This is a genomic window from Enterococcus songbeiensis (assembly GCF_005405265.1).
Lineage (GTDB): Bacteria > Bacillota > Bacilli > Lactobacillales > Enterococcaceae > Enterococcus_C > Enterococcus_C songbeiensis.
Map to the genome: position 1 here is coordinate 1 of NZ_BJDS01000001.1, position 56,208 is coordinate 56,208.

General features: G+C 41.0%; 63 protein-coding genes and 1 other RNA gene (1 of these 64 only partly in view). 16 read left to right on the forward strand and 48 right to left on the reverse strand.

Features of this window, described 5'->3' with window-relative positions; translation table 11 throughout:
* Positions 1-586: 586 nt before the first annotated feature.
* Positions 587-949 (reverse strand): hypothetical protein, encoded by a 363-nt coding sequence (locus tag FFM66_RS00005; RefSeq protein ID WP_048604193.1) that lies wholly within the window; start codon positions 947-949, stop codon positions 587-589.
* Positions 950-1,019: 70 nt separating this feature from the next.
* A complete protein-coding gene (locus FFM66_RS00010) occupies positions 1,020-1,400 on the reverse strand; it encodes a CvfD/Ygs/GSP13 family RNA-binding post-transcriptional regulator (RefSeq protein WP_048604194.1) in 381 nt (126 codons plus the stop codon).
* A gap of 88 nt (positions 1,401-1,488) precedes the next feature.
* Between FFM66_RS00010 and FFM66_RS00015 the strand changes: the two genes are divergently transcribed.
* A complete protein-coding gene (locus tag FFM66_RS00015; RefSeq protein WP_137604637.1) occupies positions 1,489-2,658 on the forward strand; it encodes a MalY/PatB family protein in 1,170 nt (389 codons plus the stop codon).
* Between the two features lie 53 nt (positions 2,659-2,711).
* On the opposite strand, the gene FFM66_RS00020 is transcribed toward FFM66_RS00015, so the two are convergent.
* Positions 2,712-3,299 (reverse strand): peptidylprolyl isomerase, encoded by a 588-nt coding sequence (locus tag FFM66_RS00020; protein ID WP_048604196.1) that lies wholly within the window; start codon positions 3,297-3,299, stop codon positions 2,712-2,714.
* 175 nt (positions 3,300-3,474) lie between these two features.
* Between FFM66_RS00020 and FFM66_RS00025 the strand changes: the two genes are divergently transcribed.
* The 3 genes from FFM66_RS00025 to FFM66_RS00035 all read left to right on the forward strand — a co-directional run bounded on the left by FFM66_RS00025 (position 3,475) and on the right by FFM66_RS00035 (position 5,717).
* Complete coding sequence (locus FFM66_RS00025; RefSeq protein WP_137604638.1) at positions 3,475-4,455, forward strand: NAD(P)/FAD-dependent oxidoreductase; 981 nt, start codon at positions 3,475-3,477, stop codon at positions 4,453-4,455.
* A gap of 2 nt (positions 4,456-4,457) precedes the next feature.
* On the forward strand, positions 4,458-5,069 hold the full coding sequence (yqeK, locus tag FFM66_RS00030; protein ID WP_137604639.1) for a bis(5'-nucleosyl)-tetraphosphatase (symmetrical) YqeK: 612 nt from the start codon (positions 4,458-4,460) through the stop codon (positions 5,067-5,069).
* 138 nt (positions 5,070-5,207) lie between these two features.
* Positions 5,208-5,717 (forward strand): phosphatidylglycerophosphatase A family protein, encoded by a 510-nt coding sequence (locus tag FFM66_RS00035; protein WP_048604199.1) that lies wholly within the window; start codon positions 5,208-5,210, stop codon positions 5,715-5,717.
* 45 nt (positions 5,718-5,762) lie between these two features.
* Here FFM66_RS00035 and FFM66_RS00040 read toward each other — a convergent pair whose 3' ends face one another.
* From FFM66_RS00040 to FFM66_RS00080, 9 genes are all read right to left on the reverse strand, one after another.
* On the reverse strand, positions 5,763-6,389 hold the full coding sequence (locus FFM66_RS00040; protein ID WP_137604722.1) for a TIGR01906 family membrane protein: 627 nt from the start codon (positions 6,387-6,389) through the stop codon (positions 5,763-5,765).
* A complete protein-coding gene (locus FFM66_RS00045; protein ID WP_048604201.1) occupies positions 6,382-7,155 on the reverse strand; it encodes a TIGR01457 family HAD-type hydrolase in 774 nt (257 codons plus the stop codon). The genes FFM66_RS00040 and FFM66_RS00045 overlap by 8 nt, the downstream gene beginning before the upstream one ends.
* A 3-nt stretch (positions 7,156-7,158) precedes the next feature.
* The gene (locus tag FFM66_RS00050) at positions 7,159-7,779 is read right to left on the reverse strand and encodes a YutD family protein (RefSeq protein WP_048604202.1); all 621 of its coding nucleotides are present in this window, start codon (positions 7,777-7,779) and stop codon (positions 7,159-7,161) included.
* 34 nt (positions 7,780-7,813) lie between these two features.
* Positions 7,814-9,196: a bifunctional metallophosphatase/5'-nucleotidase gene (locus tag FFM66_RS00055; protein WP_137604640.1), complete on the reverse strand. Its 1,383-nt coding sequence runs from the start codon at positions 9,194-9,196 to the stop codon at positions 7,814-7,816.
* A 296-nt stretch (positions 9,197-9,492) separates the two neighbouring features.
* Positions 9,493-9,579: signal recognition particle sRNA small type (gene ffs / locus FFM66_RS00060), an RNA gene on the reverse strand.
* Between the two features lie 39 nt (positions 9,580-9,618).
* The gene (gene tadA / locus FFM66_RS00065; protein WP_137604641.1) at positions 9,619-10,134 is read right to left on the reverse strand and encodes a tRNA adenosine(34) deaminase TadA; all 516 of its coding nucleotides are present in this window, start codon (positions 10,132-10,134) and stop codon (positions 9,619-9,621) included.
* Positions 10,135-10,290: 156 nt separating this feature from the next.
* Positions 10,291-10,626, reverse strand: a complete 336-nt coding sequence (locus tag FFM66_RS00070; protein ID WP_048604205.1) for a hypothetical protein — start codon at positions 10,624-10,626, stop codon at positions 10,291-10,293.
* 65 nt (positions 10,627-10,691) lie between these two features.
* Positions 10,692-12,038 carry an RsmF rRNA methyltransferase first C-terminal domain-containing protein gene (locus FFM66_RS00075; protein ID WP_137604642.1) on the reverse strand — a complete coding sequence of 449 codons (1,347 nt, stop codon included), beginning with the start codon at positions 12,036-12,038 and terminating at the stop codon, positions 10,692-10,694.
* A 110-nt stretch (positions 12,039-12,148) separates the two neighbouring features.
* Positions 12,149-12,859, reverse strand: coding sequence for a zinc metallopeptidase (locus tag FFM66_RS00080; RefSeq protein WP_048604207.1), 711 nt, complete (start codon positions 12,857-12,859; stop codon positions 12,149-12,151).
* 229 nt (positions 12,860-13,088) lie between these two features.
* Here FFM66_RS00080 and FFM66_RS00085 point away from each other — a divergent pair, with 229 nt between their 5' ends.
* The gene (locus tag FFM66_RS00085; RefSeq protein WP_137604643.1) at positions 13,089-13,520 is read left to right on the forward strand and encodes a hypothetical protein; all 432 of its coding nucleotides are present in this window, start codon (positions 13,089-13,091) and stop codon (positions 13,518-13,520) included.
* The gene (locus FFM66_RS00090; protein WP_137604644.1) at positions 13,517-14,950 is read left to right on the forward strand and encodes a flotillin family protein; all 1,434 of its coding nucleotides are present in this window, start codon (positions 13,517-13,519) and stop codon (positions 14,948-14,950) included. Before FFM66_RS00085 ends, FFM66_RS00090 begins: the two co-directional genes overlap by 4 nt.
* Before the next feature lie 49 nt (positions 14,951-14,999).
* On the opposite strand, the gene FFM66_RS00095 is transcribed toward FFM66_RS00090, so the two are convergent.
* The 6 genes from FFM66_RS00095 to FFM66_RS00120 all read right to left on the reverse strand — a co-directional run bounded on the left by FFM66_RS00095 (position 15,000) and on the right by FFM66_RS00120 (position 20,087).
* Entirely contained in the window at positions 15,000-15,659 is a 660-nt protein-coding gene (locus FFM66_RS00095) for a Crp/Fnr family transcriptional regulator (protein WP_137604645.1), read from the reverse strand.
* Between the two features lie 78 nt (positions 15,660-15,737).
* Positions 15,738-15,968 carry a heavy-metal-associated domain-containing protein gene (locus FFM66_RS00100; protein WP_048604211.1) on the reverse strand — a complete coding sequence of 77 codons (231 nt, stop codon included), beginning with the start codon at positions 15,966-15,968 and terminating at the stop codon, positions 15,738-15,740.
* 79 nt (positions 15,969-16,047) lie between these two features.
* Entirely contained in the window at positions 16,048-16,716 is a 669-nt protein-coding gene (locus tag FFM66_RS00105; protein ID WP_048604212.1) for an HAD family hydrolase, read from the reverse strand.
* Positions 16,717-16,767: 51 nt separating this feature from the next.
* Complete coding sequence (dapF, locus tag FFM66_RS00110) at positions 16,768-17,607, reverse strand: diaminopimelate epimerase (RefSeq protein ID WP_137604646.1); 840 nt, start codon at positions 17,605-17,607, stop codon at positions 16,768-16,770.
* Positions 17,591-18,910 carry a diaminopimelate decarboxylase gene (lysA, locus tag FFM66_RS00115; protein ID WP_048604214.1) on the reverse strand — a complete coding sequence of 440 codons (1,320 nt, stop codon included), beginning with the start codon at positions 18,908-18,910 and terminating at the stop codon, positions 17,591-17,593. The genes dapF and lysA overlap by 17 nt, the downstream gene beginning before the upstream one ends.
* Positions 18,911-18,932: 22 nt before the next feature.
* The gene (locus FFM66_RS00120) at positions 18,933-20,087 is read right to left on the reverse strand and encodes a M20 metallopeptidase family protein (RefSeq protein WP_137604647.1); all 1,155 of its coding nucleotides are present in this window, start codon (positions 20,085-20,087) and stop codon (positions 18,933-18,935) included.
* Between the two features lie 184 nt (positions 20,088-20,271).
* On the opposite strand from FFM66_RS00120, the gene dapA reads away from it, so the two are divergent.
* From dapA to dapD, 3 genes are all read left to right on the forward strand, one after another.
* Positions 20,272-21,153, forward strand: coding sequence for a 4-hydroxy-tetrahydrodipicolinate synthase (dapA, locus tag FFM66_RS00125; protein ID WP_137604648.1), 882 nt, complete (start codon positions 20,272-20,274; stop codon positions 21,151-21,153).
* Between the two features lie 67 nt (positions 21,154-21,220).
* Positions 21,221-21,988 carry a 4-hydroxy-tetrahydrodipicolinate reductase gene (gene dapB / locus FFM66_RS00130; protein WP_137604649.1) on the forward strand — a complete coding sequence of 256 codons (768 nt, stop codon included), beginning with the start codon at positions 21,221-21,223 and terminating at the stop codon, positions 21,986-21,988.
* A 3-nt stretch (positions 21,989-21,991) separates the two neighbouring features.
* The gene (gene dapD / locus FFM66_RS00135; RefSeq protein WP_048604218.1) at positions 21,992-22,705 is read left to right on the forward strand and encodes a 2,3,4,5-tetrahydropyridine-2,6-dicarboxylate N-acetyltransferase; all 714 of its coding nucleotides are present in this window, start codon (positions 21,992-21,994) and stop codon (positions 22,703-22,705) included.
* A 69-nt stretch (positions 22,706-22,774) separates the two neighbouring features.
* Here dapD and nagE read toward each other — a convergent pair whose 3' ends face one another.
* From nagE to FFM66_RS00175, 8 genes are all read right to left on the reverse strand, one after another.
* A complete protein-coding gene (gene nagE / locus FFM66_RS00140) occupies positions 22,775-24,757 on the reverse strand; it encodes an N-acetylglucosamine-specific PTS transporter subunit IIBC (RefSeq protein ID WP_137604650.1) in 1,983 nt (660 codons plus the stop codon).
* A gap of 11 nt (positions 24,758-24,768) precedes the next feature.
* Positions 24,769-25,605 carry a PRD domain-containing protein gene (locus tag FFM66_RS00145; protein WP_048604220.1) on the reverse strand — a complete coding sequence of 279 codons (837 nt, stop codon included), beginning with the start codon at positions 25,603-25,605 and terminating at the stop codon, positions 24,769-24,771.
* Positions 25,606-25,881: 276 nt separating this feature from the next.
* Entirely contained in the window at positions 25,882-26,832 is a 951-nt protein-coding gene (locus tag FFM66_RS00150) for a DHH family phosphoesterase (protein ID WP_137604651.1), read from the reverse strand.
* Between the two features lie 18 nt (positions 26,833-26,850).
* The gene (locus FFM66_RS00155; RefSeq protein WP_048604222.1) at positions 26,851-28,182 is read right to left on the reverse strand and encodes a DRTGG domain-containing protein; all 1,332 of its coding nucleotides are present in this window, start codon (positions 28,180-28,182) and stop codon (positions 26,851-26,853) included.
* A 9-nt stretch (positions 28,183-28,191) separates the two neighbouring features.
* Positions 28,192-28,866: a metal-dependent hydrolase gene (locus FFM66_RS00160; protein ID WP_048604223.1), complete on the reverse strand. Its 675-nt coding sequence runs from the start codon at positions 28,864-28,866 to the stop codon at positions 28,192-28,194.
* Between the two features lie 251 nt (positions 28,867-29,117).
* Complete coding sequence (locus FFM66_RS00165) at positions 29,118-29,606, reverse strand: YbaK/EbsC family protein (RefSeq protein WP_137604652.1); 489 nt, start codon at positions 29,604-29,606, stop codon at positions 29,118-29,120.
* Positions 29,596-31,035 (reverse strand): MFS transporter, encoded by a 1,440-nt coding sequence (locus tag FFM66_RS00170; RefSeq protein WP_137604653.1) that lies wholly within the window; start codon positions 31,033-31,035, stop codon positions 29,596-29,598. The genes FFM66_RS00165 and FFM66_RS00170 overlap by 11 nt, the downstream gene beginning before the upstream one ends.
* Before the next feature lie 124 nt (positions 31,036-31,159).
* A complete protein-coding gene (locus FFM66_RS00175; RefSeq protein WP_137604654.1) occupies positions 31,160-32,842 on the reverse strand; it encodes a ribonuclease J in 1,683 nt (560 codons plus the stop codon).
* 445 nt (positions 32,843-33,287) lie between these two features.
* On the opposite strand from FFM66_RS00175, the gene abc-f reads away from it, so the two are divergent.
* Both abc-f and FFM66_RS00185 read left to right on the forward strand, forming a co-directional pair.
* The gene (gene abc-f / locus FFM66_RS00180) at positions 33,288-34,748 is read left to right on the forward strand and encodes a ribosomal protection-like ABC-F family protein (RefSeq protein WP_137604655.1); all 1,461 of its coding nucleotides are present in this window, start codon (positions 33,288-33,290) and stop codon (positions 34,746-34,748) included.
* A 96-nt stretch (positions 34,749-34,844) separates the two neighbouring features.
* Positions 34,845-35,228 (forward strand): YxeA family protein, encoded by a 384-nt coding sequence (locus FFM66_RS00185; RefSeq protein ID WP_048604228.1) that lies wholly within the window; start codon positions 34,845-34,847, stop codon positions 35,226-35,228.
* Between the two features lie 82 nt (positions 35,229-35,310).
* Here FFM66_RS00185 and FFM66_RS00190 read toward each other — a convergent pair whose 3' ends face one another.
* The gene (locus tag FFM66_RS00190) at positions 35,311-36,366 is read right to left on the reverse strand and encodes an aspartate-semialdehyde dehydrogenase (protein WP_048604229.1); all 1,056 of its coding nucleotides are present in this window, start codon (positions 36,364-36,366) and stop codon (positions 35,311-35,313) included.
* 283 nt (positions 36,367-36,649) lie between these two features.
* Between FFM66_RS00190 and FFM66_RS00195 the strand changes: the two genes are divergently transcribed.
* Positions 36,650-37,111, forward strand: coding sequence for an S-ribosylhomocysteine lyase (locus FFM66_RS00195; RefSeq protein ID WP_048604230.1), 462 nt, complete (start codon positions 36,650-36,652; stop codon positions 37,109-37,111).
* Positions 37,112-37,163: 52 nt separating this feature from the next.
* On the opposite strand, the gene FFM66_RS00200 is transcribed toward FFM66_RS00195, so the two are convergent.
* From FFM66_RS00200 to FFM66_RS00220, 5 genes are all read right to left on the reverse strand, one after another.
* Positions 37,164-37,763: an alpha/beta hydrolase gene (locus FFM66_RS00200; RefSeq protein WP_137604656.1), complete on the reverse strand. Its 600-nt coding sequence runs from the start codon at positions 37,761-37,763 to the stop codon at positions 37,164-37,166.
* Between the two features lie 80 nt (positions 37,764-37,843).
* Complete coding sequence (locus FFM66_RS00205; protein ID WP_137604657.1) at positions 37,844-38,692, reverse strand: GH25 family lysozyme; 849 nt, start codon at positions 38,690-38,692, stop codon at positions 37,844-37,846.
* Positions 38,693-38,744: 52 nt separating this feature from the next.
* A complete protein-coding gene (locus FFM66_RS00210) occupies positions 38,745-38,957 on the reverse strand; it encodes a DUF2922 domain-containing protein (RefSeq protein ID WP_137604658.1) in 213 nt (70 codons plus the stop codon).
* 13 nt (positions 38,958-38,970) lie between these two features.
* Complete coding sequence (locus FFM66_RS00215; protein WP_048604233.1) at positions 38,971-39,177, reverse strand: DUF1659 domain-containing protein; 207 nt, start codon at positions 39,175-39,177, stop codon at positions 38,971-38,973.
* A 107-nt stretch (positions 39,178-39,284) separates the two neighbouring features.
* Complete coding sequence (locus FFM66_RS00220; RefSeq protein ID WP_137604659.1) at positions 39,285-39,773, reverse strand: hypothetical protein; 489 nt, start codon at positions 39,771-39,773, stop codon at positions 39,285-39,287.
* 179 nt (positions 39,774-39,952) lie between these two features.
* Between FFM66_RS00220 and FFM66_RS00225 the strand changes: the two genes are divergently transcribed.
* Positions 39,953-40,765, forward strand: coding sequence for a hypothetical protein (locus tag FFM66_RS00225; protein WP_137604660.1), 813 nt, complete (start codon positions 39,953-39,955; stop codon positions 40,763-40,765).
* Between the two features lie 71 nt (positions 40,766-40,836).
* On the opposite strand, the gene FFM66_RS00230 is transcribed toward FFM66_RS00225, so the two are convergent.
* Both FFM66_RS00230 and FFM66_RS00235 read right to left on the reverse strand, forming a co-directional pair.
* Positions 40,837-41,268 (reverse strand): universal stress protein, encoded by a 432-nt coding sequence (locus tag FFM66_RS00230; RefSeq protein ID WP_048604236.1) that lies wholly within the window; start codon positions 41,266-41,268, stop codon positions 40,837-40,839.
* A gap of 172 nt (positions 41,269-41,440) precedes the next feature.
* Positions 41,441-41,782, reverse strand: coding sequence for a metal-sulfur cluster assembly factor (locus tag FFM66_RS00235; protein WP_137604661.1), 342 nt, complete (start codon positions 41,780-41,782; stop codon positions 41,441-41,443).
* 193 nt (positions 41,783-41,975) lie between these two features.
* Here FFM66_RS00235 and ilvD point away from each other — a divergent pair, with 193 nt between their 5' ends.
* Both ilvD and FFM66_RS11285 read left to right on the forward strand, forming a co-directional pair.
* On the forward strand, positions 41,976-43,676 hold the full coding sequence (gene ilvD / locus FFM66_RS00240) for a dihydroxy-acid dehydratase (RefSeq protein WP_137604662.1): 1,701 nt from the start codon (positions 41,976-41,978) through the stop codon (positions 43,674-43,676).
* Positions 43,677-43,792: 116 nt separating this feature from the next.
* Entirely contained in the window at positions 43,793-43,969 is a 177-nt protein-coding gene (locus tag FFM66_RS11285) for a hypothetical protein (RefSeq protein ID WP_171000756.1), read from the forward strand.
* Positions 43,970-44,007: 38 nt separating this feature from the next.
* Here FFM66_RS11285 and FFM66_RS00245 read toward each other — a convergent pair whose 3' ends face one another.
* Complete coding sequence (locus tag FFM66_RS00245; RefSeq protein WP_048604239.1) at positions 44,008-44,637, reverse strand: ECF transporter S component; 630 nt, start codon at positions 44,635-44,637, stop codon at positions 44,008-44,010.
* A 289-nt stretch (positions 44,638-44,926) separates the two neighbouring features.
* Here FFM66_RS00245 and FFM66_RS00250 point away from each other — a divergent pair, with 289 nt between their 5' ends.
* A complete protein-coding gene (locus FFM66_RS00250; protein WP_171000757.1) occupies positions 44,927-45,496 on the forward strand; it encodes a TetR/AcrR family transcriptional regulator in 570 nt (189 codons plus the stop codon).
* Positions 45,497-45,680: 184 nt separating this feature from the next.
* On the opposite strand, the gene FFM66_RS00255 is transcribed toward FFM66_RS00250, so the two are convergent.
* From FFM66_RS00255 to FFM66_RS00315, 13 genes are all read right to left on the reverse strand, one after another.
* Entirely contained in the window at positions 45,681-47,954 is a 2,274-nt protein-coding gene (locus FFM66_RS00255) for a BspA family leucine-rich repeat surface protein (protein ID WP_137604663.1), read from the reverse strand.
* Positions 47,951-48,607, reverse strand: a complete 657-nt coding sequence (locus FFM66_RS00260; protein WP_137604664.1) for a hypothetical protein — start codon at positions 48,605-48,607, stop codon at positions 47,951-47,953. Before FFM66_RS00260 ends, FFM66_RS00255 begins: the two co-directional genes overlap by 4 nt.
* A gap of 140 nt (positions 48,608-48,747) precedes the next feature.
* Positions 48,748-49,590, reverse strand: coding sequence for a class C sortase (locus FFM66_RS00265; protein WP_137604665.1), 843 nt, complete (start codon positions 49,588-49,590; stop codon positions 48,748-48,750).
* A gap of 396 nt (positions 49,591-49,986) precedes the next feature.
* Positions 49,987-50,337: a PTS lactose/cellobiose transporter subunit IIA gene (locus FFM66_RS00270; protein ID WP_171000758.1), complete on the reverse strand. Its 351-nt coding sequence runs from the start codon at positions 50,335-50,337 to the stop codon at positions 49,987-49,989.
* A gap of 63 nt (positions 50,338-50,400) precedes the next feature.
* Positions 50,401-50,709 carry a hypothetical protein gene (locus FFM66_RS00275; protein ID WP_137604667.1) on the reverse strand — a complete coding sequence of 103 codons (309 nt, stop codon included), beginning with the start codon at positions 50,707-50,709 and terminating at the stop codon, positions 50,401-50,403.
* Between the two features lie 237 nt (positions 50,710-50,946).
* Positions 50,947-51,303 carry a type II toxin-antitoxin system PemK/MazF family toxin gene (locus FFM66_RS00280; protein ID WP_137604668.1) on the reverse strand — a complete coding sequence of 119 codons (357 nt, stop codon included), beginning with the start codon at positions 51,301-51,303 and terminating at the stop codon, positions 50,947-50,949.
* The gene (locus tag FFM66_RS00285) at positions 51,297-51,557 is read right to left on the reverse strand and encodes an AbrB/MazE/SpoVT family DNA-binding domain-containing protein (RefSeq protein WP_137604669.1); all 261 of its coding nucleotides are present in this window, start codon (positions 51,555-51,557) and stop codon (positions 51,297-51,299) included. The genes FFM66_RS00280 and FFM66_RS00285 overlap by 7 nt, the downstream gene beginning before the upstream one ends.
* 105 nt (positions 51,558-51,662) lie before the next feature.
* Complete coding sequence (locus FFM66_RS00290) at positions 51,663-52,037, reverse strand: hypothetical protein (protein ID WP_137604670.1); 375 nt, start codon at positions 52,035-52,037, stop codon at positions 51,663-51,665.
* A gap of 297 nt (positions 52,038-52,334) precedes the next feature.
* Positions 52,335-53,075, reverse strand: a complete 741-nt coding sequence (locus tag FFM66_RS00295; protein WP_137604671.1) for an ABC transporter permease — start codon at positions 53,073-53,075, stop codon at positions 52,335-52,337.
* A 2-nt stretch (positions 53,076-53,077) separates the two neighbouring features.
* A complete protein-coding gene (locus FFM66_RS00300) occupies positions 53,078-54,097 on the reverse strand; it encodes an ABC transporter substrate-binding protein (RefSeq protein WP_137604672.1) in 1,020 nt (339 codons plus the stop codon).
* Between the two features lie 2 nt (positions 54,098-54,099).
* Positions 54,100-54,858 (reverse strand): ABC transporter permease, encoded by a 759-nt coding sequence (locus FFM66_RS00305; RefSeq protein WP_137604673.1) that lies wholly within the window; start codon positions 54,856-54,858, stop codon positions 54,100-54,102.
* Positions 54,855-55,595: an ABC transporter ATP-binding protein gene (locus FFM66_RS00310; RefSeq protein ID WP_137604674.1), complete on the reverse strand. Its 741-nt coding sequence runs from the start codon at positions 55,593-55,595 to the stop codon at positions 54,855-54,857. The genes FFM66_RS00305 and FFM66_RS00310 overlap by 4 nt, the downstream gene beginning before the upstream one ends.
* A gap of 5 nt (positions 55,596-55,600) precedes the next feature.
* Positions 55,601-56,208 carry the 3' portion of a nucleoside phosphorylase gene (locus FFM66_RS00315; protein ID WP_137604675.1) on the reverse strand. Its footprint extends 139 nt past the window's final position, so 608 of the gene's 747 nt are visible here — the last part of the coding sequence; the start codon falls outside the window, past its right edge; the stop codon is at positions 55,601-55,603.

Consider the following 56,208-nt stretch of genomic DNA (forward strand, 5'->3'; position numbering starts at 1 on the left):
CGTTTGCTTGCTTTGTTCAGTTTTCAAAGGTCTACTGCGTTGTTTCAGCAACTTTTAAATCATATCAGATTGACAAGCGATTGTCAACTAAAAGTTTGAAGTTTTTTTCGTTTGAACAAAGTGTTTAAATCGAATTTTCTTCAGCTGCTTAACAGCGACTTGATTAGTTTATCAAACGAGTTGTTATTTGTCAACAACTTTTTAAAGGAAAATTTCACGTTGTATCACGGTTTATTTTCTTTCGTCGTTTGACGACTTTGTTATAGTAACATCTGTTTCTTGTTTCGTCAACTCTCTTTTTCAACTTTTTTCTGAAAAAGTTTTTTTGAAGAGCTGTTTTGTTACCGTTGATTAATTTACCACTTCTTAAACTTTTGGTCAACTAAAAAAAGACTTTTTTTAGCCTTGCCAAAAAAAGATATTTTGCCAATATGAACCTAATCATTCGCTTTTCTGCTAACTAATCTATATTTTATAGTACTTTTTTTCAAAAATCGAATAAAAAGCAAACAATATAACAATTCGTGGGACTATATCTGGGTGAAAAAAATGTAAAAAAAAAGCCGAATTCGGCTTTTTTTACTTATCAGAAGAACGGAACGCCTTCAATCGCATAGTCTTCAATGATTTTTTGGAAACGTTCTGGGTCTTCCCAATGGTAATCGTCTGGTAGTAGCCCCACCAGCTTTGCTTCTTCCGCTTCAAAAACAAAAAGTGGAATATTTTCTTCATCAATATGTCCATTTGTCAGTTCAACAAGATTCAAGTTGTTTACATCCAAGTGTGCCGTGTCTTTTAATAGTTGTAAAATATTGGCTAAACCTGTGCGGTCGTTTGAAAATTTTGTATATGCTAACTCGATGGTATCTCCAACTGAATGCATCAAAAATTTCTTTGAGCCGTTTTGCAAGTGTAACATCACAGTACCAGCGACCTTCTTGTCTTCCAAAATATCCACCTCAATTGTTTTATCTGTTAACACGAATAGATTTTAGCATATTTTCAGAAAACATACAAAATCATTTTCTCGTCCCCTCTTGGTGAAGACGCATCAACGCTTCACTGATCCACTGAGGTAGTGCTTTTTCGATGCTGTCAAAGCCGATTTTTTTATTCTTATTTGTAAAATATCTTTTTCGTCGGGTCCGATTCGGCACGAAAGTTGGTTCTAAGGTTCGGCGAGACAAGCTGATTTTTTGAGAATATTCGTCAATGTCGATGATTTGCACCCGTACCCCCTCACCGACTTTGATTACATCATGGATATTTTTCGTGTACCCTGATTGAATCTCTGACACATGGATCAAGCCTTGTGTTTGGTCATCTAATGAAATGAATGCCCCATAAGGTTGGATGCCGGTCACTTTTCCTTCTATAATTTGTCCAATTTTATATGTCATATGGTTCCCTCTCTTTGCATAATTCATTATACTGTAAGTAAAGAAAAAATTGAAGTTCTCATTGGACTTCGATGGGAGGCAGAAAAAAATGACGGGATTTGATCAAATTAATGATCGCCGGAATACCAACTGTGTCAAATGGGATAGCATCACCCAGACGTATAAAAAAGAAAAGCTTTTGCCTTTTTGGGTCGCCGATATGGACTTCATGGCGCCCAGCCCGGTGACTCAAGCTCTGGAGACATTTGTAAAAAAAGGAATCTATGGCTACAGCATTCCACCGGAAAGTCTTTACCAATCTATTATTGACTGGCAAAAAAGACGACATGGGTACGGGATAACGAAAGAAGAAATTTTGTTTTCTCCTGGGGTGGTTCCTAGCATCGCCATTGCTATTCAAGCATTTACCGAACCAGGAGATGCCGTTTTGATTCATGATCCGGTATACCCGCCTTTTGCCAAAATGGTCACCGCAAATCAGCGGAAACTGGTTCGCAACACTCTAATAGAAAGAAACGGTCATTTTGAAATGGACCTTGCGGCGATGGAGACCCAAATCGTGGATAATCAGATAAAACTATTTATTTTGTGCAATCCCCATAATCCTGGTGGTCGGGTTTGGCATAAAGAAGAGTTGCAAGCAGTCGGGCGTCTGTGCCAAAAGCATCAGGTTTTAGTAATCAGTGATGAAATTCATGAAGATTTGATTTTTCAGCCTCATCATCATGTTTCTTTCCATACAGTTCAACCGGATTTTGCCGACTTTTCAATTGTTTTAACAGCTGCCACAAAAACCTTTAACTTGGCCGGAATCAAAAATTCGATGGTCTTTATCAAAAATCCTGAACTGAAAAAACGTTTTACAACTCAGCAGGAGAAAACAGAACAAAGTCAAATCAACACATTTGGTCTGATTGGAACAGAAGCGGCCTATCGTGAGGGAGAAGTTTGGTTGACGGACTTGTTGACCTACCTTCAAGAAAATCTATCCTTCGCCTGCGACTATTTTCGTGATCAGATGCCCAAATTGAAAGTTCTACAACCTGAAGGTACTTATCTCTTATGGCTGGATTTTTCTGCTTTTCAGCTTTCTGACAAACAACTTCAGGAAAAATTAATTAATGAAGCCAGCGTGGTGTTAAATCCGGGAATCACTTTTGGACCGGGTGGCACTCAGCATATGCGCTTTAATATTGCCTGCCCTCGTAAAATTTTGGCGCAGGGACTTCAGCAAATCGCGGAAGCTTTTTCTGAATAAAATAAAAACCGGACTCAGGGCTGTGACAGCTCTAATGAGTCCGGTTTTTGCGTTTATTCTGTAATTTCGATTGATTCGATCACAATATCATGTACAGGACGATCTTGAGGTCCTCTTTGAGCATTGGCGATTTCATCTACAACATCCATTCCAGAGATTACGTGTCCGAAAACTGTATGACGGAAGTCTAACCAAGGGGTTCCCCCTGCTTTATATGCTTCGATGATTTCAGAAGGGTAGCCTGCCCCTTCCAATTGGCCTAACATATTGCCGGGAACGTTTTGATTGTTCACGATGAAAAATTGACTGCCGTTTGTATTAGGTCCGGAATTTGCCATCGACAAGGCTCCGCGAATATTGAACAGTTCTTTTGAAAATTCATCTTCAAAATCGCCGCCGTAAATACTTTCACCGCCCATGCCAGTACCAGTTGGATCGCCGCCTTGAATCATAAAATCAGGGATAACACGGTGAAAAATAATTCCGTCGTAGTAGCCTTTTTTAGCTAATTCAACAAAGTTTTTCACGGTTTTAGGTGCTAATTCAGGGAAAAGTTGAACGGTGATATCCCCGCGGTTCGTTTTAATCGTTGCTTGATGTCCAGTTGCATGTTCTGCTGATAATTGTGGAAATTGAGACAAAAAAATCTCCTCCTCATAGTTGATGTAGCCTAATGATAGCAGAAAAACGATTTTTTGCCACGTTTCTTTCTCGCTTTTTTGTTATAATGCAACTAGAATGAAGGATTTTTAATTCACTCGTGTTTTTTCTAAGAGGTTTTGAGAAATCTTCTAAAAAAGAACAAAGGAGCTTTTAATGGATATCTACGATGTAACGATTATTGGTGCAGGTCCCAGCGGTATGTTTGCGGCATTTTATGCTGGTATGCGTAACGCAAAAACCAAATTGATTGATAGTCTGCCTCAACTTGGCGGACAATTGGCTACCCTGTATCCTGAAAAATATATTTATGACATTCCCGGTTCTCCAAAAATCAAAGCCGGCGAATTAGTTAAAAACTTGGAAAAACAATTAACGTTGTTTAACCACACCTATCGTTTGGAAGAAGAAGTGCTGGGTATTCAGAGGATAGATGATGTGATTGAAATCACGACAATCAAAGAAGTCCATTACTCGAAATCCGTGATTCTGGCTTTAGGGAATGGCTCTTTTCAGCCACGTAAATTGAATGTCGCCGGCAGTGAAGCTTTTGAAGCTACCGGCATTGACTATTATGTCACGGATTTAATGAAATATGCTGGCAAAAAAGTTGCCATCGCCGGCGGTGGCGACTCGGCAATGGATTGGGCATTGATGTTGGAGCCGATTGCGGCAGAAGTCTCCTTGATCCACCGCCGGGCCGAATTTCGTGGACACGAACACAGCGTGAACAAATTAAAAGAATCCTCTGTCAACATTCTAACCCCTTACGTTATCAGTGAGTTACAAGGTGACGAACGCCTATCTGAAATAGTCCTGCAAAATGTCAAAGGAGAAGAAAGTGTCCATTTAGCCGTGGATTATTTAATCGTAAATTACGGCTTTACCTCTTCGCTAAATTTAAAAAACTGGGGCTTAGACAGTACCAGACAAGGAATTTTCGTGGAAAGTACGATGCAGACTTCAATACCCGGTGTTTATGCCTGCGGAGATGTTGCGTTGTATGACGGGAAAGTCAAATTGATTGCGACTGGTTTTGGTGAAGCACCGACGGCTGTCAATAATGCACTGCACTACATCGATCCTAAGACCCGCACCCAGCCAGGACATAGCAGTAGTTTGTTTGGAGAGGAATAACAATGAAAACTTTAGCAGATTACAAACAATCCTTTGAATCAGCAACGCTTTCTTCCCAGATTGAAGAATTTCTTTTTAAAAATCAAATACCGACAGAGATGATCCTGCCTCATTTGCTGGCGGTCGCATCGGAGGCCCGCCATCTTGCCAGCCACTTTGGTGTTTCGCAAGAAGCAGCCTATACAGCTGGCTTGCTGCATGATATCAGTATTGTAATTCCTGACGATCAACGGATATTCTTTCATGAGGAATTGGGGAAGGAAATCCTCCCAGAAGAAAAACAACTGCCAATGCTTTTACATCAGCAGCAATCGGCTATTTTGGCAGAGAGTTGTTTTTTAATCGAGGATGAAGAAATTCTTTCTGCTATTGCTTGTCATACTACATTAAAATCTCATGCAACACCGCTAGATCAAGTTGTTTTCCTGGCAGATAAAATTCGTTGGGATCGCCAAGAAACTCCGCCTTTTTTATCTGAATTGCAGCTTGCTTTAAAAGAATCGATGTCCCTCGGCTGTCTTTGCTATCTCGATTGGCTGTTCGGAGAAGATTTACAGGTTCCTCATCCTTTCGCTGTTGCGGCACGGGAAGAACTGAAAAAAAAGCTTGACTAATTTGACGATTCTTTCATTTGATTCAACAATGGGAATGCGCTACGATTGATGAGAAGGTATCAACTCCTGCTTTAGACTATTAAAAAGAAAAAACAAGGACAAAAGTTGCTACTACTAGATGAATGAGGAGGACGTTTCATGGTTATTGAAAAAAATACCTTAGAAGAAAAGGCGCGGAACTTATTGGCATCTCGAGGGGTGACTCTCAAAGATATCGGTGAGCTGGTTTTATTTTTGCAAAAGGATTATATTGAGGGAATCACGTTGGAGCAATGTATCGAAAGTGTAGACAGCGTTTTGACAAAACGAGAAGTTCATAACACCATCATCACCGGTATTCAGTTGGATCTGCTGGCGGAAGAAGGCAAGCTTTGTGATCCGTTGCAGGAAATCGTTGCGGAAGATGAAGGGCTTTATGGCATCGATGAAATTTTGGCGCTGTCGATCGTCAATGTTTACGGATCAATCGGCTTTACCAATTACGGCTATATCGATAAAATCAAACCGGGAATTTTGAAGGAACTCAACGCCCATGACGGCAAACATGTTCACACTTTTCTTGATGATATCGTGGGAGCAATCGCCGCTTCAGCTGCTAGTCGCCTTGCCCATCAACACCCGACAAAATCCAGCTCTATCACCCAATAAAACAAAAATGGCTAGCGATTCCTTAAACGGATCGCTAACCATTTTTTATTTTTTTAATTGCCGCTTGCCGCTTAAAACGACGAGAAAGAAAAAGAGTTCAATCAGCAAGAAGGCTAAAATAAAGCAGTACATGAAATAATCTTCCGGCAAAACATTGATGATCGGGTCTGTCACCGGATCAAACAACCAATCATCATTTGCAAAAAACAATTCATGAAATTTCACAAAAAAAGTATCAAAACCGATTGCCATCAAGCTGCCTAAAACAACCGGTACCGCCATGCCCCATTGAAAAGGACGGATCAGATGCCACAACCGTTTTTCTTTCCACATACGCCGGAAAAATAGACCGCTGGGAATCACCGTCGCTAGAAAAATCCCATAATCCAGCAGAAACAATTTTTTCACATCATAGAAATGACCGCGCCCCGCTTCGGACATTGGAAAATCCGGTAAGGAAAGGGTTGTGTTGAAGGGATTATTCAAAAAGTTCATCAGCAAATCATAATTTTTTAGAAGTTCGGTTTTTGATAGCTCGGTGTAGGAGAGAATCTCTAAGTGGTCAATCGCCCAAACATACAAGGGGCGGCTGTTGATTGCCAAGATTCCTGCTAAACTGATCAATGTCAAAAAAACCAATACGATCCCCAGTCGTTCCTGCCATTTATTCATCTGCAATAATCCATTCATCCAAAGAATCTAAAACAAAGGTCGGTTGTACAGGTAAAGTTGGTACCGCAGCTTTTGGCGTAAAGCCGGAAAGCACCAACAAGGTATCTACGCCATTATTCAATCCCGAACGAATGTCGGTTTCATAATTGTCCCCTACCATAATGACATCTTCCTTGGCCAATCCGATTTTTTCCACCGCTTTTTCCATAATGATAGCTTCTGGCTTACCAATGTAAATTGGTTGAGTCTGCGTAGCAGTTTCCACCATGCTGATTAGAGAACCGGCACCTGGAAGCAGTCCCCGTTCGGTAGGAATATTTTTGTCTGAATTTGTGCCAATAAACGTAGCACCCTTTTGGATGGCTAAGGTCGCCAGTACAAATTTTTCATAGGTGACTTGGTTATCCAAGCCCACCACCACATAATCCGGGTTGGTTTCTTCCCACTCAAATCCGGCGGCTAGAATCAAATCAATCAAACCAGCTTCACCAATCACAAAAACTTTTTTACCTTTGTTATCGTCTTTCATGAAATCAATCGTCGCAAGACTGGCAGTGTAGATTGTTTCTGCTCCTACATGGATATCAAACTCATTCTTTAAACGATCCGCCACGGTTTGTGGACTGCGGGTCGTATTGTTCGTCACAAATAAAAAAGGAATGTTTTGCTGCTGCAGTTTTTCAACAAAGCGTTTGCCAGCTGGGATCGGTTGCGTTCCCAGATAAATCGTTCCATCTAAATCAATCAAATATCCTTTATATGTCATCAATTAATCTTCCCGTTGACGAATCACGAAGCCCTCTTTTTTTCCAGCTTTGGGGCGGTTGTCATTCGTTTTCTTCGTTTTTTCTTTATCTTTTCGATTTTTGATTACTGGTTTTACTTTACGCTGCGGGATCGCTTCACGTTTTTCAGAGAGATGGGCTTGCTGGTTTTCTCCAGTTGCTGGACTCTTCTTTCGTCGTTGTCGAGGATGTCCTTTTTCTTTCTTGCCCCCTACCCGTTGGATCACAAAGTAAGCACAGCCAAAATTGCAATATTCATAAAGATAATCTTCCAGTGTATCGATTCGTTGATCGGGAAAAGCTTTACGATTGTCGGTGTCAAAGAACCCTTTGAGCCGTAATTGTTCATAGCCCCAATCCCCAACGATATAATCATAACGTGCTAAAACCTCGCTGTAGCGTTCCCCCAATTTTTCAAGGTCAAACCCTTCACGATGATTTCTAACTAATTTGTATTGACGGCTGCCGATCATAAAATCTGTATCGCTGATTGTTGTCACGATTTCCCCTTTTTGGGGTTTCACAGGTTCTTCAATAATTTCTTCGATCACGCTGGTCAGCTCGTCTGTCACGGTTGCCTTTTCAGGCTGTTTTTCTTTTGACATTTTTTCACCACCTATTTGTCATTATACCTTGTTTTTATAGGATTGGATAGTGAGCATGCAAGTAGTTGCCCAATACACTGCGAATAAATTCAGGAAACAAAAATTCGTGGGTTCCGGCAATTTCGATGGTAGGGAAAAACGGCACAAACATCAAGTGATCCACCGTAGTCAGTCGATAGTCTTTGTCCGGATCTATCGGACGATCCTGCCAATATACTTGGTGATTCGTGGCATCATAAAAAATGCCGTCATAAACGATTTGTCCAAAAATTTTGCCACGAAAACCCATGCCCAGAATCGGGAAATTCCGCAAAAAATTACGGTTTTTTTCAATTTCTGCCACCAAGCGGATAACATCTCTTCCCTTCAAAGTAACCCGAATCAAATGCATTGGATGGGGTAAAGTAGTATGCAGCTGGTCTTGATCGACGATTCCTTTTGGTAAGGGCGCCAAAAACAAACCGGTATTCAACAGTGCTGCCTCAGTTTTTCCTCGTTCTTTAACTGCCGCTAGTGTTTCTTTGATTAGCGCATGTTCTGCTTCAGGGTCTAGAGACAATTCAACTGGCAGATCCGCCATGACTTTATTTTTCAGCAAACGGTGTCCTTCCTCCATATAATAGTCAATTTCCGCTTGATCTTCAGGAAAAACCGGTAAATCTGACGTTTCAATCGTCCGTGCTTCTTGATGAAGAATTTGTTTTTGATCATCAAGCGTGACCGTCACCTCACCAATGTATCGCCCAAATTTGCCGGCGGCAGCCAATTGAACATCGTTGACAACTTTGCCCTCTTTGAACAAATGATGCGTGTGGGAACCGAGAATCAGATCAATCATCGGTAATTCGTTGGCAATCAGTTGATCGTCTTCAATTCCCAAATGACTCATCAGTATCAGTAAATCCACCTGTGGTCGCAAAGTACGTGCCAAATTTGCCAAAATTTCCATCGGTTGGCGGATATCCCATCCATTTGGCGCATAGGTTAAAGGAAAAGGTGCAGTCAAAGCAATCAAACCGACTTTACTTCCTTGTGGGGTAGTAATGATTTTATAAGGCTTTGCCCATGACGGCAATTGAAGCGTCGCTTTATCATACAAATTGGCAAGAAGAACATCAAAATTCGCCTGATCATAAAGATGATCCAACTCTTCTTTCGAATTTCCAACTCCCTCATTGTTGCCAATCGTTGCTGCATCATAATGGATTTGATTCATCAGTTGGACATTTGCTTGTCCGTTCGTTGCCTCACTCAATGGATGCCAACGATCTGTAAAATCCCCAAGATCAACGGCCAACGGAGTCGCTCCCAGCTGGCTCACTTCCCGTTTTCGTTGATCGATATAACGCCGAATTTTCGGCCAATTTTCTAAATGAGAGTGGAGATCATTGGTATGTAAAACCACGATTTTTTCCATCAGCTCGCCTCGTTTCTTTTCTTCTCAATTTTATGGACTGATTATTTTTTCTATTATAGTCGTAGGTGTCTTTTTTTGCCAGTAATCCAACTAACTCAGCCATACCTAATTTTGATAAAAGAAATCCCTTGCTTCTTAAAGGAATAAAGGGATAGCCGATGATTGCATTTCTCTTTGGTTCCCTTTTTTTAATCAAAAATAGAACGTGTTAAAAGACCGATGATAGCGCCTTTTAACACGTTCTGTTTTGGTCATTCATGAGACAAAAAAAAGAGCCTTGCGCTCTTTGGGTTTCTTATTTAATAAGACACATGGCTGAACTCGCTTAGTGCTGCTTCCTTCCAGATCTGACACGCTTCACAAGCCAACCATTGTCCTAGCCTTTCGGCAAAAATAAGTATATCGTATATTTCTAGTTTTGGCTAGTCTTTCTCCAAAGAATTTTGTCGGCGTTGTTTTTTCTTTGCCCGCAGTTCTCTGAAAAAAGTTGTCAGTAGCTGTCCGCACGCCTCTTCCAAAATGCCGCCTTCAACATAGCTCCAATGATTGAAGCGCTGATCTTCCAACAAATTCATGAAAGTTCCGGCTGTTCCTCCTTTGGGATCGTACGCACCAAAATAGACTTCTTCTACTCGGGAAAGCTGCATCGCTCCACTGCACATGGTACAAGGTTCAAGGGTGACAAACAGTTGCGCACCTTCTAAACGCCAACTTGCCAACTCCCGACAGGCCTCTCGAATGGCAAACATTTCGGCGTGTGCCGTAGCATCTTGGGTTTCTTCCCGCAGATTATGTCCTCGTCCAATGATTTTGCCGTCCAATACGACGATAGCACCAATGGGAACTTCCTTTTTCTCGCCTGCTTTATGGGCTTCCTTAATAGCTTCTTCCATAAAAAATTCTTTTTCAGCCTGACTCAATGTGCTGACTTTTTCCACAAGGTTCCTCCGATCCATGACCCTTTCATTTTATCAATCTGATAATTACTTTAGCATAATTTTCGGTGAACAGCCAAGAAATACTGGACAAAAAAAGCTTGACCCGCTTCCGTAACATCATCGGAAAAGAATCAAGCGTTTTGGAAAAAGTATTGGTTAGAACACGGAATCAATGAAGCTCATCAATTTATTGCGCAACAGTTCCGTTGTGTCTTTGACATTTTCACCATAGACAGAGATTTGTTTACGGCTGTCTTTGATTTTGTGCATGATATTCATCAATGAATCCAAATCCTCATCGGTCAAATTATCCACAACATCCAACAATCGTTCATTGCCATGAAATTTGTCATCAACAAATTTCCTTACCTTGCGGCGATCTGTGGAACGCTTCAATTTGTTCACCAATTTGTCCGAAACGACAGCAACCGTTGTGATTCCCGCTACTGCAGCAATACTTAATCCAATCGTTACTTTTGTTGAAGTTTTCATTCATATCAGCTCCTTATCCTTACTTCTATGATAGCATATTGGAAAAAATATGAATAATGTTAGCTCTAGGATGCGTGGAATCTTAATCCTTTTGGAAAGAAATTTTTAATAACTCCCTGCACCTGTTTACCAAAACCAACCGGGATTTTTTCGACACACAGTAGGACCCATCCGGCGTTGCCGGCTTTAGGAATCGTTTCACCTGCCACATAGTGTTCCCATTCTTTCTTCGTTAAGGAAAGATGAGGATAGTTTGTCGGCTCCTGAATAGCCATCGCAAAGGAATAACTTGGTTCAATGCGGTTTTTCTTGAGAGTGCCTAAATGAACGCCCGCCCGCAAAAAACGCACCCCATTCAAATCAGGCGCCATTTCCGGTAGTAGCCACAATTGGTCACCTAAAACAGTCAGCTTTCCTTGCGCAGGTGCTGGTAATTGATGACTGACCTTCTCCCACAATTGTTGCGTAGGACGATCAAGACTCGTTTGGCGTTTGTTCCGTTTTTTGGGGGCTTCATTTTTTCCATGAAAAACTAATTTCGCAACAAAATGACCTTCTCCCTGATTTTTGTGGGGCCACAACCGAACCGTGTTTTCTAAGCCAGCTACACTGCCCCACTCTGGACGCCCGTGGGAAACACCTAATTGATGAATGGGTTGGATTGTCAGAGGATAATTTTCTACCAGCCAGCTGATGATTTCTTCATTTTCTTCCGGTGCAAAGGTGCAGGTAGAATAAATTAATGTCCCCTCTGTTTGCAGCATTTGGATCGCCGAAGCTAAAATTTCTTTTTGCCGTTTGGCACATTCCTCGGGCGTTTCAGCAGTCCACTCATTGATTGCCTGCTGATCTTTCCGAAACATCCCCTCACCAGAACAAGGAGCATCCACCACAATGCGATCAAAAAAGCCACGAAAATGAGAAACCAATTCATGAGGGGCATGATTGGTAACGATCGTATGGGCAGCTCCCCAACGCTCCACATTTTCCGCTAAAATTTTTGCTCGTTTGGGGAAAATTTCATTTGCGACTAATAACCCTTTATTTTTCATTTGTCCCGCTAATTGGGTCGTTTTTCCACCAGGAGCGGCACACAGGTCCAATACTTTTTCTCCTGGCTGAGCTGCCGCAACCGTAGCTACGATCATGGCGCTTGGTTCCTGACTGTACACATAACCTGCTTGGTGCAGCAGTGATTTTCCGCTGACTTCCCCAAGATAGCCTTCTGGTGCATAAGGCGCCGGTTTCTTTTCAGAAACGTAGCCCTTCAGCATCTCCTTTGCCGCAGGTTTCAATAGATTTATACGAAAAGCTTTTTGAGGGGTTTCCTCTTCAATCGCAGTAAAAAAAGCGGCAGCTTCTTCCCCCAATAAGCGCAAATATTTTTCTTTAAAAGCAACAGGTACCTTCATCGTTTCACTTCCAACTATATTTTTGCAAAAAATATAATAAACATATTTGGAAATTTCTGCAACAAAAAAATCCTCCCTATTAAAAAGAGAGGAAAAATTTTATTCTTTGCTTAATCTCGCCGATTGTTTCCGCCAAACAGTAGGACCAACCGTAACAATTGCAAGAAGGTACTAATGGCTGCTGCCACATAGGTCAATGCCGCCGCTATCAACACTTTGCGCGCCATCGGAACTTCTTCTGCTGTCAACAGTCCACCATCCCCTAAGATCTTTAATGCCCGTCTTGAGGCATCAAATTCTACCGGCAAAGTGACTAACTGAAAAAGCAACGCCAATGAAAATGCAATCAGACCTAAGTTGATTAAAAATTGTCCCCGCAGCAAAACGCCGATGAGGATAATTGGTAATGCCAACGAAGAGCCCAAATTCGCCACCGGAACGATGGCTGCCCGTAGCCGTAACGGAAAATATCCCTTCGCATCCTGAACAGCGTGCCCACATTCATGGGCTGCTACACCGATTGCCGCAACCGAAGTCGATTGTGCCGTTGCCTGTGATAGACTTAATAGTTTCGTTTTCGAATTATAGTTATCCGTTAAATCGCCGGAAATACCTTGGACCCCAACATCTGTGATCCCCTGACTTTGCAAGATGAATTGTGCGGCTTGCGTACCAGTTACATTATTTCTGCTACGTACCTCATCAAATTTTCGGAAGGTGTGATTGACATATGCCGAAGCCGCCATTGAGATCACCAATCCAATAATGACTAAAATAAATGTCGGGTCAAAAAAACTCAGTCCCATTCCATAACCGTACATGGTTCCATCCTCCTATTTCGTTTGTCTTTATTTTACCATTAAACCTTTGAATATTTTGTGAAAAGAGCCGGAAAAATTTTTAATTAATACTTTTCGTCTTTTTTTACTGAATACACAAAAAAATGCGTTTTCGAATAATTACAATTCTGTTACACACTTTCCTTGAATACGCTACCTACTTCGCTTATGATAAACCTAACAACTTTTCAAAGAAGGTGAGGAAAATGGGATGAATCCGTTACGTCAGCTGATCGAGTCGCTCAACCAGCTACCACCCTTCGTCACTGGTGTAGCATGGTTTCTTTTGATCCTACTGGTATTGGCTGTACTATTTGCCGTTTTCAGTCTGCTTTTGACCCCTTTCATGATGCTGTACAATCGGCTGACAGATCGCAACAAAAGCAATGTTTTAATCGAAGACGACTATGTATTAGGAGAATTGACAGAAAAAATCCATGGTGACGCTCTTGGGGAAGTCATGGAAACCGGCAGCGGCTCTGCCCGTTCAATCCATCCTGCCCGTTTATTTCGGGAAAAGGACATCCAAGAAAATCTCCTATTGCCAGTTGGAACAAAGGTACTCATCATCGACTTTGATCGAGAAGGAATCGCTTTAGTTGTGAAAAATCAAAACTTTATAGAACAGGGAGTGGAAAAATGACAGATTTACTTGCAAATCCAATTTTTTGGATCGTAATCGCCGTACTTGCTTTGATCGCTTTTCTAATGATTCGCTACCGCATCGGAAAACCCGATGAAGCTTTAATCGTTACCGGATCATTTTTAGGTAAAGAAGGCATCAAGATTTTGAAAAACAGCGGGACTTTCGTTATCCCCATCGTTCAAAAGGCCCATAAATTGAGCTTGCTGACCCATAAATTAGAAATTGGCACCCCGGAAGTTTACACAGAACAAGGTGTTCCAATCAAAGCCAGCGCCACCGTGTTGGTGAAAGTCGGCAACAGCAACGAATCCATCAAAACTGCCGCTGAGCAATACCTTGGCAAATCAACGGAAGAATTAGAAGATGAAGCAAAAGAAGTTTTGGAAGGTCACTTGCGGGCAATTTTGGGAACGATGACGGTTGAAGCAATTTACAAAAATCGCGACGACTTTGCTGAACAAGTTCAAAATGTCGCTTCCACCGATTTGAAGAAAATGGGATTGGAAATTGTTTCCTTCACTATCAAAGACGTTAGCGACACCAATGGCTATCTGGACGCTTTAGGACGTCCGCAAATTGCTGAAGTGAAGAAAAATGCCGAAGTTGCTGAATCAAATGCGTTACGGGAAACACGAATCAAACAGGCAGAAAACGAACAGTTGGCAAAACACGAAGAAATTCGTCGCCAAACCGAAATCGCCGAAGCCAACAAAGATATGGCGTTAAAACAAGCTCAATACAAGCAGGAACAAGAAGTTGCTGACGCGCAAGCTGAACAGATTGCCGTTGGTGAAAAAATGAAGATCAACTTAATCGAACAAGATAAAAATATTGAAATCCAAGAAAAACAAGCCGAATTAACTGAGAAGCAACTAACCGCAACCTTGCGGAAACAAGCCGAAGCCGACAAGTACGTGGTGGAACAAAATGCCTTAGCTGAAAAAGCAAAAGAAATCGCACAAGCTGAAGCTGATGCAGAGAAAATCAAATTGGCTGCTAATGCCGAAGCAGAACGAATTGCCAAACTTGGTGCAGCCGACGCTGAACGGATTGCAAAAGTCGGGCAAGCCGAAGCCGACAGCAAAGAAAAAATGGCTATCGCCTTGACCAAACTGAACGAAGCCGGTATTTTGATGGAATTCATCAAAGTCTTGCCTGCAATCGCCAAAGAAGTCAATGCACCATTAAGCAACATCGACAAGGTGGTCAGCTTTGGCAGTGGTGACGGATTACCTGAAATGGGAGAAGCCGGTTTAGCACGTACTTTTGATACCATCAAAGAAACCACCGGACTCGACCTCGTGTCACTAATCAACGACACAATGGCAAACCGGGCTGGAAACCAAGAACTGGTTGCCGCAGTAAAAGAAGCAACCCCAGCCGCTCCTGCAGAACCGAAGCATGCAGAAGTTTCTGAAAAAGAATAGCCTACAAAATGCTAAAAGACCAAAAAGCGAATCCGCTTTTTGGTCTTTTTTACATATCCTCCAACCCGTCCAAATCCAGCAGTGTGATGCGGCTGCCTTTGCGTTGAATCAGTTGGTGGTCTTCTAACAATTTTAACTTGCGGGAAAGGGTTTCCGGCGTCGTTCCCAGAAAAGCGGCTAATTCCTTCATTTTCATCGGAATAGTGACATTCGCTTCGCCACCGACTTTATACAAATCTAAGAGATAGGTCGCTAAACGTTCTTCGACTTTTTCCATCATCAGAAATTGTGTTTGCTGCTCAACCTTAGTCATTTTTTCCGCATTGATTTCTAGCAATCGTAAGCTGAGTTGGGGATAACGCAACAATAATTGCTGGAAATCCTGATGCTTCAAAACACAGACCTCCGTTTGTTGTAGAGCTTCACCAAAGAGTGTATCATTTTGCGCACCAAACAGTTGGCTTTCTCCTTCGTAGCCGCCGGGTTCTACTACCCGTAACAGTTGTTCTCGTCCGGCAGGTGAAAGCTGATAGACCTTCATATTCCCACGAGCAACAATCACAAGCTGCGGATCGCCCTCAGGAGTAACGATTTGTTCCCCTTTTTCAAAAACTTGATGGGTGACCAACTGATTGATTTTTCTTTGTTCCTCAAGATCCAAATGATTGAATAATGGAACCAGCGTCACACAAATATGCTCATGAGTCATTTCGCTTATCGTCTCTTTTCCTTACTTTTTTCCTACCTTTATCTAACCGCAAGTATACCCTTTCGTCAACTGGAACGCTTAGACGAGTTCTTTAACCTTCGTTCCTTTCACTTCATAACCAAGGTCTTCAATAACTTTGACTACGGTGTCTGCACTGATTTGGCTGCTGTCAATTTCGGCTTTTACTTTACCGGCATTGAACAAAACCTTGACCTTTTCAACACCTGCTTGATGTCCGACTGCACTTTCGATTTTTTGCATACATGATGGGCAAGTCAATGCGTCTAATTGAATAATTACTTTTTCCATGAGAAATTCCCTCTTTCTTTTCTATGGCTCTAGTATAGGACCAAAGCCGCGGAAAAAAATTGATAGCTGTCAAGAAAAATCAGTTTTTTGCTTGATATTCAGAAAATTTCTCTGTCAAAGTTGTCGCCGTCAAAAAATCATAGCTGTCCACTACCCAATCTGAAGCTAAAGTCAGTTTTGGGTAGTCTGGATTGGCAAAACCAACACACATCATGTTGGCATTTTTGACCGCTTGGCTGCCGTTGGGAGAATCTTCCAATGCAACACAGGCTGCGGGATCTACACCCAATCGTTTCGCTGCCAAAAGATAAACATCCGGTGCAGGTTTGGAATGAGTCACCTCTTCGCCACTGGTAATGACCTTGAAATGATCATAGATTCCAATGGTTCGCAAAGAACGTTCGATTTCAGTTAATGGAGAAGAAGAAGCCACTGCCAAAACCTGTTGTTCTTCGGCCAAGCGTTGCACCAGTTCTATGGCTCCTTTGATCGGGCGAATCCCATCACGATCAATAATTTCTTGTCGTCGTTGGATCATTTCTGCCACATATGCTTCTGCCGGCTTTGGTAAATCGAGTTCTTGTTTCATTGTCTCCCAAGTATACAGATACGATGTTCCCATAAATTTGCCATGGTAACTGCTGGGCACCGATTTTCCGGCTGCCGCCAATACACCATCCTTCGCCTCGAAATAACTGTACTCTGAATCGATCAGTACACCATCCATATCAAAAATAATTGCTTCCATAAATTTTTTGCTCCTCAGCTGTTTTTACTTCCGGTGAAGTAGAAAATCTACCTATTGCTGTGGTAAATCTTCATCCGTAATCAAGCCTTCGATGATAATATTGGTATCTCCCATCAAATAAAGCTCACGATCCTTTACCTCTACTTCCAGTGTACCACCTAAAACTTGGATCACAACCGGATTTTGCGGTGTCAATTTTTTTTCAGTCAGAACGTAGGCCACTGAGCCGGAACCTGTACCGCAAGCTAAGGTAAAATCCTCCACGCCACGTTCAAAGGTACGCACCAAGACATCTCCATTTTCCATGAAATCATAAAAATTCACATTGGCACCTTTTGGTAACTTTTCCCAAAAACGCAATTTCTTTGCCAGATCTTGCAAGTCAGCCAAGTTTTTTTCTGCAAGTGCTGGATAATGGATCACTAAATGAGGAATCGCCGGGTCCCCTAACTCAACATAATCCACTTGAGTCACGATTTTATCCAAATCGTCTGAGAAATCCCAATCAAAATGGGTATGGGTAGGTTCGTTAAGTTGAACTTTGTAACGACGGGCATCCAAACGCCAAGCTTTTACATCTCCTGCCACCGTTTCGATCGTCATTGTATCCGTTGCTAGTCCCTTTTCATAGGCATATCGGGCGATACAGCGTGCCCCATTGCCGCACATTTCGGCTTCCGTGCCGTCTGCATTATAAAACCGCATCCGAAAATCACCGTCGGCTTGCGGGGTATCTAGAGCCATCAACGCATCACTGCCAACGGAACGTTTTCGCTGGCAGATTTGTTTCGCTAAGGTTGACAGCTCTTCGCCGGATAAACCCAGTTCTTGGTTATTGATGACAATAAAATCATTGCCTGCACCTTGCATTTTATTAAAGGGAATTTTCATCTACTCTACCTCCAAATGCTTGATAAGGCTGCTCGTTTTCCAGTAATTGCTGGTAGCTTTGTCCTTTAACAATCAGTTGCGACTCCCCGTCTTTTACCAAAACTACCGGTGGAATCGGCAATTTATTGTAATTGCTGGCCATAGAATACCCATAGGCTCCTGTAGTAAAGGTTGCAAAAAGATCACCAGCAGAAACATCAGGAATTTCCAGATCCTTGATTAATATATCGGTACTTTCGCAAGCTTTTCCAGAAATCGTCACAGTTTGAGTTGCTGGTTCATCCGCTTTATTTGCCACTACTCCTGTATAAGTTGCTTGGTACAATCCTGGACGAATATTATCGGTCATACCGCCATCAATGCTGACGTATTTGCGAATGCCTGGTAACTCTTTGATACTGCCGATTTTGTGCAACGTAATACCTGCTTCAGCAACGATACTGCGACCGGGTTCGATAACGATTTCTGGGCGAGGAAGATTCTGGGTTTCACAAAATTCCTCCGTCAAATCCATTAACGGTGTCAAGAAATAGCTGTAGGGCATCCGCACATCCTGCTCCGTGTAGCGCACCCCAAAACCGCCGCCGTAATTCAATTCCTTGATGACATAATCAAATCGTTCATGCACCTCAAGCATCAATTGCAACGAAACCTTTGCTGCTGCCAAATGTGCCCGGTTATCCGACAACTGGCTACCCACATGAAAATGAAACCCGTAAAATTCGATTTCCGGTGCTTCGATTGCTTCTTGAATTTGGGGAAATAAAATGCCTTCATCCAAAGGAATTCCGAATTTTGAATCTTTTTGCCCCGTCGAAATAAATGCATGGGTATCCACCTTGACTTCCGGTGTGATACGAAAGAGAATTTTCGCTTTTTTTTCTTTAGTACGACAGATTTCCCGCAGCAAAGCAACTTCCTGCAAACTATCAACAATGATTCGTCCAACGCCATAGTCCACAGCCATCTCTAATTCTTCCACCGACTTGTTGTTTCCGTTAAATTCAATTCTTTCAGCAGGAAAATCTGCTTGAATCGCTGTAACTAATTCGCCGCCGCTCACGACGTCTAACGACAACCCTTCCCGCTGGATAATCTTCACCATCGCTAAAGTAGAAAAAGCTTTACTGGCATAGGCTGCCCGTGTCTTTGGGTAACGATCCAAAAATTCTTCATGTAGGGCACGACATTGCGCCACGATTTCCGTCTCAGAAAAGACATAAAGTGGCGTTCCGTATTTCTCTGCTAAGGCGACCGTGTCACAGCCATCCCAATATAAATGATTCTTTTTCGTTGCTTTCATTTTTTCGCTCCTTCGTTGCTTCCTAGTTGTTTAACGCCTCGATTAACTGGAGGTAACATTGAATGCCCCCCAACAGATTTTTTTCATCAAACTGCATTTTCCCGCTGTGGAGTGGATACGTGTAGCCTTTTTCTTCATTACGAGTACCGACAAAGAAAAACAAACCCGGAATTTCCTGCTGATACATCGAAAAATCCTCCGCCAACAGATACGGCGGTGATTCCACATAACTATCCCCAGCGATTTTCTCTAGATTTTCAACCATTTGCGGATTATTGTCAACTACTCGGTACATATGATTGAAAAAAACTTCCCCGCGACAGCCGTAGCCTTGTGCAATTTCTGTCGTCAAACGCGTGATTCGTTCCACCATCGTATCGTAAACGGTGTCGCTAAATGCCCGCATTGTTCCGTGGATCACGACTTTTCCGGCAATAATATTCATGGCTTCTCCTCCTTGAATATCTCCAAATGTCAGCACAGCAGAATCCAGCGGGCTAAGGTTGCGGGAAATAATCGAATGCACGCCTTGGATCACGGCAGCAGCAGCTAAAATCGCATCTGCTCCTTGTTGTGGCTGAGCCCCGTGTGCACTTTGCCCCGTAATCGTTAAGGTCACTTCTCCATTGCGGGCCATCATGCCGCCTTTTCGACAAGCAATCCTTCCTTCATCAAATTCCGGAAAAAGATGTAGCCCCACAATTTCATCCACGCCATATTTCGTTAAAATACCTGCATCAATCACTAACTGTGCGCCCCCCGGACCTTCTTCTGCCGGTTGAAAGAGCAACAGGATTTTTCCTTGGATAACTTCCGGATGTTCTGCTAAATATTTGGCGAACCCTAACATGGTCGCCATGTGCCCATCGTGTCCGCAGGCATGCATCCGACCGGGAATTTTTGATGCAAAGGAAGCACCAGTTTCCTCTGTGACCGGCAACGCATCAATATCCGTCCGAAAAGCAATCGTTTTTCCGGGAAGCTCTCCTTCAAATACTACTACTAATGCCGTATCCAACACTTGGTGAATCTCTTGAATGCCAAAAGAGGCCAATTGTTTTTTTAAATAGGCGATCGTTTGAAATTCTTGCAATCCTAATTCTGGAATTTGATGCAGTTCTCGGCGAAATGCAGTCACGTCCGGCAACAATGCTTGGATTTCTGGTTGAATAATCATCTCGTTCAGTCCTTCTCTCAAAATTAAACTCGTTTGTTCAGGGATAACCATTGATATTTTTTTACATTATAGTATATAATTCCAATAATCCAATAATAATTTGAATAAAAAAAAATTTCAGATAATTTTTCCGATTGGCGTTGGATTCTTGAAAAGAAAGATAAAATGAGAGGATGTGTCGAAAGTGGCAATTTTTGAAGGCTCTGGCGTGGCGTTGGTCACACCCATGAATGAAGATGGAAAGGTGAACTTTGATAAGCTGAAAGCATTAGTGGAGTGGCATATCGAAAAGGGCTCCAACGCAATCATCGCTTGCGGTACGACAGGAGAAGCTTCGACACTGGATGACGAAGAACACATCGCTGTCATTGAAGCCGTCGTCAAACAAGCAGCGGGAAGAATTCCTGTGATTGGCGGCACCGGATCAAATAATACCCAACACGGGATTCATTTATCAAAAGAAGCGGAACGGGTGGGCGCAGATGCCCTTCTCGTCGTTACTCCTTATTATAATAAAGCAACGAAAAAAAGTCTGATTACCCATTATCAAGCAATCTGTGGTGCAGTTTCGCTGCCAGTCATCTTATATTCTGTTGCTTCTCGTACCGGCATGAACTTAACACCGGATACCGTGGCAGAATTGAAAAAAATTCCAAATGTCAAAGGAATCAAAGAAGCCAGCGGAGACATTTCACAAATCGTTGAAATTGCCCGCTTGGTAGATGAGGACTTTGCTCTTTATTCCGGCAACGACGATCAAGTCCTGCCAATCTTATCGGTGGGGGGATCGGGTGTGATTTCTACTATTGGCAACATTGCCCCACAAGAAACAGCAACTTTGGTTCGTAGCTTTTTCGCTGGCGATCTCAAAACTGCCCGCAACATCCAATTGGCGCAAAAACCACTGATTGATGTGATTTTTAGTGAAGTCAATCCTGTTCCTATCAAAGCCGCAGTCTCTTTATTAGGAAAATGCGACATGACCTATCGCTTGCCGCTGGATAAACCAGAAGAAAGCACCTTAGCCGCACTACGACGTGAAATGACTGCCTACAGTCTTTTATAACCCAACCAATTTATTTTTCGTTAGAAAAAACATCCCGCAAAAAAGCGAAACAAAAAAGGAGGTCACCATGAAGAAAATTTTATTAAGCGGCAGCAATGGACGTATGGGTCAGGTGTTGCAGCAGTTGATTGCCCAACAGCCGGATTTAGAAGTCGTTGCCGGTATCGATCGTCAAGCAAATGGCACGGGTGCTTTTCCTGTTTATCAATCTCCGGCAGAAGTCAAAGAAACGATTGATCTTGTGATTGATTTTTCCCATTACAGTGTCGTTCCGGAATTACTAAACGTTTGTGTCACACGTAATTGGCCAGTAGTGGTAGCAACAACTAGTCTATCAGAAGAAACAAAAACCATGTTGGCGGTTGCTGCTCAAGTTATTCCCGTTTTTTATTCCGCCAATATGTCTTTGGGAATCAACGTCCTGATCAAAGCCCTGCAAGCTATCACCCCATCATTAGCAGCTGATTTTAATATTGAAATCATTGAAAAACATCACAACCAGAAAAAAGACGCCCCCAGTGGAACTGCCTTGCTTTTAGCAGACAGTATCAATGAAACGCTGGAGGAAAAGAAGAACTATATTTTTGGTCGTTCTGGTAATGAGAACGAAAATGCTTTAAATGAAATGGGCATTCACGCTGTCAGAGGGGGAACGATTCCCGGTGAACACACTGTTCTTTATGCCGGTCCTGATGAAATCATTACACTGACCCACACTGCTTTATCTCGGGATATTTTTGCAAACGGTGCTTTGAAAGCCGCCGCCTTTTTACTGCAACAACCAGCCGGACTTTACAGCATGGCTGATTTACTAGAAACGAAAGAAACGAGGTAACTTATGTCTGAACTTCAATTTTCCAATCCGTATGAATTAGCAAAATACATTAAAAATGCGACCAAGGAAACTCCGGTCAAAGCCTACATTCAAGGTGATCTGTCCACCGTCACAAGTGAACATGTCAAATTGTTCGGCAGTGAAGAATTTTGGCTGGCTATTGGCGATGCAGAACCGATTCAAACATTTTTGGCAGAGCATCAAGAAAAAATCAAATTTTCTCATTTAGAAAATGATCGCCGCAATTCTGCGATTCCTTTACTGGATCTGACTAGTGTGGATGCCCGTATCGAGCCAGGTGCCTTCATTCGCGATCAAGCAGTCATTGGCAAAAATGCCGTTGTCATGATGGGGGCGGTAATCAATATCGGTGCGGTCGTTGGCGAAGAAACGATGATCGACATGGGGGCTATTTTAGGCGCTCGTGCAACTGTAGGTAAAAAAGCTCATATTGGTGCCGGTGCAGTATTAGCCGGCGTTCTTGAACCACCTTCTGCAAGTCCTGTCGTGATTGAAGACAACGTACTTGTCGGTGCGAACGCCGTCGTTCTTGAAGGTGTTCGAGTAGGCAAAGATGCCGTTGTCGCAGCCGGTTCCGTTGTCACAGAAGATGTTCCTGCTGGTGCAGTCGTTGCTGGCTCCCCCGCTCGAATCATTAAAATGAAAGACGAAAAAACCGTCGCAAAAACCGAATTTCTGGATGATTTGCGGGGATGATTTCAAAAAAACAGCTCATGCACTTCGGTGAATTTCCGAAATGCACGAGCTGTTTTGTCTCACTATTTTTTATTTACTCTTCACACGACCAATAACATCATTTGCCTCTACTGATTTGCCAGCTTCAACGGTTAACGTGTCCACTTTTTCAGCATTGGTAAAGACAACAATCATATCTGATTTTTTGTTAGCTGCTTGTAATGCTGCTAACTCTACCAAGGCGATTAATTGTCCACGAGCAACACGTTGTCCTTCTTCAACATAAAGAGTAAATGGTGCCCCCTTCAAGTTAACCGTGTCGATACCCATGTGTAGCAGAACTTCAATGCCGGAATCCGTTTTGATTCCCACTGCATGTTTCGTTGGGAAAATGTTCATGATTGTGCCGGCAACTGGTGCAAAAATTTCGCCACTTGTTGGCAGAACAGCAAACCCGTCTCCCATCATTTTTTGTGAAAAGACATCATCGGCAACTTCCGTGATGGCAACGACTTGTCCTTTTGCTACTGCAAAAACATCTTGGGTTTGTGGTCCTGTCACAACAGTTTCAGTTTGTGTCATGGCAACAACTGGTTTTTCAACGCTTCGTGCTGCTCCCCCATGAAGTTTACTCATTTCATCCGCAACAAATTGTACTTCCGTTCCCACGATAACTTGGATGTTTTTGTCATCGATAACTTTGACTCCCGGTACACCGGTCGCTTTGATTTTTCCTTGATCAACAGTTGATGTATCGTTGACTTGCAAGCGCAAACGAGTTGTACAGTTGTCAATCGAAGTAACATTAGCTGCGCCGCCTAATGCGTTGTAGATTTGATTTGCTAAAGCAGCAAATTTATCATCTCCTGCAGCGACAAATCCATCCACGTCTGTTTCAGCTTCGCCATTACCAACTTCACGTCCTGGTGTCATCAAATTGAATTTTTTAATAACAAACATAAAAGTGAAATAGTAAACTACGGCCATGATTAAACCTAGAACCAATAACATTAATGGTTGGTTTGCAATTGGTACCCGTAAACTCAAGAAGAAGTCAATGAAACCGGCACTAAAGTTGAAGCCGGCGGTCCAATGGAAGGCTGCCGCAACAAACATCGAAATCCCTGTCAACACCGCATGAACAACATATAATGGCCATGCAACAAACATAAATGAAAATTCTAACGGTTCAGTAACACCGGTGAAGAAGGAAGCAAATGCTGCTGCCAACATCAATGAAGCTGTTACTTTTTTCTTTTCAGGACGGGCACATTGGTAAATTGCCAATGCTCCGGCTGGTAAACCAAACATCATTACTGGGAAGAAACCAGCTTGGTACATTCCGGTAACACCCTTCACACCTTCACTCGCCCAGAATTTACCGATATCATCGATTCCTGCCAAGTTGAACCAGAAAACATTATTTAAGGCATGGTGTAAGCCAGTTGGAATCAACAACCGGTTGAAGAATCCGTATAAGCCGGCACCCAAAGCACCCATACCGGAAATCATTTCACCAAAGCTTACCAAGGCTGTATAAACCGGTGGCCAAACAAAAATCAATAATGCAGAAATAATTGCCATTAATCCGGCGGTTACGATCGGTACTGCACGTTTTCCGCTGAAGAAAGACAGCGCCATTGGCAGTTTTACTCCGCTGAAACGGTTGTACATTGCAGCTGCGACCAAACCGGCTAAAATACCGATAAATACATTTTTATTGTTGATTGCGCCAAAAGCAACATTGACTTTTTCAACATCTACTTTAGTAAATAAAGCAACAGATGCACTGTTTACTAGCGTAATTGGTGTTAAGAAAGCAACTAAACCAGCTAATGCAGAAGCACCATCTTTGTCTTTTGACATACCTAAAGCTAACCCAACTGCAAATAAAATTCCTAAGTTGTCTAAAATTGTGCCCCCGGCTTTGATCAAGAAGGCCGCCAAAATATTATTACCGCCCCAACCGCTTGGGTCGATCCAATAACCAATTCCCATGAACAAAGCAGCTACTGGCAAGGTTGCTACTGGTAACATTAGGGAACGTCCCATCCGTTGCATATAAGCTTTCATCTTTTTCTCTCCTAGTCTTTTGCGCCCCGCAAGCGTTCGATATGAATGACTAAATAGCCAAGCTCTTCGCTTGTCGTGGACATTTGGTATTGTTTTGTCAGTAATACCCGGATTTTTTTCGCTACCGCATAGCTCTCCGGATATTTCCGCTTGACCATTTCAACGATTTCCTCGTCTAAAACGGCATATTGTTGGTTATGATAGCGTTGTAGCAGTAAGCGCAAATGATTGGCCAACCGAGAATAATTCAACGCCATTTGTTCCGAATGAATATCGATTGCTAGTTCTCTTTCAATCAATTGAATGATTTCTGAAACGATAGTGACTTCCCGAATGCTGCGATGATTGCTGGTTTGTCCACTGCGACCACTATGGATGTGAATCGCAATATAACCGGCTTCATCATAGGTATAAGGAATCGCCAACTCTTTGTTTAAATAATCCACCGCCCATTGAGCGATGCTGAACTCATCACTGTATAGTACCTCGATCTCCCGCAGCAGTTTGTTGCGGATCACGATTCCATTGCGGATATTTTCAGCGGCAAAAGCGATGTGATCTGTCAAAGCAATCAAAACATGTTCATTCAATTTTTCCATCAAAACAGTTTCCGCATGATCAATGATATGCTCTGCGGCAAAAAGAAATTTTTCATCGATTTGATTCAGCAGACTTTGCAGTTTCATTTGACCTTCCGGCTCCATAACGAACATCCGCTCGATTTCTCGATGAAAAATCAGGTCATTGCGCTTTTTATCGAACCCAACGCCTTTGCCAATCGCGACTTTTTCTTGACCGTCGTCATCGACTAAGACCGCGTTTTGGTTAAAAATCTTTTTGATTTTCATAATAACAATCCTCTTCTGCAGAATTAAGATTCATGAACCGACCACTACTCCCATTAGACCCTAGGATTGCCAACGAAAGAAAAAAGCATGGAAAAATCCCGTAATAAGTCTCCTTATCTACGACATCTTTCCATGCCTAGTATGATCTAGTCACATGAAACAAATATGTTAACGGTTTAATTGTATAGACCAAAATACTTTTTGTCAACACTTTTTATTATTTTTTTCTTATTCGATAAAAGATAACGGTCTCACAAGAAAAACCCTTTTTTTTCTTTACTCGTCAAAATAACGGCAAAGCTCTTGGATTTCTTGGTAGATTTCATTGATCTCGTCAGAATTTGCCGCATTCGCCCCACTTGCTAAAGGATGCCCCCCACCATGATGCCGCTTGGCAACTTCATTGATGGTAGGTCCCTTCGAACGTAGGCGTACGCGATAGTAGCCTTCTGGTTGCTCAACAAAAATTCCCCAGGCTAAAACAGTATCGATGGTTCCAGGCAGGGAAACGATCGGTGCGGTTTCAGAATCATCAATCCCGAATTCTTTTAACAACTCTTGAGATAAAATCACACGACCAGCCCCATGTTCGTCCACTTCGATATGCTCATAAATATAACCCGATAATCGAGCGACCTTCATTGGAATTTGCTGCAACTGACGATTAAGAAGTGCAGCATCAAAGCCATAATCCAATAAGCGACCAGCGATAGTCAAGGTATATGAAGTGGTTGCCGGATACAAAAAGCGCCCGGTATCGCCAACGATGCCAGCATAGAGTAACCGGGCAGCCGCTTCATTGATTTTTAATTCATCAGGAAAATAAAAGGCAAAATCTGCAATCATCTCACTACAACTACTTGCTTTGGTATTGACCCACACCAAATCACCGTAGGGTTCATCATTTGGATGGTGATCGATTTTGATAACTTTTACACCTTTGTCGTAACGTTTATCACTGACCCGTGGTGCATTAGCGGTATCTGTCACAATAACCAGTGCATCAGTATATTTTTCGTCAGCAATTTCATCCATCGTTGCTAAAAATGCTAGACCGTCGACGCTACTGCCTACTTGATAAATTTCTTTTTCGGGAAAGCTCACCCGCAAAATTTCCGCCAAACCAGCCTGTGAACCTAATGCATCCGGATCAGGTCGTTGATGGCGGTGGATAATGATACGGGAATATTCTTTGATAGCAGCTAAAATTTCATGTCTAATGTTCATTTTTTCTCCATTTCTACGTTACGGCCGTTCTAATACTTGGCTCACGACGATTGCCTTCGCAATCAGAGTATTTTCAATATAAATTTCAATGTCGAGTTTTGCGGAACGACGACCCAATTCCAAAATTCGTGGATAAATCGCCAATTCGCTTTCCAACTGAATCAAGCGGAAATAATGTAGGTTGACCTGCTCAATCCAACTGTTGCGCCGTTGATTCAACAGCATCGTCCGTTTGGCTGCATTGCCAACGACTTCGCTTAACACACCAAAAGAAATTGTTCCGACTTCATTGACCATTTGTGGAGATACCATAAATTTGAAGTAGGGAGTATCTAGTTTTTTCCCTTCCATGTCCTGTTCAACGATTTGCATTTCTGCTGAAATCTGATCGGAGATGGTGTCTGCCACTTGGGTTTGACGTTGAACCAACTGCATGGCCTTCATGACATCTTGACGGGTAACCAGACCCAGCAAAGACAAGTCATCGGCTACGACCGGCATGACTTCCAGCCCATCCCAAATCATTTGATGACTGACTGAAGCCACACTCATTTCTTTTTTCACCATGCTTGGTTCCTTGGTCATTACCCGTTCGATCAACTGAGTATCCGCTTTTTCCAAAATATCTTTGGCGGTGACGATTCCCACCACCCGCATATTTTTATTCACCACAGGAAAACGAGAATGTCCGGTTTCTTCTGCAAGGTGTTTATAGTCTTTGACCGTATCATGCACTGTCAGGTATTGGGTTTTATCCAAAGGCATATAAATATCGCTGACCAATAAAATATCTTTTTTGATCAACTGATCACTCAGCGCCCGGTTGATCATCGTGGCTACAGTAAAGGTATCGTAGGTCGTCCGTAAAATCGGCATCTCTACGTCATCCGCCAACCGACAAATTTCTTCCGAAGTATCAAAGCCACCAGTAATCAAAACGGCAGCGCCATCTTCCAAGGCCAAGCGATGCACTTCTTCCCGGTTTCCGACGATCATCAATGAACCCGGTGTAATGTAACGCTCCATGGCTTCTTCTTTCATCGCGCCGATCACGAAACGATTCAGCACTTTATCTAAGCCGGCCTTGCCCCCCAGTACATCCCCTTCGATGATCTGAACGACTTCCCCAAAAGTCAGTTTTTCAATATGTTTTTTTAATTTTCGTTCAATACGAATCGTACCAACACGCTGAATCGTGGAGACCAGTCCAATGTTTTCTGCATCTTTGATGGCACGGTAAGCCGTACCTTCGCTGACGGATAATGCTTTTGCAATGCCCCGCACCGAAATTCGTTCCCCGACTGGAAGTCCTTCGATATGAGCTAAAATCAAATCATGTTTGGTTGCCATCTTGTTCTCCTATACCTCGATTGTTTGTCCGACTGACAACACTTCGCCATTTCCGGGCAATAAATCAATAAATTTTTGTGGGTCCTGTTGAATAACTGGGAAGGTGTTGTAATGGATCGGAACGACTTTTTTCGCCTGCAATAATTTTGCCGCCTGCGCTGCATCCTCTGGTCCCATGGTGAAATTATCACCGATTGGCAAGAAGGCGATATCAATTCCCTCTTTACCAAATAAAGCCATATCACTGAATAAGGCAGTATCTCCCGCCAAATAAATTCGTTTGCCTTCGATTTCTAGTAAGAATCCGGCAGGTTCCCCAAGATAAATCATTTCTCCGTCTTTTTCATAGCCTGAACTGTGTTGTGCCGCCACCATTTTGACGGTTCCAAAAGGAAATAAAAATTTACCACCAATATTCATTCCGTGCGTCTTTTCTACCCCTTGTTTGGCAACGAAGGAACAAACTTCTACCATACTGACGACGGTGGCCCCCGTTCGTTTAGCAATCGGAACAGTGTCGCCTAAATGATCGCTGTGTCCATGGGTGACCAATAGCCAATCCGCCGAAACGGTATCAACGGTTAAATCTGTTGAGCGGTTGCCAGTGATAAAAGGATCCACCAAAATATTTGTTTGCTGTGTCTCGATGGCAATAACGGAATGTCCATGATAGGTAATTTTCATTTGTCTTCCTCCTTGTTTGGTTTAAGCTATTCCAATTTCTTGACAGAAAAATTTATTGATTCTCACGCTGTGTATCGTCCCACTAGAATAGTTACTAAAAGCGGAACTGCCACTTGTTGTACTTCGTTAGTTTTGAGTAATACAGCTTTCATTCTATATTGTAACAGAGAATCGTTGAAACTGTTACCAAGAAACACCAAAAAAAGGAAAAACCACGAAGTTTCCTTCTCGATTTTTCCCTTTCATTTCAGCTATTTTGTTTTTTCACTTAGAATATCTATCACTAGCGGTTGGAGTAAGGCTAACAAATCGGACACCGCGACTTTTACACTATGACCAATTTCTCCACTGGATACCAAAATTTCTTTAAACTGTCGGATACGTTCGTCAAACACAAGCGGATATTCTGGATGGTGCAAAAAGATTCCGATGGGTGTATTGGCGCCATGGGGATAACCGGTAGCTTCCAATACATACTCCATCGGTGGAAAACCGATTTTGCGGTTGCCGGTGGCTTTTGCCAGCTTTTTATAATCAAGATGTGCAGTCAGCGGAACAAGAGCAATCGTTGCTCCCGATTTGTTTCCTTTTACCACCAAGGTTTTAAAAATAATTTCTTCGGGAATCGTCAACTCTTCCGCTTTTAATCGAGCCGTCTCTTCCTCCAGCCTCCACGGAAATTCATACCTTTCAAAGGGGATTCCTTTTTCAGATAAAAATGTTTCAACTTCATTTGCCATGTCGCAATCCTCCTTGCCGTTTTATTCGTAAAGCAGTCAATACTAACGCCACCAAACAAAGTAAAAAGGAACCCAAAAAAGTGATTTTCATGCCGTAAATAAAGACATCCGGACGTTCAGCGATGTAGGTCGTCACTCGTTCCCCCATTTTGCTGCTCATAGCATCATACAAAATCGTTGTTGCCAATGCGATTCCGATTACCATACCCAAATTTCTGGCAAAGGAATTCATACTGCCGGCAACGCCCAGGTTTTCGCGGGTCACACTACTCATGACCATTGTATTATTTGGGGATTGGAACAATGAATTTCCTAAACCCATGATTGCTGTTGCCACCACGTAAAACCAAATTGGTGTATGAATTGTCATAAACATATACATTATCTGGGTCACAGACAGTAGCGTTAATCCAATCAGCACCAGAATTTCCGGTCCGATTTTATCCGTCAAATACCCGCTTAACGGTGAACCAACCACCATCAGAAAAGGAAAGACCATCATCAGCAAGCCCGCATAACTTGGACTAAGCCCACGAGTATTTTGCAAATAAAAAGGAACGATGACATTAACAAAGAAGTTGGAAGAAAAAATCAGGGTCGCTGTTAATAAGCTCATGGTGAAAATTTTATTTTTAAAAATACTAAAAGTGATCAACGGCAATTTGACTTTCTTTTCCACCAAAATAAATCCGACAAAAGAAACCAGTGCCAATGCAAATAAAACGAGAGGAATAACGGTCAAAAATCCTCGTTCCTGTCCTAAAAAGACACCGCCAAAAAAGGTTAAAATAAACAAAGCAAAGGTCGCAAAGCCCAATTTGTCGGTTTTTTGTTTGCTGAGGGTAATATCTTGAGGCAAAAGACGTTGGCTAAAGAGCATCGTCAAAATTCCCACCGGCACATTGATCCAAAAAATATATGGCCAGGAAAATTGTGCCAAAATCAGTCCGCCTAATCCTGGACCGGCAATTGACCCCAAGGAAACAAAGGCACCGATTGATCCCAACGCACGTCCTCTTTCACTCATAGGGAAAACTTCAGTGATGATTCCGGTATTCGTTGCCATCGTCATACTGGCACCAACAGCTTGGACTACTCGCGCAAATAACAGGAACCCTAAAGAATGATTAAAACCACAAAGCAACGAACCAATAGTAAAAATCAACATTCCTAAACGAAAGACTTTGATTTTTCCCAGACTGTCCCCAATTTTCCCAAACAAAAGTAAACAGGCACAAACCACCATCAGATAAATCGATACGATCCATTCTGCCTGATTCATCGGCACCTTCATATCTTTGGAAATTGTTGGCAATGCAATATTAACGATACTACCATCTAAAGTGGACATAAACGTAAACATGGAAACTGCAACGAGAATCCACCAACGATTTTTTTGAACACTCGCATCTTCTTGATAACTAGGCATAACAGGACTTCCTTTCATTAATTACACATTAAGTTGAAACTTTTCATATAGTTTACATTTTTTCTCGGCAAAAGAAAGACTGGCTAAGAGTTTAAACGGCTCTTCTCCAGTCAGTCCTGTCGGATTATTTACGGGCACGGTTGCGTTGCGAGGATTCCATAATCACTGGCAAAATAACCGGGCGACGCTTGGTTTGTTCAAATAAGAACCGACTCAATCGGTCACGAATATCTTGTTTTAGCTTACTCCATTCAAAATCATCCGTGTGCAAATGCTTCTCAACGATTTCCGCTACCATATCTCCACTTTCCCGAATCAAATCTCGGCTAGCTTTGACATAAACAAAACCTCTTGAAGTGATTTGCGGACGAGCAACGATTTTCTTTTCGCGGCGGCTGATAGTGACAACTACCACAAAAATACCATCTTCCGATAAAACTTTACGATCCCGCAAGACGATGTTGCCGATATCTCCGACACCAATACCGTCGATCAGGACATTTTCAGCGGGAACAGATCCGGCTTGAACCATTTCCCCATTTTGATATTCCAGTACATCTCCTCGCGCGGCAATAAAAATATTGCGGGCAGGAATGCCGACTAATTTTGCCAGTTCAGCATGGGCATCCAATTGACGGTACTCCCCTTGGATTGGAATCAAATATTTTGGTCGCAACATATTCATCATCAGTTGTAAATCGTCGGGATTAGCATGTCCGGAAACGCGCATATTGTCAGAAATTTGTTTTACCGCACCACCAGCACGATAAATGATATCCTCTGTTTTTGCCACAAAGGTTTCCGTTGCAGTGGTTGGTGTAGTAGCGATGTAAACCAAATCACCTTCCTGAATACGCAAGGTGCGATGGGTTCCATTCGCCATTTTTTGTAAGGCTTTGATTGGTTCACCCATTCGACCGGTTTCCAAAATCAACAATTTTTCTGGTGGATAATTTTTCATTTCTTTTTGGGTGATGAATAGGTCTTCATCCGGAACTTCCAATTTTCCCAGCTTCATCGCGGTTCGGATGATTCGACCAAAATCCAACCCAGTCAAGACTACTTTTCGATCGGAACGATAGGCAGCATTCAATACCTGTTGTACCCGTTGCAAATTGCTGGCAACGCTGGCGACGATAATTCGTCCTTCCCAATAGCGGATGTTGTCGTAAACTTCATCAGCGATTTTGCGTTCAGAAGCAACTTTCGCTGGATTTTCTGCATTAGAAGACGTGCTTAGTAGCGCCAACACACCTTCTCTGCCGATTTCAGCCAAACGAGCAAAATCTGTTTGATACATTGGCACTGCTGCCTGATCAAATTTAAAGTCTCCAGTATACACGATCGTTCCTTCAGGAGTTTTCAAGCTGATCCCAACTGAATCTGGAATGGAGTGGGTAGTCCTGAAGAAGCTGACCGTGGTATCACTAAAGTCGATTTCTGTATGTTCATCAATCACATGAAACGCTTTGAATTTTTTTGTTGCCTCATTTTTGTGGACATTGATTTTTGCCAACTCGATCGTTAGTTTCGTCCCAAAAACGGGAACATTGATTTTTTCTAATAGATAAGGCAATGCCCCGATAGCATCTGCGTGCCCATGGGTCAGAAAAACACCTGCAACACGATCTGCATTTTCTATTAAATAAGTAAAGTCAGGAATCACGGTATCAATTCCCAACAATTCGCTTTCAGGATAACGCAGACCGCAATCCAAAACGAATAGATCATCTCCCACTTCAACGGCGTAAAGATTTTTTCCATTTTCTCGTACACCACTGATTGGGATAATTTTGATACTGCTCAAATTATTCACCTCTCGAATATTTTTTAATATATACAAATACTTCCAAGCATAAGCACCCACGTTCCATTATACAATAAAATAAGGAAAAAGTAGACTGATTCCTTCCGATTCTCACCGAATCCATGGAAATCAAAAGAAAAATTTCAGAATTTCCCACCCCAAATTTCTTTGCACCAATAACGAAGTATGGTATCATCAAAATAGAACAATTAGAAAGTAGGGAAAGGAATGACGGCAGCGATGCGATTGCGTTTTGTACTTTTGAATAGCTAATTAAATACAATTCAAAAGTCTTGTCAAAACGACGATTTCATGGGATAAGTGTCGACATTTTTATAACCGCTTGCTGGTTACATTATGATCACCCAAGGGATAGCGTAAGGCTCTCCCTTTTTTGTGTACCCAAAAATTGCGTTTTGCCAAGGAAACAAGGAGTGCAAAATCAATGGAACTAGCAGTGAAATTAACAGATGTTGCCGTTACATTCGGCAATAAAGATATTTTTCAAATCGATGAGCTGACCGCTTATCAAAATGATCGTATTGGAATCGTCGGTGGCAATGGTCAAGGAAAATCAACCTTACTAAACTTAATCGCCGACAAAATCCAGCCGGATCGCGGGAAAATTAAGCGGGAAACAGCCTTTACTTATTTTTCACAGATTGCTTTACCGGATGAAGCAGAAACAGAATTAGACGGCGAATTATTGGGACGAATGAAAGTTCCCACCAACAGCATCACTACCCTCAGTGGGGGTGAAGGATCAAAATTACGCTTGACACAAGCCTTGACAAATTATCAGTTGGGCATGCTTTTGGATGAACCCACTACTCATCTGGATCGCCGCAGCATTGATGTGCTGATTGAAGAACTGAAGTATTATTACGGAACGTTGCTTTTTGTCAGCCATGACCGCGGGTTTCTCAATCAACTGGCGACCAAAATCTGGGAAGTTTCGGAGGGGAAAATTCGCGAATTCAACGGCAATTACGACGACTACCAACAGCAAAAAGAACAAGAACGTCTGGCGCAGGAAAATGCCTTTTCCCACTATGAACAGGAAAAAAACCGCCTTGCTGCCGCAGCTCAGAAGAAAAAAGAACAAGCGGCACGAATGGCACGTGTTTCAGATAAAAAGAAAAAACAAAATATACGTCCTGACCGCCTGTCTTCCTCCAAACAAAAAGATACCGTTCAAAAAGCGGCGCAAAAAACAGCAAAAACGATTGAAAAACGATTGGAGCAACTGGAAACAGTCCAGAATGTGGCAGGACAAAGAAAGATTATCTTCCCGCCTTCGATTGCTTTGACGATCCACAACAAATTTCCCATCATGGGGGATAGAATCACTTTGATTAAAGGAGAAAAATGCTTACTGGAACAAGCAAGTTTTCAATTTCCCCTCGGCAAAAAAATTGCCCTGATTGGTGATAACGGAACAGGAAAATCCAGTTTGCTGCAATACATTCAAGAAAATCAACCGGGCATCACCTTATCGCCCAAAGTTGTTTTCAGCACCTATCAGCAAATGGATTATCAACTTCATCAGCGAGAAACGATTTTATCTTTTCTGATGAAACGAACGGATTATTCCGAAAGTTTGGTTCGCAGTCTTTTAAATAATCTTGGATTTTTACAAACCGAATTAGACAAACCCGTCCAAAAATTAAGCGGCGGCGAAGCGACACGCGTCTCCATGGCCCTCGTTTTCGTCAAACCCGCCAATGTGTTGATTTTGGATGAACCGACAAATTTTATCGACTTGTCAACTGTATCCGCGTTAGAAGGATTTCTTCGGGCTTATCCCGGAACGGTCTTGTTTACCTCCCATGACCCGTACTTTGTCAAAACGGTGGCAGATGAAGTCTATGAGATCAAAGGAAAACAGCTTAAACGCCACTACTGATTTTTTCAAACTTACAACTTTGTTAGGTTTTTCAATGGTCTTTTTCACTTAGGCTGTGGTATCTTGTAAACACCAAGAAAGAAAGGTTGATTTATTATGAGAAAAACAATTGGCGGACTAGTATTGATTTTGGTCCTTGGCGTCGGTGCCTATTTTGGTTATAACTACTACAAAGAAACGTACCAAGGAATCCCAGCTTATGCAAAAGTACCTGCAACAACTCCCGAAAAAGTGCAAACAAAAAGCGATTCCGGTGAAATTATCAAAGGTTGGTCTTCCTATAAATACACCTTCACCTTTGTAAAAGAAAATGGTGAACACCAAGAAATGACCTATGAATTGAGTGGAGAAAATCCAACTCCTTTCCAACCAAATACCATCGTTAAAGCTTCTATCAGTAAAAAACGGGTAATCAAAGGACCAAATGTGGTTGAAAAATCCTCCGTACCCGAGAAAGTGCTGAAGGAATTGGGGGAATAATCCTTTCTCACCACGATACAAAGAAAAATACTCGATAGAATCCGGACAAAGGTCCGATTCTATCGAGTATTTTATTTGCGTTTTATTTAGCTTTCACCAAGCCCATTTCATGCAGTGTTTCTGCGATTTGCACAGAATTCCATGCAGCACCTTTTAATAAATTGTCAGAAACTACCCACATATGAAACCCATTTGCTACATCTAAATCTCGGCGCAAGCGTCCGACAAAAGTTTCTTTTCTGCCGACACTGTTTAACGCTTGGGGATAAATTTGTTGACTTGGATCATCTTCCAAAACGATTCCCGGCGCATCTTTTAATAGATTTTTCAAGGCTGCCACATCGGTTGCATCTTTGGTTTCGATGTAAACAGATTCAGAATGCCCGCTGAATACCGGAACCCGCACGCAGGTCGCCGCTACTTTAATTTTGTCGTCTGCCATAATTTTATGGGTTTCGTTGATCATTTTCCACTCTTCATAGGTATAATCATCCTCGGCAAAAACATCGATTTGTGGCAAAGCATTGAAGGCGATTGGATAATGTTTTTTATCCCCACCAGAAGGTAAAATCTCTGGATTCAATTCGTCAGCAGAAGCACCTTCCAAATAAGCCAAGGTTTCGCGTTTTAATTCTTCCATTGCTTTTGCACCAGCTCCGGAAACTGCTTGATAAGTCGAAACGATGATTCGATCCAACCCCACGGCTTGACGAATCGGTTCCAATGCCACCATCATTTGAATTGTTGAACAGTTTGGATTGGCAATGATTCCTTTATGTTGACGCAAGGCTTCTTTATTTACCTCTGGAACCACTAGCGGTACTTCCGGGTCCATACGAAAATGACTGGTATTATCGACGACCACAGCACCACGTTTTACTGCTTCCGGCGCAAAGATTTTCGAAATTCCGCCACCTGCACTAAACAGCGCAATATCAATACCCTCAAAAGATTCCGGCACTAATTCTTCCACAGCCAGTTCCTTTCCCTTGAAGGTCAATATTTTTCCTGCTGAACGCTTGGAAGCCAATAATTTTACCTCCGCAAGCGGCAAAGTAGTCTGTTCTAACATCTCGATCATTCTTGTGCCCACTGCACCTGTTGCGCCAACAACCGCAACCCGATATCCTGTACTCATACCTTCCATCTCCTCTTGGCAAGAAATTTTTGTCAAAATTTCAAGCGATTTTCCCGCCCATCCTTACCAAATCCATCATAAAGTAGAACGAGTCTCAAAAATTAACTTTTTGCCATTTTAGCACATTTTCCCATTAATTACAGTAACAACCGTTGTAAAATTCTGAAAATGCTTTTTCACACGGAGGGCTTCGCAAATACTCGGCTCATTTTGCCTTCTCTCATTGAAAATCCGTCTTTTTTTTGGTATAGTTGCCACATTCTAATATCTGGAGGCTAACCACATGGCACGAGTAGAAAGTTTTGAATTAAATCATAATGAAGTAAAAGCACCGTATGTCCGCCTTGCCGGCAGTGAAACAAATAATAACACCCTGATCCAAAAATACGATTTGCGTTTTTTACAGCCAAATCAAGCCGCCTTGCCAACCGCCGCACTGCATACGCTGGAACATTTATTGGCAGTTAATTTGCGGGATTATTTGACAGGCGTAATCGATTTATCACCAATGGGTTGTCGAACAGGTTTTTATTTGATTCTTTGGGGTGAACATACTACCGAAGAAATTCGAGATGCGTTAGCCACTGTGTTGCAAAAACATGTCATCGAAACCGATGAAGTTCCGGCGGTCTCCCCAAAAGAATGCGGAAATTATCGGGATCATTCTCTTTTCAGCGCCAAAGAATATGCGATTCAAGTGTTGGATCAAGGTATTTCCAGCGATCCCTTTGAACGCAAGCTATAAAAAAAGAACCAAGAATAGTTTGGAAGAGACTTCCACTATTCTTGGTTTTTCATTATAGATTATTTAACCATTCTCGCGCTGCTTGCAGCTCATCCATATTGATTTGATGACCAGTTTTTGTACGGGCAATCGTTACTTCTGCATTCCGTGTTTCAAAGGCTTGATCCAATTCATTAAAGGAGGCATCGCTAACGATCGGATCACCGTCTCCAAAAGAAAGCCAAACTTTTTTATCTGCCAAAGAAAATGTCTTTGTGTGGCGTTCCAAAGACATCGGATGGAAGAAAATACCTCTCGTCAAGTTGGTCTCTCGTTCCAAAAGGAGATGGGCAGCGATGTTGGCACCATTTGAATACCCCACTAATACCCAATCCTCGATAGGAATATTTTTTTCTTTGCTTAATTCTTTAATTTCTTCGTACAAGCGGTCTGCTTCTTCCTCCAGACTGTCAAAATCAAACTGATTTAAACCATTTCGTTTGAAAAAGCGATTCATTCCTTCTTCTTGTACTTCTCCTCGAAAGGATAATATCTTACAGGAACCATCTAAAAAACGAGCAATATCTACCAAAGAATATTCATCACCGCCAGTACCATGCAGCAGCAACAAATTTTTTCCGCCGGCTTCTCCCGCATCGAAATAATACTTCATTTTTCGTCCCACCTTTTTGCTTACTTATTGTAAGTGTAAGATACCATGAGACTTTTTTTCTGACAAGCAATCTGTTTTACCTAATTGAACTGACCATAACCAGAAAATTTTCCCAATGCGAAAAAGCCCTTTGTTCCATCTTCTCGTGGTTGAACGCCCCATAAAAAACCATCGGCGATGCAAATATCGTTGATTTTTATCTTCTGCCCAACAGATAACAACGCAATCGTCGGACTTTTGCGGTCAGGCTTTTGTCGCAGATAAACAGCCGTTGTTAAGTTGAAAGTTTTCATGGGAAAATCCCCCTCTCCTTCCGTTGACGTCCCAAAAAAGTACGAAAGCGTTTTTCGATGCAACCGATTCAGATCCAGCGGTCCTTCATATCCCGACAGTCGTCCTGCTGAAGTGTACTGATGCAGGTCATAATCAGTCGTTGCCGTTGGATTGCTGCCGGTATAAACTCCGGAGTTAGCACCATAAGTGGGCAGCCAGATACCATCAAAAGCGGTGACGTCCAAATTCAACTGTTTGTACAGGTGATTGGCAATATACACGCCAACTTTTTTCGCTCCTAATTTTTTCAACGTACGGCGGTATATTTCACACCCGCTGCGCATCTCTTTCATGGAAAATTCCTCCACGTCCAACCACCAAAAACTTGGCTGAAATTCTTTTCCCCGCAACCAAAAAAACTCCGCCTCTCGTGCCATATCGTTAAAATTAATTCCCCGTACCCAAGCATAAACTGCAAAGGGGATTCCACGTTTTTTGAACTCCTTAATATGGGTTTGATAGTGCTTGTCTACATAGGCACTGCCATATTGAATCCGAATAATCACACCACCAATTTGCTTTGCCAAAAGATCATAATTGATGACAGCCGGGCGCTGCCATTCGCTAATATCAATAATCAGTGGTTTTGGTCGCATACTTTTCCTCCTCCCAAGTAAAAAAGAAGTGGGCAGTCGCCCACTTCTTCTCTTAAAATAATGGGGTCTCGGTTACTTCGACATATTTTGCACTTTCTACTGCAGCAAACAATGCCACCCCGTCTTTTTCAAAAAGCGACAATTCCGTAATATCCTCCATCGCTTGTCGGACCTGTTCTCCTGTCAAATTTTCATCCGCCAATTTGGGAATTAGGTTATGTTTTTTACCTTCTGCATTTGCAAACGTCAAATATAATTTTTTCATCTATTTTTTCCTCCTATTTTGTGTGCTGTGTTGCTACTGTTTCAATAACACTCACAACGACAGCTGAATTTGGTGCCAGCTGATCCATAGCATCACCTAATGCCAGAATCTCTGTTTCTGACGGTACAGCAACCACATTTGCAAAACGCTGTTTGGTCAATTTTTCCTTGCCATCTTCTTGATACATAATCCCCAATTCCGTACTTACGTGTGTTTTCATTTTACTTCCTCCAATTCGTTGATTTGTAAGTTGCGCCCCTTACACCTCTATAACGAAATTTTCGAGGCAAATGTAAAGCGATTTTTTTATTTTTTTGAAAAATTTTTTTAATTTCGGAAGAAATCTTGATTTAACAGTCTTCTTTGAGAAGCCCGTAATTTTCTGCGGCAATGGTACCGCATTTGCCGAGTCATTGTTTCATCCTCCAATAATCGTGCAACTAATTTTTGTTCCCCGCTGTCTAACGCTTGCCAAAAATCAATGGCCAATGTTCGGGCATCAATTCTCGAAAAAGTTTCCGGCAAATACGCAATCACCGTATCTCCTAACTTTTCTCTTTCTGCCTGTTTACGCTGTTTTCTGCGGATATCTGCCGCTTGCCAAACAAGCTTTTGAAACAACAACCCTTTAGGCCAGATTTCTTCAAAAGCTTGTTGCGTGGCAAAAGGCTCACTAAGCTTACAGCAAATCAACCGCAGTTCCTGCAAGTAATCATCAAAATCTGCTTGTCCTTCTGAAATTCCAGCTCGCCGCAAAATCTTCTCAAAAAAATCCTGATGAAGCAGCAACCACTCATTCAATTGTCCTCTCTCCATTTTATACATCCTTTATTTTCATTCCGGCCGGTACCTAAACTGTAACAAATTCATCTATCTACGTACTTTCGGAAATCCAACGAAAAAAATCGAAATAAAATAAAAAAAACTGAAAAACCTTTCGTAATTATTTAAGGATTACTTTTTTTACAACTAATTAATCAAGGATGTGTTTATGTATGGAAAATTTTTCTTGTCTCAAAACAGGTGAACCAATCAACATTTCACCGGAATTTATCACAGAGATTCCTCTTTCTTCGATCACAGAATATTGCCAGACCCGAATTTTTCAACCGGAAAATATTGCCTGTCTCTGTGAGAAAATCGAGCCGATTGCAACAATTCATCCCTATAAAGTTATTCACGCCCTTTTGCCGATTGCCCGGAAAGAGTGTTCCCACTCCTTGGTGCTGACTGCTGAGGATTTCCGGCAAGTGGCGGCTACACATAAAAAAATCACAGAGTCTTTGCTCCATGATCATTTACATATTCAACCACAACTGTATCGCTTTGCACTTGCTGCAGTCTTTGATCAGTGTAAATACAGATTGCCTTGTAGTTTGCCAAACTATTGCCTCATTCCTCTTGGGGGAGTGACAGAAAAAGATACGATATGGGTCAATCCGGCACAAATTGCTGCGATCAGTGAAGAACTCAACTGCACAGAATTGATTTTACGAAATGGGTTTCGAATCGCTTGTAAAATGTCCCGTCAAAGTATTCATAACAGTATGTTACTGGGATTTCTTTGCCAAGGAATCATTAAACGGGAATGGCAATACGAATCCCTGCAAAGTAATCTGCCGCTGCAAGAATACCTGCATCTTCCCGGAACTCGCGAGATCAATCATGTAATTCAGAATCACCTCGTTGCTGACATTCCCGGCAAGCGTGGCGATTGGTTTCGCTCCTATTTTGACGAAAAGAAAATCGAAGTTATTCGTGCATTAACTGAAAAAGAAGAACGACTTTTGGAGAAAAATCGTTTATAAAAACAGCCCCAACCACGTTTACTTAAGGTGGTTGGGGCTGTTGGTTTAAATTGTAGCTGATAGTTTTTCTGTTACTTCACCATCAACACACTGCATGGTGCGTTATTCACGATATATTGGGTGGTTGATCCGGCTTTTTCTCGAGTGATGGAACCCATGCCTGTTGCCCCCACAATAATCAAATCCAAAGAATGAGCTTCCGGAATCGTTCGAGTGATGTAGACTTTTGGATTACCGACTTCCACGATAGGCTCCACTTGCTCGATCCCGGCTTCTTTTGCATCATGGATTCGTTTCAGCATATCCATTTCCACTTTTTCTTGTTCTTCTTTCAAAATTTTCGTATAGGCGTAAGAACTGGTGGACAATTCTTCTTCATTGATAATTGCTGCGATAAAGAGTCTTGCTTGGTTGTAACTGGCAATTCTGATTGCTTCATCAAATGCGGCATCGGCATTTTTTGATCCGTCAATCGCTACTAGAATTTCATTGTATCCATTCATTGGAAACGCCTCCTTTTCTTCATTATACCATTGCGGGAACAAAGACAAAATAATTTAAGTTTGCGGATGCTTATCGTTTTAATCACTTGACTCATTCTTTGTACTCGAAAAAATTTAGTTGCTCTCCAATCAAAAAAAAACGAACCGTCAAATTAGCAGACGGTTCGTTGTTTTATCTCGGACTAATCCCGAGTGAAATTCGTCCAAATCGACTGATACGAGTCACTTTCCACGCTGGTGACCACACAGTTTCAACAGTGACTTTTTCGATTCCATCAATTTCAGTTAATGCTATCCCAATTTCACTCGGAACGGTCGCCATACAGCCACAGCCCATCGAAGTATAGGTAAGAACTACATGACAATGCCCATTTTCCTCCAAATTAATTTCATAAACCAACCCTAAATTATAAATGTCCAACCCGATTTCCGGATCATATATGGTTTGAAGTTTCTCGATTAGCTGCTCACTCACTGTGGCTGCCAGATCATTCACTTGGATGTCATCTCTCATACTTTTGCCTCTTTTCCAACTACCAAAAATAGTTTATGTGTATTTTTTCATAAAGCGTGGCTTTTTTCAAGGGGAATTATGAACTTTTTTTCATTTAAATCTAGAAAATTTCAAGTGTTGTGTTAAAATACAATTAGAATAAATAGATTTATTATTCAAGAGACAACAACTGGTTTGAAAGGAGTGTTCCAAAATGACTGACAATCAGCCAAAGAAAGATATTAGAATTAGAAGCAAAATTTATGATAGTATGGTTAAATCTCCTAACCGTGCATTGTTGCGGGCAACAGGTATGGGGGATGAAGAATTCAAGCAGCCGATTATTGGCGTAATCAGCACTTGGGCCGAAAATACTCCTTGTAATATTCACTTGGAAGACTTAGGAAAAATCGCTAAAAAAGGCATTAAGACAGCAGGCGGTTGGCCCGTTCAATTTGGCACTATCACCGTTTCAGACGGTATCGCCATGGGAACCCCCGGCATGCGCTTTTCTTTACCTTCACGGGATATCATTGCTGATTCAGTCGAAGCTGCCATTAGCGGACACAATTGTGATGCCTTTGTTGCAATTGGCGGCTGTGACAAAAATATGCCCGGCTGTATGATTGCTATCGCTAATACTGATATTCCTTCGATTTTTGTTTACGGTGGAACTATTGCACCGGGAAAATTAGATGGAAAAGACATTGATTTGGTTTCTGTTTTCGAAGCAATCGGGAAATGGAACCATAACGACATGACCGAAGAAGAAGTACGAAAAATTGAATGCAATGCCTGTCCTGGTCCTGGAGGATGCGGCGGAATGTACACTGCCAACACGATGGCATCCGCCATTGAAGCAATGGGCATGAGCTTACCCGGGTCCTCTTCGCACCCAGCCACTACCGAAGCAAAACTGCGGGATGTTGAAGAAGCTGGAGAAGCCGTGATGGAGCTGTTGAAAAAAGGCATCTATCCAAAAGACATCATGACCCGTAAAGCCTTTGAAAATGCAATCACCGTAGTTATGGCTCTAGGAGGTTCTACCAATGCAATCCTCCATTTGATGGCGATGGCACATGCGGCCAATGTTGAATTGACCTTGGATGATTTCAACGATTTCCAAGAAAAAGTACCACATTTGGCAGATTTGAAACCAAGCGGACAATACGTTTTCCAAGATTTGTACGAAGTCGGCGGCGTTCCTGCCGTTATGAAATACCTTTATGAGAATGGCTACCTCCACGGAGATTGCTTGACCGTAACTGGTAAAACTTTGGCTGAAAACTTAGCCGATGTTCCTTCATTGAAAGAAGGACAAAAAGTCATCATGCCGCTAGAAAATCCAAAACGAAAAGATGGTCCATTGATTATTTTGCACGGAAATTTAGCTCCAGAAGGCGCAGTTGCCAAGGTTTCCGGTGTGAAGGTTCGCCGTCATGAAGGTCCAGCAAAAGTCTTTAATACAGAAGACGAAGCCATTAATGCGGTATTGACAGATGAAATTGTCGATGGTGATGTGGTGGTCGTTCGTTACGTAGGTCCTAAAGGTGGTCCCGGCATGCCGGAAATGCTCTCTCTATCCAGCATGATTGTTGGGAAAGGGCAAGGTGAAACGGTTGCGCTATTGACAGATGGACGTTTCTCAGGAGGAACTTATGGACTGGTGGTAGGACATATTGCGCCAGAAGCCCAAGATGGCGGACCGATTGCGTTGCTGCAAACCGGCGACTTAGTAGTCGTCGATCAAGACACCAAAGAGATCACGATGAAGGTTTCCGAAGCTGAACTTGCCAAACGCCAAGCAGCTCTCGTGATTCCACCGCTACATTCCCGCGGTGTTCTTGGAAAATATGCTCATATTGTTTCCAGTTCATCTAAAGGTGCCATCACTGATTTCTGGGAAAAAGAATAATTTACTCTCCTAAAAATGGTTTCCTTTTTCAATGGCACTTCCAGTATACTAAGTGTAAGGTTTTTATTCGCTGCGAGCGAATAACCTTGCACTTTTTTTAAAAGGAGAAAAAGACAATGATCAAAAATCTGCTGAAAAACTATAACTTTCTTCTTGGCATCGGCCTTTTGCCTCTTTCCTACTTAGAATTGATCTCAGACGGTTTGTCCCGTTGGTTTGGTGTTCTCTTTTTCATTGCCTGTCTTCTTCACCTCGGTATCGGATTCTACGTCGTACGCACACAAGAAAAATAATCAGCCACGCTGCAACGATGCGACGTGGCTGATTGTTTTTATCTTGTCGAATGAAACAGGCGCTTTCCAACTATATCAAATACATTTGCCAAGGAAACTGTCACTAAGGCTGCAACAATCATTTCAACTAATCCATTTGACGTAATAACCGCACCAATCATGGCTAAAACAGCGGTTAGTGATTGATAGCCTAAGTCGTGACCAAAAATCAAGCCCATGAGTCCAAGAACCAGAACTGTGTTGGTCAATGAACCAATCAAGCCAGCGATCCCATAGCTGATGTTATGGGAGATATTTTTCCTGCTAAATAGTGCAAGGACCAAAGCGGGTGTGACACCTACCAAAATACGTGGCAAGATCGCCACAACGATCGCTAATAAATTTCCCTGCTCACTTCCCGGAGCCGGCACAAAAGGCGAGAAAACAAAACTTGTCGGACTAATAACAATCGTTGCCCGATAAAGGCTTAGTAAGCCGAAAACCAATCCAAGAAAAGCCCCTCTTTTGTATCCTAAAAGAATGGAACCAACAATGACCGGAATATGCATGGTAGTAATCGCAAACGGACCGATCTGCAAAAAGCCTAATGGTGTGGCATACAATAAAAACTGAATAGCAAGTAGAATTGAGGTATACACTAATTTTTTCGTTCGAAGATTATTTTTCACGATTTTTCTCTCCCATTTTGACAACTGCCTGCTTATTCATCTTCCCAAGTCGCTAGTCGAGCAACAAATTATCTGCGCTTAGCTAAATTCTCCGATTCATGTATAATAGAATAGATGATTCATTATAATTGCTTAAAAAATCGGACTCGATAATGGCAGTTATCCTTCTTTCACTATTAATGACACCAACGTCATTAAAGTGATTATATACTAAAGTGACACGGGTGTCATTATTTTTTTGAAAGAGGTGAGCAATTTGGCTAGCATTTCCAATGAAACGCGGAAAAAAATGAAGCGCGAAGCAATTTTAGAAGGTGCTCGTGCCGTTTTCAGTAGAAAAGGGCTGATTGATGTGACCATGAAGGACATCATTGACGAATGTGGAATCAGTCGCGGCGGCATTTATCTGTACTTTGATTCGGTCGATACGATTTTCACCTCGGTGCTCAAGGAACGTAACACTCGAAAATTTGACGGCATCCGATCAGCAATCAAAGAAAATCAACCTTTTGAAAAATTGCTGGATGATTATTTTGCCGAACACAAGGATCGCTTGTTAAATCATGTCGGAAACAGTTTGCTGCGGGCAACCTATGAATATTATTATACCCACAGCTCTGAAAAAGATCATGCTTTCCAACAAGCACAAATCAACTCCAGCCAACAAACAATCTATGAAATTCTAAAACTGGGTGTTGAGCAAGGAATTCTGGAAAATCAAAAATTAGAGGAATTGGCTGAAACCTTCATGCTTCTTATCGAAGGATTGGGTGTCCTAGCAATTACCGGAACGATTACTGAAAAACGCATCGATGATCAAATCGAGATGATGCAATTTATGCTACCGAGGAGAAAGTAATTTTTACTTGTTTTATTACTTACGAGTTCTTAATTTCCATGTCTAGTCAAAAAAGCACAATGTCTGTGAGAAGGGGAATTTTACCTCCATCTCTTACACTGTGCTTTTTGTTTTGCCTCGCTTAAAATTTTGCCGTTTGTATTCGCTAAATCTTATTTTTTCGGTTGATAGAATAGAGGGATACTTACCATTTCTCATAAATAACTATGGCACTTCCGCCAATAATAATCATTAAACCAGCGAGCGTCCCTAGCCATAAACGATCTGTCGAACCGGTTAGAGGTAAGGTTGGTTTGAAAATATTAATCAAAGTAACATTATTTGTACCATCGGTGGTCGTACTTGATAACTCGATTTGTTCCGCAGCCGGTTCGCTATAATTAGCTAGGTCTGTCACCTGTTTAACACTATATTTACCGTATGGTTGTGGAGCAAAGGAAGCTTTACCATCTATATTTGTTTTGACAGTAGCTACCGCGCTACCATCCTCTTTATATAATGTGATTTCAACATTCGATAGCGAGTTACCTAAACTATCTTGTACGAGTACATCGATACCGATACTCTTATCTGGAGTCAAAACATAGGTATCTGCCACTACACTAGCGTATGCGGTTAATGATTGATTCCCTTTTGGTACCGCAAGTGTGCCTCCGTTCAATGCATCAACATTTTTCCATTTAATCGTGCTAGTTGTATTAGGTAAAGCGACTGACTTATTCGTGACATTTGCGGTACTAAAATTTTTACCAAAAGTAATCACTTTTAACCCGGTCATTCCCGAAAGCATATTGGTCATATTAGCAACATTTGTAGTGTTCCAACTTGTTGCGCTATTATTTAGGGCGTTGCCAAGCGTGAGGCTTTGCACGTTAGAAGTATCTTTAAACATTCCTGCCATATTCGTTACATTTCCAGTTTCAAAATTTGAAACATCAAGTGCTCTAAGACCTATTGCTCCATTAAACATATAACTCATATTCGTTACATTTCCAGTTTTCCAGTTTGAAACATCAAGTGTTGTAAGACCTGTTGCTCCACTAAACATATAACTCATATCGTTAACACTATCCGTTTCCCAAGTTCCGAGGTTTAAGTTCGTTAATGCTTTAGTTCCGCCAAACATATAGCTCATACTGTTAACATTGGTAGTAATAAAATTTGATAAATCTAAATCGTTCAATTTTTCTGCATTATTAAACATCGCATACGTATTGGTTAATACTCCTGGAGTCCAACTGGTAATATTTTTAATTTCTGTCAAGTACTTTGCAGAATTAAACATAGAGGCAAATGATGTCGCTTTCTCCATGCCCCATTTCTCTACATCCAATGACTGAATTGCAGAATTCGCAAACATAGACGATGCGGACCCCGCTGCCGACAGATTCCATTTACCGGTATTCGGCATTTTTGTTAAACTAGAAGTATTTTGGAACATACCGGTAGCATCAGACACAACAGAAAAGTTCAAATTTTCAGCACCAGAAATTTGTGTGATATTGTCTAGTTGGGAAAATAAGTATGTTGAAGCAGCATTTAATGTAATTGCACCATCAATACTAATTGAAGTAAATTTATCTTTATATTGATACCATGGAGAAACGCCAACTTTAACGTTAGTTGTATTGGGAAAAGGAGTTTTTCCAGCTTTACCTGTTGTTCCTGGACCAAGATGCAATACATTATCACTAATGTACCATTTAACACCGGTTAGTGCATCGACACCAAAAATCCCCTTAGCCTGGACTTGAAGCTTATTAGCAGTATCCGGGTTTCCAACCCAAGGGTCATCCTTATCAATATAGTCAGTCAATCCTGTACTACCATAGGTTCCTTTATTAGCTGCAATATCCACATTAGATCCCGGAGTCCAGAATCCTACTTCCTCCGCAGATTTCGCCATAATTTTTGCTGAATACCCTTCAGGAATCAGCGGCGTAATCGCCTTTTTAATTTCAGCAGCCTGTTCACTTAGTGTGGTCGATAAATCAATCGTAATTGTTTGGTTATCTACCGTTACTGTGGTTCCTGTAACATCACCAAATGCCGCAATACGATTAAGCAAATCTGTTTGAAGTTGCGCAAGATTAATCGTGTCTTCGTTAGATTCTGTGGTTTCTGAAGACTCAACTTCACTAGCAGTTGTTTCTTGAATCGAATCCGTGGTGCTGGTCACTATACTACTGTCAGTTGCAGATTCTGAAGTTTCTTCTGGTTCACTGCTTGCTGTTGTCTGTGAGGTTTCAGTGGATGACTCTGCTTGGGTCTTCTCTGTCGTCGCCATAGTGGACTGCGTCGTTTCAGCAATAACGGGGTAAATTGGAACAAACAATTGGATACTTAGCACACCGATGACAACCAATTTCAGCAAGCGCTGACTTCCATTTTTAGAAAGACCCTTCTTTGTTTGCAATAAAATCTTGGAGAAGCAATGAGTCAAAAATGATTTATTCATATTTTCTCCTCCCAACGTTTACGAATTAAAACAGTTCCGCCGATAACCGTGCTTAGAAAAATACTTGTGCCAAGTAACGCCTTTGTTAAAGAAATCTTCCAAACATCACCACTTGTTTGCATAATTGTTGTGGTATTCTTTTGACCAATAGTTTCGTGATTTGATCCTGAAACATTATTGTCTATCAGTCCAGACTTAGGTTCATAAGTAAAATCATCGGTGACCTTTCCTGTTGCATCGGTATAAGGCAACTGAAAAACAATCGGAGTAGCAGGTTTGTTGTTACCACTGCCGGCTAATTCCTCCAGTAGGTAATAACCTTCCACCAAGGTTGCTGTATCAGCATACATCGTTTGTCCATTCGTATCAGTAATCAATTCGATGGAAAAAGCTTGTTCCTTAGAAGCAATTGTATAAGTCGCAGAGTCGGTCGGCACAATTTTTTCACCGTTGATAGGTAAAATACGGGTCAGTCGATAATGTACATTTGCTACAGGTTTTGTTGCTTGCGACACGGTGGAAGAACTTGCAGTCTCACGCTTCACTATGGTAACTGACGGACTGTTCATCCCATTCGCAGCATAGGCCATTTGTCCTAGCATAAGCCCAACAATGCTGATAATCAGCATACTAAACAATCGTATGTACTTCATGCAAAATCCTTCCTTTCTTGTCACAGCATTTAGTAATTTATTTTTTCTCAGTGATTACGTTTTCAATCAGATGTTGTGAAATAGCCTTGTCAGATGATTCGTTTATTCATCCTCTTCCTCGTTTCCATGTTCTAATTTTTTTATTTGCGTTCCTGCTTATTCCTAAAGTGACGATAAATTAGCCAGAAAAGAAGGAGTACTAGGAATAGCAGCAATACTGCGATTCGAATCGTGTCTGGCGTCCAAACGGTTCGATGAGCGGTTTGGACCTCTTTTGCAGCTTTTATAGGAACGCGTTTGCCATAAACAATCAAACGATGACTATTGATAAATAATGGTGTACAAGTCATCAGCGCTACGATATCTTTATTCTCCTGAATGTAAAAGGCTTCTATCGCGGCTTTATCATTAGGATCCACAGTTTTTTGATCGTACACTTCATACGCTAAATTTTGACCAAACATATTCAAATAAAAGACATCACCTTTTTTCAAGTAGCGAATATTATCAAATAAAATCTGATTGGCTAATCCCGAGTGTCCGGTAATGCCGCTAAGTGTATTTTTTCCTCCAATGGGCAATGTCGTCCAAGGCAAGGTTCCAATCCCTTGGTTTAACGTCCATTCAGAATCACCAAAATAAATCAGCATGTTGGTTAGGTTGATACTGGGAATATTGATATAACCGATGGGCTTTTTTAAATCTTTTTGAATGTCAGTAATGTTGACTTCTTCCGAGGCTTTTCCTTTTTGCTGATGATAGATCATCTCGTTGTATTTTTTGATCAACTCGAGTGTAGTATTCTTTTCTTCAGGTATTTTCTCTTCATAAGTCGTAACTACGCTTTTACGGTGATTCTGAGTGACCAGATCATAAAAAATCGGTACTATAAGTAAAAGAACGCCAAGAAAGATGACACTCCCAAAGATCGTATAGACCTTTCGTCGTCCCTTCTGCGTTTTTTCTATCTTTTTTCTTACCACAAAAGCTGATCACCTCTTTTTTCTCTGGTGCATTTCGATTGTTCAATAACTCACTAATTCAATTAATTAGGTAGCAAAACTAGACCTATTTACATTGTTTCCTTCTATAATTGAATTATACCTTCTTTTTCTGTAAGTAAAACGTCAACTTTTGACGTGTTAAGGATAATTTTTGACTTTCTCCTATTTCCTGTTATTTTTCGTCACTAAACAAAAAAACTATCGCTTATTTTGATTAATAGCTCAAAATAAATGATAGTTTTTTTCAATAGGATAGAAATTTTTTTCAAGTTAATCAGTAAAATCGGCAAAAGTAAATGAATTTAATTGAAAAAATGACCTTCACTGATAGTTTTTTCATCCCATTGCCATTTGATTTAAATAAAAACATACTCTTTATTTTAATCGTTGTCTTCGTTTCATCCTCCGAACCTCTCTCATTCGCTGTTTTTCCATCACTTCCAGCAAGTACTGTCCGCATCGCCCCAGTACACTTGCTTCACAAAAATTATCCACAACATGAAGTCCATTGATAGCATACGGCAAACGATCGATATCTTCTTGCAGGAGCTTTGTCTGTAAAGTTCGCGCCAGAGCCAAGTGTTCCTGTCCTTGTTTAATGTGCTGAATCATTTTCTCCAAATTCTTTTGCCGTAAGCTTTCGATTCCTTTGCGAAATTCCTCACTGGCATCATCGGAAACATAACTAATTTGAAATGCTAATGCTTTGATTTTTTCTGTCGACATCCTTTTCCTCAATTCATCCTTTTTTGTGGTGCAAAAGAGATATGTAAAATAGAGCATTCTCTGTTAAATTTCTCTTTCCAATGTTTTTTGCATAGCCGCAAAAAATTTCCCCCAGTGAATGACCGTGGTGAGATACTCCTTTGCCTCTATGACCATAGCAATATGAGTTACCTTTTCTTTTTCTAGATAGAATAAGCTCATTTCTAAGTTGCAAGCGACATTCAAGCAGACTTGCCCTTTTTTAAGTAAGCGCAACGCATTACCGAACTCTGCTCGTTTAAATTTATCTGAGCCTTGCGAAAAATAATCCATTGCCATTTCTGCATGGCTGATAATTAAAGTTGCGTACATTTTTTCTTCTTGTAACGGCATTTTCTTCCTCCAGATTTTCTATTTTCACTAATCCAAGAGTAAGTACGCACTATTTTGGAAAATCATAGAAAACTATTTTCTTTTTAAATCGTAATTCTAACCACTTCTTCTGCTTTACTTTCCTCATGTCCCCTTTCTAATAAGAAATACGCAGAATATCTATAGTTTACTTTTTTTATTTGAGAAAATAAAAAAATCCCGACAAAACTCAAATTCGAGCTTCGTTGAGACTTTCCTTCATCTATTTTTTATATTCTTCTGAAAAACAGCCTTAACCTTAAGCAATAATTCATCTAGAAGCAGTTCGTCTGCTGCTTCCAAAAATTGGCAATTTCTGGCTTCGTAATCAATCGTTGTTAGTTGATCCAGCATTACTTTACCTTTCGTTTTCATGTTGTTCGCTTCATTTATTTTAATATATAGTGGATAATTTCTATTAGTTGTACGAATAGGTGCTACAATGACTACATTAGAATTATTCGCAATCACATCATTACTTAAAACAATATATGGTCTTTTTCCTGTTTGTTCATGACCAGCTCTCGGAGCCGCATTTAACAACAGAATGTCTCCTTGTCGGGGTCTTTTTACCATTTCTCATTTCCTACAGCTTCCCCTAAATCTTGCAGCTCTGTATGGAACGGTTCGCTGTGAAAATCTTTAAACAATTCTTCAATTGTGAATTCTGAAGGGATCACTTGTTCTAAAATAACTCTTTTTCTTCCATTGATTACTTCTGTTTCAATTATAATCTCATCATCCGTTTCTATGCCTAAGAAATTCATAATGTGTTTGGATAGGCGGATTCCATTGCTGTTTCCCCATTTTTTTACCGATAACGTTTCCATGTTAAAGACTCCTTTCGATTGTATATACCATAGCGTGCCATCTTTACTTTTCTTACGCTCCTGAGTGATAGGGAACACAACAACATTCCATAATGGTGAAGTTTCTCACTGGACGACTTGTGAAAATTTTTGTCTCTCATCTAACAACTGGTCAACTGTATCTCTTCGTTGTATCGTCGCAATCATATATTGACTCATCACACTACAGGCCAATGCAGAGTCTAAATCCCACATCGCAGAAATTTCGAGTAGGGTCCTCAGCTCATCTCCCTTCCTCCCCTCAATCAAACCCAGTTTCTTTCGCAAAAAACATGCTTGATCTAGATACCTTTGTCCACTTTCGATGAATTCAATTGCCACCTCAAATTTCCGCTGTGAAAATTGCCTTGCTCCTGTAAAAAACTGTCTGCGCGCATTCTCAGCAGTATAGCTTATTTCATGTGCAATCTTCTCAAGTTGATCTTCTACTGTTTCTTTCATTCTCTTTTTTCAGCTTCTTTCTTAAGTTATTCTCTCTATTTTTTTCTTCCTGAAATTAAATACGCAAAAAACTTGGAAATTTTCAAAAAAAATGAAATAGTCTAAAAAAATATCAAAATATTTTCATATCATCCGTACTCGCAAAAAAAAAACAGACCTGATCCACTCTATACTTGTAAAGTTAATCAAACCTGTCCACCAGTTACTCTCCATCAATGATTCGATTTTTTTGTATTGCTGTGCTTATCTGATTTCATAATCTTTTTCTATCTTTTTAATCAATTTTCTTAATTATTGTCACTTCCAGAATAAAATCCTTTTTTCGACTTGTTGAGCGAGTGAAAATAAAATCAGCCCGATTATAGAAAGTAAAATAACAGAACTCAAAATAATATTTATATCATACATTTCATTTCCATAAACTAGTAAATACCCAAGTCCAGATTTAGCTCCCATCATCTCGCCAATTACAGCACCAGTCATGGCTTGTGTCACTGCGATTTTTACTCCAGACATTATCGAAGTTAATATAAATGGAAATTCCAATGTCTTAAACTGTTGCCCTTTTGTAGCACCGAATACTTTCAAAAGATCAAGATAAGCACTATTCATCTCCTCTAGCATCATTTGAACGTTCACAAGTATAGGAAATGATACCACTAGTATAACCAATGCTACTTTAGAACTGATTCCCAATCCGAACCACAAGATAAATAGAGGAGCCAAAGAGATTTTAGGTGCTACCTGTGCTATTACTAATATAGGCATAAACAATCGATTGATGATTTTCAGTTTTCCTAAAAGATATCCAAGAATTCCACCAACCAAAATGCCAAGAATGGTTCCCACAATTATTTCCAATACAGTTGTTCCCACATTGGCCAATAAATCACCAGTAATTAGATATTCACAGAAGTATTTTGCTAAATTTATCGGCATAGGAAGAATCGCTTCAGATATCTTCAATACTATGACTGCTAATTGCCAAATTAATAGGATAACTATTCCCAAGAAAGTAGGATAAAGTATCTTTTTCATAATTATTTCTTCTCCTCACAGAAATTAACAATCAGTTTCTCTGCAGAATACGATTCTTCAATCAATCCGTATTCGTCTAAGATTCGAATGTAGCTATTATATTTTTCTAAATCTGAATAACCAAATCCATATTTAGCAGTATTATCGCTCTGCCATAAATGGGAAATAAATTCGTTTTTTATGACCTTCATAACTAGGTCTTCGCTTTGTTTAGCAGCTGGAGTAAAATCATTGATTGCAGTATTAACGCTCTCTAATAATCCATCCTGATAAATCAGAAAGTTCAGTGACCTATCTATTACCCGGTTCATTGACTGACAAATAGCTCTATTTTCTTTAAGAAATTTCTCAGAAGTAATCAGAACATTGCCAGATATAGGTATATAATCATTTAATCGAAATTCTAAAACATCTATACCCTGTTCTTTCAAATCATATTTTCGAAGCATCGAAAAACAGATGCCATCTACCTGATTAGTGACAAGAGCATTTACTATTGCCCCCGTTCCAATAATTTTAATGTGTACATCGTCAACCGTCATTCCATATTGTTTCAAAATCATTTGAAGTTGAATAAAGTTAGGACTGCCAAAACTAGTAATTGCGATAGTTTTTCCTTTTAAATCTTTTGGTGATCTAATTTCTGCACGTTTTTTAAACATAACGGCTCCTAGACCTTGTTGATAAGTGGAGTGAATTATCTTTACAGGCACTTCATTTCCTCTCCCAATAATTACTGGGTCAGAATTGGGAAATCCAAATTGCACATTATTCATTGCAACATTTTTTATGATCTCAACAGCTGATGAATAATAGAATTCTACATCCAATCCTTCTTCAGCAAACCAGCCCTTTGATTTAGCTATATAAAGTGGAACATAATATGGTGTAGCGGAACCATCCAGTTGAATAGATATTTTTGTCAGTTTTCCAGAATCACTATCTACCGTTTTGTTTTGCAATGCACATGAAGAAGATAAGGCAACTATTATAATCATGATTAAAAGGACTGATTTTCTCATATTTAAGCCGGCTCCTTCCAAGACAACAATCTATTTTGTATCCAATCTATGGCTCCATAAAAGAGTAGTCCCACAATGACTGTGAGAATAATTGTGGTCATTAGTAGTGGTGTATTAAATGTTGCCGTTGCAAAAGTTTGTAAATATCCTAAACCACTTTGACCCGACATCCACTCTGCAACGATGGCTCCGATTAATGCCTGTACAATACCAACTTTAGCAGAGGCAAAAAGAGTAGGTAAGGCATAAATCAGCTCTATTTTGAACAATCTCTGTTTTCTTGTTGCATCCAACAATGATAAATAATCAGAAATATCTCTTGGTACAGCATTCAATCCATCCATCATTCCAGCAACTATTGGAAAGAAAGCCATGGAGAAGACGAGGATGATTTTGGAGAGATAACCTAGACCAAACCAAATGATGAAAAGCGGAACAAGCGCAATTTTGGGTGCTGCTTGGAAGAAAATTAGAAAAGGCAATACACTAATTCTCATTGTTTCATTTTTATGAATAAAATACCCAGCCAGCATTCCTATGACTATTGCAATCAAAAATCCCAGCAATGTCTCAATACTGGTAATTGCAAGATGATACCAAACCTCTTTTGATAGTATTTGGTTAAAAAATTCTTCAAAAACCACGAAAGGTGTCGGTAGCAAGAAACGAGGAATTTCTGCTTTCACAATGTACAAATGCCAAATTGCGCAAAAGAAAAAAATAGATACGACGAAATCCAAAGTACGATTGCGCTTATTCATTGTTCTAACACCTCTCTCAAATAGCTAATGAATCTATTAAACTTCTCTGAAGATCGTATACTCAAATCTCGATTGGTATCTAAATCAATCGAAACAATCTCTTTTATTGTTCCCGGACGAGAACTCAATACAACAACTTTCGTAGACAGGAAAACAGCTTCCTCAATATCATGTGTAACGAATAAAATCGTTTTATTTGATTGATGCCATATTTTTCGCAACTCAATATTTAAACTATCCCTTGTCATCGCATCTAATGCTCCAAAAGGCTCATCCATCATCAATACATCTGGATTATATGAGAGTGATCTCGCTATGGAGACACGTTGCTTCATACCACCAGATAATTCTTTTGGGAGAGCATTTCTAAACGCATCTAGACCAACTAACTCAATCAACCCCTTTACATTATCAAGGTATATCTCGGTCATTTGCTGTTTTATTTCGAGAGGAAAAATAATATTTTGATAGACAGTTTTCCAAGGAAGCAAAGCAGAGTCCTGAAATACAAATCCTTTATTATTCCCTGCAAAGTTCATCTTACCTTCTTGAAAGTTTTCCAATCCAGAGATGATTCGTAAGAGCGTAGATTTCCCACAGCCACTTGGTCCAATAAACGAAACAAACTCTCCCTTCTCTATCATCAAATTGATATTATCTAAAGCAATCACCTTTTGAGCAGAACTAGTAAAATAGCTTTTTTTTAAGTCAGAGATAGTAATCATCGCTTCTCTCATTCATCTTATCCTTTCAAATTTAATGCTCCTGATAGTACAATTTCTGCAGCTTTTCTATGAAGCTTTTTATACTTTTCTTCATCTGTCCATTTATCTTTTTTTCTACTTATATGAACAACTAGACTATTTGCTACGGGAACATTGTAAATATTACCCAAAATGTATAGGGCTGCAGTTTCCATCTCACAATTCTTAATTCCTCGATTAACCCAATAATCCATATATCCTTGATTAATCGGAAGCGAATCAGTTATCGCAGGCACTCTTCCTTGACCGTTGTAGTATGTTTCCGATGTTAGTCCTATACCCACATGGACATTCATATTTTCATTTTTCATTTTCTGATATATTTTCGTAAGTAGTAACGGATCAGCACTAGCTGGATAATTCTCTGAAACATATGCACTCATTATCCCAGTGCTTCTTGCCATACTCGTATTTAGTATAATATCCCCTGGCTCAATTCCCTCGGCCCATGCACCACACCCGCCACATCTAATAATCATTTTCGAACCATTTTCAATCAATTCTGTGACCGCAATTTCGGTCGAACCAATACCAATACCTGTTGAGCAAATTGAGACTTTATGATTATGCCACTCCCCGATAACAA

What these genes read in the sequence shown, in the direction of transcription:
- FFM66_RS00010 (WP_048604194.1), bottom strand. Translation starts at nt 1,400, where the DNA reads ATGACATATAAAATTGGACAAATTATAGAAGGAAAAGTGACCGGCATC.
- FFM66_RS00015 (WP_137604637.1), top strand. Translation starts at nt 1,489, where the DNA reads ATGACGGGATTTGATCAAATTAATGATCGCCGGAATACCAACTGTGTC.
- FFM66_RS00025 (WP_137604638.1), top strand. Translation starts at nt 3,475, where the DNA reads ATGGATATCTACGATGTAACGATTATTGGTGCAGGTCCCAGCGGTATG.
- yqeK (WP_137604639.1), top strand. Translation starts at nt 4,458, where the DNA reads ATGAAAACTTTAGCAGATTACAAACAATCCTTTGAATCAGCAACGCTT.
- FFM66_RS00035 (WP_048604199.1), top strand. Translation starts at nt 5,208, where the DNA reads ATGGTTATTGAAAAAAATACCTTAGAAGAAAAGGCGCGGAACTTATTG.
- FFM66_RS00040 (WP_137604722.1), bottom strand. Translation starts at nt 6,389, where the DNA reads ATGAATAAATGGCAGGAACGACTGGGGATCGTATTGGTTTTTTTGACA.
- FFM66_RS00045 (WP_048604201.1), bottom strand. Translation starts at nt 7,155, where the DNA reads ATGACATATAAAGGATATTTGATTGATTTAGATGGAACGATTTATCTG.
- FFM66_RS00050 (WP_048604202.1), bottom strand. Translation starts at nt 7,779, where the DNA reads ATGTCAAAAGAAAAACAGCCTGAAAAGGCAACCGTGACAGACGAGCTG.
- FFM66_RS00055 (WP_137604640.1), bottom strand. Translation starts at nt 9,196, where the DNA reads ATGGAAAAAATCGTGGTTTTACATACCAATGATCTCCACTCTCATTTA.
- FFM66_RS00070 (WP_048604205.1), bottom strand. Translation starts at nt 10,626, where the DNA reads ATGAAAACTTCAACAAAAGTAACGATTGGATTAAGTATTGCTGCAGTA.
- FFM66_RS00075 (WP_137604642.1), bottom strand. Translation starts at nt 12,038, where the DNA reads ATGAAGGTACCTGTTGCTTTTAAAGAAAAATATTTGCGCTTATTGGGG.
- FFM66_RS00080 (WP_048604207.1), bottom strand. Translation starts at nt 12,859, where the DNA reads ATGTACGGTTATGGAATGGGACTGAGTTTTTTTGACCCGACATTTATT.
- FFM66_RS00085 (WP_137604643.1), top strand. Translation starts at nt 13,089, where the DNA reads ATGAATCCGTTACGTCAGCTGATCGAGTCGCTCAACCAGCTACCACCC.
- FFM66_RS00090 (WP_137604644.1), top strand. Translation starts at nt 13,517, where the DNA reads ATGACAGATTTACTTGCAAATCCAATTTTTTGGATCGTAATCGCCGTA.
- FFM66_RS00095 (WP_137604645.1), bottom strand. Translation starts at nt 15,659, where the DNA reads ATGACTCATGAGCATATTTGTGTGACGCTGGTTCCATTATTCAATCAT.
- FFM66_RS00100 (WP_048604211.1), bottom strand. Translation starts at nt 15,968, where the DNA reads ATGGAAAAAGTAATTATTCAATTAGACGCATTGACTTGCCCATCATGT.
- FFM66_RS00105 (WP_048604212.1), bottom strand. Translation starts at nt 16,716, where the DNA reads ATGGAAGCAATTATTTTTGATATGGATGGTGTACTGATCGATTCAGAG.
- dapF (WP_137604646.1), bottom strand. Translation starts at nt 17,607, where the DNA reads ATGAAAATTCCCTTTAATAAAATGCAAGGTGCAGGCAATGATTTTATT.
- lysA (WP_048604214.1), bottom strand. Translation starts at nt 18,910, where the DNA reads ATGAAAGCAACGAAAAAGAATCATTTATATTGGGATGGCTGTGACACG.
- FFM66_RS00120 (WP_137604647.1), bottom strand. Translation starts at nt 20,087, where the DNA reads ATGATTATTCAACCAGAAATCCAAGCATTGTTGCCGGACGTGACTGCA.
- dapB (WP_137604649.1), top strand. Translation starts at nt 21,221, where the DNA reads ATGAAGAAAATTTTATTAAGCGGCAGCAATGGACGTATGGGTCAGGTG.
- dapD (WP_048604218.1), top strand. Translation starts at nt 21,992, where the DNA reads ATGTCTGAACTTCAATTTTCCAATCCGTATGAATTAGCAAAATACATT.
- nagE (WP_137604650.1), bottom strand. Translation starts at nt 24,757, where the DNA reads ATGAAAGCTTATATGCAACGGATGGGACGTTCCCTAATGTTACCAGTA.
- FFM66_RS00145 (WP_048604220.1), bottom strand. Translation starts at nt 25,605, where the DNA reads ATGAAAATCAAAAAGATTTTTAACCAAAACGCGGTCTTAGTCGATGAC.
- FFM66_RS00150 (WP_137604651.1), bottom strand. Translation starts at nt 26,832, where the DNA reads ATGAACATTAGACATGAAATTTTAGCTGCTATCAAAGAATATTCCCGT.
- FFM66_RS00155 (WP_048604222.1), bottom strand. Translation starts at nt 28,182, where the DNA reads ATGGCAACCAAACATGATTTGATTTTAGCTCATATCGAAGGACTTCCA.
- FFM66_RS00160 (WP_048604223.1), bottom strand. Translation starts at nt 28,866, where the DNA reads ATGAAAATTACCTATCATGGACATTCCGTTATTGCCATCGAGACACAG.
- FFM66_RS00165 (WP_137604652.1), bottom strand. Translation starts at nt 29,606, where the DNA reads ATGGCAAATGAAGTTGAAACATTTTTATCTGAAAAAGGAATCCCCTTT.
- FFM66_RS00170 (WP_137604653.1), bottom strand. Translation starts at nt 31,035, where the DNA reads ATGCCTAGTTATCAAGAAGATGCGAGTGTTCAAAAAAATCGTTGGTGG.
- abc-f (WP_137604655.1), top strand. Translation starts at nt 33,288, where the DNA reads ATGGAACTAGCAGTGAAATTAACAGATGTTGCCGTTACATTCGGCAAT.
- FFM66_RS00185 (WP_048604228.1), top strand. Translation starts at nt 34,845, where the DNA reads ATGAGAAAAACAATTGGCGGACTAGTATTGATTTTGGTCCTTGGCGTC.
- FFM66_RS00190 (WP_048604229.1), bottom strand. Translation starts at nt 36,366, where the DNA reads ATGAGTACAGGATATCGGGTTGCGGTTGTTGGCGCAACAGGTGCAGTG.
- FFM66_RS00195 (WP_048604230.1), top strand. Translation starts at nt 36,650, where the DNA reads ATGGCACGAGTAGAAAGTTTTGAATTAAATCATAATGAAGTAAAAGCA.
- FFM66_RS00200 (WP_137604656.1), bottom strand. Translation starts at nt 37,763, where the DNA reads ATGAAGTATTATTTCGATGCGGGAGAAGCCGGCGGAAAAAATTTGTTG.
- FFM66_RS00205 (WP_137604657.1), bottom strand. Translation starts at nt 38,692, where the DNA reads ATGCGACCAAAACCACTGATTATTGATATTAGCGAATGGCAGCGCCCG.
- FFM66_RS00210 (WP_137604658.1), bottom strand. Translation starts at nt 38,957, where the DNA reads ATGAAAAAATTATATTTGACGTTTGCAAATGCAGAAGGTAAAAAACAT.
- FFM66_RS00215 (WP_048604233.1), bottom strand. Translation starts at nt 39,177, where the DNA reads ATGAAAACACACGTAAGTACGGAATTGGGGATTATGTATCAAGAAGAT.
- FFM66_RS00220 (WP_137604659.1), bottom strand. Translation starts at nt 39,773, where the DNA reads ATGGAGAGAGGACAATTGAATGAGTGGTTGCTGCTTCATCAGGATTTT.
- FFM66_RS00225 (WP_137604660.1), top strand. Translation starts at nt 39,953, where the DNA reads ATGGAAAATTTTTCTTGTCTCAAAACAGGTGAACCAATCAACATTTCA.
- FFM66_RS00230 (WP_048604236.1), bottom strand. Translation starts at nt 41,268, where the DNA reads ATGAATGGATACAATGAAATTCTAGTAGCGATTGACGGATCAAAAAAT.
- FFM66_RS00235 (WP_137604661.1), bottom strand. Translation starts at nt 41,782, where the DNA reads ATGAGAGATGACATCCAAGTGAATGATCTGGCAGCCACAGTGAGTGAG.
- ilvD (WP_137604662.1), top strand. Translation starts at nt 41,976, where the DNA reads ATGACTGACAATCAGCCAAAGAAAGATATTAGAATTAGAAGCAAAATT.
- FFM66_RS11285 (WP_171000756.1), top strand. Translation starts at nt 43,793, where the DNA reads ATGATCAAAAATCTGCTGAAAAACTATAACTTTCTTCTTGGCATCGGC.
- FFM66_RS00250 (WP_171000757.1), top strand. Translation starts at nt 44,927, where the DNA reads ATGAAGCGCGAAGCAATTTTAGAAGGTGCTCGTGCCGTTTTCAGTAGA.
- FFM66_RS00255 (WP_137604663.1), bottom strand. Translation starts at nt 47,954, where the DNA reads ATGAATAAATCATTTTTGACTCATTGCTTCTCCAAGATTTTATTGCAA.
- FFM66_RS00260 (WP_137604664.1), bottom strand. Translation starts at nt 48,607, where the DNA reads ATGAAGTACATACGATTGTTTAGTATGCTGATTATCAGCATTGTTGGG.
- FFM66_RS00270 (WP_171000758.1), bottom strand. Translation starts at nt 50,337, where the DNA reads ATGTCGACAGAAAAAATCAAAGCATTAGCATTTCAAATTAGTTATGTT.
- FFM66_RS00275 (WP_137604667.1), bottom strand. Translation starts at nt 50,709, where the DNA reads ATGCCGTTACAAGAAGAAAAAATGTACGCAACTTTAATTATCAGCCAT.
- FFM66_RS00280 (WP_137604668.1), bottom strand. Translation starts at nt 51,303, where the DNA reads ATGGTAAAAAGACCCCGACAAGGAGACATTCTGTTGTTAAATGCGGCT.
- FFM66_RS00285 (WP_137604669.1), bottom strand. Translation starts at nt 51,557, where the DNA reads ATGGAAACGTTATCGGTAAAAAAATGGGGAAACAGCAATGGAATCCGC.
- FFM66_RS00290 (WP_137604670.1), bottom strand. Translation starts at nt 52,037, where the DNA reads ATGAAAGAAACAGTAGAAGATCAACTTGAGAAGATTGCACATGAAATA.
- FFM66_RS00295 (WP_137604671.1), bottom strand. Translation starts at nt 53,075, where the DNA reads ATGAAAAAGATACTTTATCCTACTTTCTTGGGAATAGTTATCCTATTA.
- FFM66_RS00300 (WP_137604672.1), bottom strand. Translation starts at nt 54,097, where the DNA reads ATGAGAAAATCAGTCCTTTTAATCATGATTATAATAGTTGCCTTATCT.
- FFM66_RS00305 (WP_137604673.1), bottom strand. Translation starts at nt 54,858, where the DNA reads ATGAATAAGCGCAATCGTACTTTGGATTTCGTCGTATCTATTTTTTTC.
- FFM66_RS00310 (WP_137604674.1), bottom strand. Translation starts at nt 55,595, where the DNA reads ATGAGAGAAGCGATGATTACTATCTCTGACTTAAAAAAAAGCTATTTT.